Here is a 57,671-nt window from a genome sequence, read left to right as displayed (position 1 = left end):
ATAACTATAGAACATGCTCTAACATAATGAAGATCATGGAGAAGTATTTCTTTGCATGGTCACAGGAAGGCTTGCTGCGATATGAAGAATCTGTACGGCCTTTTAAGAAGGATGTCGGAGAAGTGCATATGGAGATGGTCTATAAAAAAAGTGAAATACCTTCGCAAACCATGAATGTTATTAATCAGGCACTTCAGGATCTTGAACTGGATGTCAGGTCAGGCAAAAAGAAGATTTCTGAACAGACAAAAGTGGCAGTTATTGTGAGAGGTAACAGAAAAGCAGCAGAGATTGCCAATCTTTGTCGGGCAAACGGAAAGAGTGTTGTATTAAATTCGGACAAACCGTTTTTTCTGTCGCAAGCAGTCCGGGATTTTTATGCAATGATCAGCTCCCATATTTTCGTGGATCAGCCTGTATATACATATAATTATCTGATGACGCCATATGCTGATTATGATAGCATGATTTCCGTTACAGAGATGGAGCAGCTTAAAGGGAATCAGAAGGCGTTGAATGAATATCTTCAGAATTACACTGTTCATACAAACTGGCATAAGTATCAAAAGGAATTTCGCATCAGACCGGTACTTTCTGTGATCAGGGAGATTGTGGAAAATGAGCGTGTGATCGAAAATTATATCGCACTTGATAAAGTCCGTATGCATGGCGGGGATTGGACGGAGGCCAGGAAAAACAGACAGGCTCTTATTGATGCCAAAAGCTATCAGATGAATCTTGATAAGCTTATGGAGATGATACAGCAGAGAATGGATGGGGAATTTGCTACATTATATGACCTTTATACATATTTGACCTTAATGATCTCTACTAACCGGGAAGAAATAGAACCGGATATAGAAATGGCTGATGATTATACCAGTGTTTATATTATGACAGTCCATAAGTCAAAGGGACTGGAATATGATACGGTTATAATGCCGGCTATGAATGGAAGCTTAATTCCCCATGAACAAACTACCATTTTAATGAATGAAGAAAAAGCTGCATGGTATTACAAAAGAAACTTTTCGGAGCATATGAATAGTGTTTGGTACGATGAGCTGCGTAAAGATGCAGTACGAAAAGGTATGGCAGAAGAAACGAGAATGCTTTATGTAGCTATGACCAGGGCTGTAAATAAATTAATTCTTTTGGTCAATGACTGGGACTCTTATGAAAGCTGGTCTTCACTGATCAGAAAGGTAGGATTGATCGATGAGTAACAGGGTCTATACATATGTGAAAATAACAGAATTGAAAAAAGCATCCTTCTTTTCCCAGATTGCAGCACTGCCTCAACTGACGATGTCTTTGGAAATGGACAGGAGCATGGCTTTTGATATGCGTATTTTTCAACGCAACATAATGGGATTCTCCGGCTTTTTACAAAGACTATTTCCAGGCTGGAATACCAGTGGACAAAGATTTGCTTATATTACGGTGCTGAACCATTTTCTCAGGGATAAGATCCGTTCTGCAAAAGACAAATCTGAGAGAGACTGGTTATTTGGATGCAAAAAGAATCTTTATTTTGCAATAAATAACGTGATTCGTTTAGAGGAAGCAAGGGTTCGTCCGGAAGATATCCAGGATCTATCCAGGGATGTCCGTCTGTTTGTAGAGATGTGGAAGAAGCTTGAGAATGCAGATGATTCGATCCATAACTTCAGGAACAGATTAGTAGAATTGCAGGATGCAGACGTCTTTTCAGATGCTGTAAATAAAATATTTAAGTTTCATGGAAGAAAACAGATCGTATGGCATGGCTTTCAGTTTCTCATGCCTATACAGCAGTATGTGTTTGACTGCTTTGGGCATGCAGGATATGATATCTACGCATTGATTCAGGATGAAGGACAATATCCGTATGCCAATCAGATCTGGGAGTATTTGTATGATCATAAGAACGGATTTCCTGAAAAGAAAATGTGGATCAGACAGGATGCGGATATAAAGATAAATCCGTTGGGTGAGATTTTTGAAACAGGTGAAAAGACCAGTGCGTCCAATATAAGCATTATTAAATATAATAATACAGTTGAATTTATAGAAGACATTCCGCGTATCAAAGAAGCAGGGTATTATATTTATTGTGCAGATGATAGGGCTGCGAATAATATGCTGAAGGATTATTATCCTGAACAGTATGAAACAAGAAATCTGTTGTCATATCCAATTGGCCAGTTTGTATATGCACTGCATCGTATGTGGGATGAAGACCTTCAAGGCATTGTATTAAGCCAGAATGGACTGCGAAAGTGTTTTGCTTCAGGATGGCTTTCTTCTAATGGTAAAAGCAGCGTGAATTTTACAGAAGATTTAGAGAGGCTGCTGCCATATTTTGAAGGGTGTTATACAGTGGACGAATGGAAGGCTCGTCTGGATACTTTTACAGATGCCTGTCATAACGCAGTGGATGTTTTTACAGTTCAGGCAGATGATCCGGAGGACAAAAGGAAACAAGAGGATTTAGGCAATCCACTTCGCTATTTTAGTGCATTTTCCATAAATGAAAGCCACATTGCAGAAGTGATGGATATTATTGATCAGCTGATAAGGATGGCTAAGGCTTTATTTGGAGGAAATGAGCCGGTTTCTATACATGAACATATGAATAAACTGGATGGTATGCTTTATATGCACAAAGGTATGCCTAAGGAACTATACCTGGAAGAACGTGAAAAGGTAAAACAAATATTTGAAGCATTGGAAAGTGAGAAGGTCAGGGATTTTCTGTGCTACCCGGGTGATCTGGCAGCAGCACTGCTGTCTTTCATGGGCGGCAGGACAGATGATGAAGAACAGAGCCATGCAGGACTTCAGACGCTTGTGTTTAATATTTTTCAGGTTGAAGCGGCACCGATTGCTGCAAAAGAGAAAGTGCATATATGCCTGGCAGACATTTCCAGACTGCCCGGTGCAGCCGGAAAGTATGGTTGGCCGCTGGATGAGGACGTACTTTTAACAATTGCTGAGTGTAACAAGAATACTTATCTTAACAATTGGATTAAAAATAACAGGTTGACCCCATTGTCAAATCGATATTACTTATACACTGCACTTAAAAATAAAGATGTGGAAATTTCATGGATACAAAAACAGGGCGAAAAGCTATACTCGCCGTCGCCATACATTATATTACTTGATAAATTGAGTGATACACAAATCCGGGGAACAGATGCCCGTTTACAGGAGCTGCCATATGTAGCCGGTATTTATCCGCATAAGCATCTGGATTGTTCCTTTGATATTCGAGATAATGAAAAAATGTATGAGCATGATGCGAAATTGGTTTACTCGTTATGTCCGATGCGTTTTGTATATGAATACGTGCTTGGAGACAGCTCCGCTTACAGAAGTGAATATCAGCAGAACAGGGCGATTGTCCGGCTGATTCAGATATTCAGTAAGCTGCTGAAGGGAAAGTATACCATCGACCAGATTGCCGGGCAGGTTTTTGAAATATTTCCAAACATCAGGAAAGCAGAAAAACGTCAGATGAGGGATGATGCTGCAAGGTGGCCGGTTATGGAACCGGATGATGCTTACACTGCATATAAGGATAAAAATTATACAAACTACCGTTTGAATCTTATATTCCTGGATGAAAGAATTTATGAACAGGCCAGGAAAAATGCGGCTATGCTGATGAGTCAGGAGGGACGCAGGGGGATTTTTTATGACCGTGGGCAGCAGACTGGATCAAGAAACTGTGAATTTTGCCCGCATTCTGTTTATTGTATGAGTGCATTATATGGTATAGATTATAAGGGTGAACAGGGATGATAGAAAAACAATTTTGGATCAATGTAAAAGAGGCATGGATCGTAGCCGCACAGCCTAAAATTACCAATGTTCATGACGATTCCGAAGGAGCAACAGATTTCTCTGTACCAGACGATTCTGAGGATATGGAAGTGTCATTTGATGACATTGATTTTGACAGATCTGTAGAGTCTGTAATCAGTGGCGGTGACTTTGTTATGAAAGATAGACAGGATCATGTGGCAGTAAAAGAACAAACAGTGGCACCATCCAGACCAGCGCTTGATACTGCAGCTTTTGAACAGAAGATGGGACAGCGGACATTACAGGGGTATGCAGAAGCCGCCAGGCTTTTACTGCACTGTGAGCTGCCGGAGGAAATAAATGGATTATATGAGGAACTGATTTTAAGACTGCCAGTTCTGCAGGATGCAGTTACAAAGTTTGAAGGAGTGTATCAGACAGATCTGGATCAGTTTTATGATTATTATATTCCGGAAACATTACAGCTGACATCTGCATATCTGGAGTACCTGGACGCAGGCATCGGAGAAGACATTGTGAATGAGACCGAGAAAGAGATTCTTGATGCCTTAAAACAGCTTCTTATTGCAGTAAACGATAAAGTAGATGAGATCTATAAATTTGCATCAATCGAAATCAAAGCAAAAGCAAAGGCACTTGAAAGCCTGATGAGTCAGGATGGATATGTGGATCCTAAGTTCAAACTTTGAAAAAATGCATTTTCGTCTTAGTGTGTGGATTACACCGCAAAAGATCCTTGCAAAAAGATATGGAATACGATAAAAACAGAAATGATTCCTATTTTTGCATTGACTTTTATTTCAAATTGTATATAATAATAAATAAGAATCATTCCTGAAAAGTAACGTGATCATAAATATTATAAGGGAGGAACTGACAATGAAATACATTTGTGATGTTTGTGGATGGGAATATGATGAGGAGAAAGGTTATCCGGAAGGCGGTATTGCACCGGGAACCAAGTGGGAAGATGTTCCAGACGATTTTGAATGTCCATTATGTTCTGTTGGAAAAGATCAATTTTCAGCAGAAGAATAACTCTTGAATCACGAAGAAGTAATCAATGATACCCCGTTGGAAGACCAGCGGGGTATTTTTAGCAAGGAACAGACAGTATATACGCTGCCTGTGTCTTATTATAGAAAGGTAGGAATGATACGTGGCAGAGTTTACAAAAAGAGCGTTAGAAGAATCACTTAAGAGGATGCTTATGAAAAAACCGGTTAATAAGATCACGATCAATGATATTACCGAAGATTGTGGCGTTAATCGTGCAACCTTCTATTATCATTTCAAAGATATTTATGATCTGGTGGAATGGTCCTGTGAAGAAGATTCAAAAAGAGCAGCGGATGGAAACACAACGTATGATACATGGGAACAGGGCTTCTTGAATATTTTTTATGCAATTGAAGAAAATAAGCCGTTTATATTAAATGTATATCATTATGTAAGCCAGGAGCAAATCACACAATATTTATATAGGGTTGTTTATCGACTGATCAAGGATGTAGTTGAAGAATGCGCAGAAGGCATGAGTGTTCGGGAAGAAGATAAGAAATTCATTGCAGATTTTTATAAATTTGCTTTTGTAGGAATAATTCTGGACTGGATACGGAATGATATGAAGACATCACCGGAACAACTGGTTGCACGAATCAGTGCACTTATTGAAGGGGATGTGGTACGTATGTTGGAGAAGTGCCGCATAGATTGAGATTCCAACAAGTTGCTGTTTTTGTTGAAAAAAACGACAATGCAGCTTTACTGTTAAAGAATTCGATGGCACGGTTGTTTTGTTGATTGCAGGAGAATGACCACTAACATATAATCAGGGCATAACTAACAAACATAGAGTCGTCAAAGCTTTAGGAGGTATGATTATGTATTATTCAAGTGGTAATTACGAGGCATTTGCTCGTCCGAAAAAACCGGAAGGTGTGGATCACAAGTCTGCTTATATTATTGGCACAGGCCTTGCAGCACTTTCAGCCGCATGCTATCTTGTTCGTGATGGACAGATGAAAGGGGAGCATATTCATATTTTTGAAAAGGATCCTATTCCAGGGGGAGCGTGTGATGGATTTGAATATCCAGGCGTGGGATATGTGATGCGTGGCGGACGAGAAATGGACAACCATTTTGAAGTTATGTGGGATCTTTTCCGGTCCATCCCATCGATCGAAACAGAGGGAGTCAGTGTTTTGGATGAGTATTACTGGCTGAACAAGGAGGATCCTAATTATTCACTTTGCCGTGCCACTGTAAACTGTGGAGAAGATGCACATACAGACAAGAAATTTGCAGTTTCTGACAAAGCCCAAATGGAGATTATGAAGCTGTTCTTTACCCCGGATGAAGATTTATATGATAAGCGTATTGATGAATTCTTCGATGATGAAGTATTTGATTCAAACTTCTGGCTCTATTGGAGAACGATGTTTGCTTTTGAAAACTGGCACAGTGCCCTGGAAATGAAACGTTATATCAAGCGTTATATTCATCATATCGGAGGACTTCCGGATTTTACAGCGCTTCGTTTTACAAAATACAATCAGTATGAGAGTATGATTCTTCCGATGGTGAAATATCTGGAAAAAGCTGGCGTGGCATTCCATTATAATACCAGAGTGGTGAATGTTGAATTTCAGGTTGAATCCGATAGAAAACAGGCTACACGGATTGAAATTGTAACAGAAGGTGAAACTCGCTATGTTGATCTGACAGAAGATGATCTTGTTTTTATCACCAACGGCGGATGTGTGGAGAATTCTGCAATGGGATCCCAAAATACGCCGGCACCATATGACCCGGAAATCAAGCCAGGCGGTGGATGGGATATGTGGAGGCGTATTGCAGCCCAGAGTCCGGACTTTGGAAACCCGGATAAATTCTGCTATGACAGTGAACTGTGTAACTGGATGAGTGCTACTGTGGAAACGCTTGATCAGCGTATTATTCCGTACATTAAGAATATCTGTAAAAGAGATCCTTTCACCGGAAAAGTAGTAACCGGAGGCATTGTAACAGTTAAAGATTCCAGCTGGCTCCTGAGCTGGACCATCAATCGTCAGCCGCAGTTTAGAACTCAGCCGAAAGATCATTGCCTTGTATGGGTATATGCACTCTTTAATGACAGACCTGGTGATTATATTAAAAAACCGATGCGAGACTGTACAGGAAAAGAAATTTGTATGGAATGGCTGTATCATATCGGTGTGCCGGAGAATCAGATTGAAGAACTTGCAGAGAACAGTGCCAATACAGTTCCGGTTATGATGCCTTATATTGACGCATTCTTCATGCCCAGAAATGATACAGATCGTCCGAAGGTGGTTCCTGACGGGGCAGTGAATTTTGCCTTTATCGGTCAGTTTGCAGAAACAGCCAGAGATACTATTTTTACCACAGAATATTCTATGAGAACCGGCATGGAAGCAGTGTATACACTTTTAGATGTGGATCGTGGTGTGCCGGAAGTCTGGGGCAGTACCTACGATGTGAGAGATCTGTTAAATGCTACCGTAAAGCTTCGTGATGGAGAAGCTTTGACGCAGATGAAGCTGGGATTGAAAGAAAAAATAGCGATTAAAAAGGCCTTAGGGTTTATCGAAAACACAGATGTTGAAAAACTTTTGAAAGAATATGGCATTATTTAACCGAATCAAGCAAAATTCAAGTAAGATTTCCACATCAATTGGGGAAAACAATAAGCAGTGTGAGGAAACTTGCTATTGGATGTGCTTATGAAGAAAGACAGGTGAAAATTCCTTGAAAATCAAGGAGTTTGAGCCTGTCTTTTTTATTTTATAAAAACATATGGGCGAATAATATGATGTGAGGTGATAATATAGTGGATTGGCAATGGTATTTTTAATCACACATCGCTGTGTGAATTTTATCAGGGCAAGCTGTTACTCCATTTAACGATGTCTTTTGAAGAAAAGCCAAAGACTAACTTACCGTGCGACAATCTCAAATACTACCGTCAGCGAAAACAGATGACAACAAGGTATATAGCAGAAAAGCTGGATATTGTACCAGCGACTGTTATGATGTATGAAAACGGAAAGCATCCTATCCCTTATGATGTAGCTGTCAAACTGGCAGATATTTTGAAAATCGAAACGTCCTTGCTTTATGATGATTTTTCCCGTTTCCTTGCCGCACCCTATACCGAAGCGCTAAAGAGCGTTAGAACGGCTCTGGGGCTGTCACAGAAGGCTTTTGCAGAACGGATAGGGATTGTACCAAGCTACTACTATAAAATCGAAGAAGGCAATCGCAGACCGTCACGAAAGGTTTATCAGAAGATATATGCTGCGCTTGAAACGACCAGTCTACAAACTTCACTTTTAGGGGAGCATCCATTACAATGAAGGTGAAAGAAAAAACGATTGGAGGAGTGACTATGGCACAGAATTTGACTTATACCCGTTGCGGTGATTATCTTATCCCAGATATTCAGTTGAGCCACACAAGCGATAAACCGCTTGGAAAATATGGCAGGATGCGCAGAGCATTTCTTGCGGAAAACAATCCAATACTCTTGGATGACATGATTCTGACGGAGACCTTGTTTCCGCACTTATGGGAAATTGACGAAACTGCTCACCGTAGAGTGGAACAGATGATGAATGAACTTCTGGAGAAAAATCCAGCTCCGGATAAGTCAACCCAACAGCTTGCTTGGGTGCAGCACATGAGTAGCCTAAAAGCACAGGCAGAGGAAATCGTTAATACAGAACTGATTTTTTGCTAACAGAATATAGAATTTTTACTTAGGGCTGACTGTAACAGGTCAGCTCTATTTTTTTGATGGGACAATTCTTGAATTGCATTTCTGACAGTTCTTGCATTGTGCTTTTGACAATTCAAGAACTGTCAAAAGTACAATGCAAGAATACTGATAATAGTGATACTGATCCTTTTCTGTCTGTTATTTGTGGGTTGACACTTCTGCAAGTGTGATTATGACACTTCAAGAAGTGTCGTTTTGACATCTCTGGAAGTGTGAAAATGACACGGTAATAATACTGATAATAATTATACTGATTATAGTAATACTTATTCTTTCCTTTCCTTTCTGTAGGTGTTTCGACATATATGGTATATATGGCAAGGGTGCGGATGAGAACGGATCAGAATATTTATTGATTGAGAATTGCAATTTGAAATTGAATTTAGAGAAAAAAGAGGTATAATGTTCTTATAGCACAAAATTATGAGAAGTTGTGTTTGCAGGGGGTTGAAACATGGCTGTTTGTTATAATAAATTATGGAAAATTCTTATTGATCGTGGTATGAGCAAGACGGAACTTATTAAGGCTGCAAAAATTAGTACAAATGCCATGGCAAAACTGGGAAAGAATGAAGATGTACGAGTAGAGGTTTTGGTTAAAATATGCGGAGTGTTAAATTGCTCCATAGATGATATTCTGGATATCATTCCAGAACAGACAGCTTAAGGCAAGGAGGATATACTGATGAGTACTGTTTTATCAAAGAAACAAATGACAGAAGAAGACATCAAATTGAATTATATTACTCCTGCTATTATGAAAGGCTGGAAAGGTCATATCACGATGGAGACTAAAATCACGGATGGTCGCATCAATATCCGTGGAAACATCGTGGCTCGTAGCAAGCCTAAGTTTGTTGATTATATGCTTTACCTCAACGACGGAAAGCCTATTGCCGTTGTTGAAGCAAAGGACAATAACCACTCTGTATCTCATGGTTTGCAGCAAGCTATGACCTATGCTCAGATGATGGATCTACCATTTGCCTATTCCTCAAACGGAGACGCTTTCTATGAGCATAACTTTTTGACCGGACAGGAACAGCAAATTGCTTTAGATAAATTTCCGACACAGGATGAGCTTGTGGCGAGGTATTATGCTGAACTGAACGGCGGTAAGGGCATTTCTGATTTGGAAAAGAAAATTGTTTTACAGCCCTATTATTCCTCACAAAATACATATCCTCCACGATACTATCAGCGAAATGCTGTAAATAGAACCGTTGAAGCAATCGCCAGAGGACAGCAGAGATTGCTGCTTGTCATGGCTACCGGAACAGGCAAAACATATACTGCTTTTCAGATTGTATATCGTCTGCTCTGTTCTGACCTTAAAAAGAGAATTTTGTATTTAGCGGACAGAAATATTCTTGTAGACCAAAGTATTGCACAGGACTTCGCACCGCTTGAAAAGACAACTTACAAGGTTGATTTTTCTGACAAAGAATGTTTGAGAGAAATTGCATCCCATGAAGTGAATTTTGCCCTCTATCATCAGATGGTGGGACAGAATGACGAGGAGCATTTCAGGCAGATTCCGTCAGAATACTTTGACCTTATCGTGGTAGACGAGTGTCACCGTGGAAGTGCCAAGGAAGACAGCAACTGGCGCAAGGTTTTGGAATACTTTTCTTCTGCCACTCAGATTGGTATGACCGCTACTCCAAAGGAAAGTGAAAAAGTGTCGAATATAGATTACTTTGGAGAACCGGTTTACATTTACAGTTTGAAGCAAGGTATCGAGGACGGCTTCCTTGCTCCGTTCAAGGTCATCAATATCACGACCAACATCGGAGACGGATGGAGACCGTACCACGGACAGACTGATATTTACGGTAATGTGATTGAAGACCGCATTTACAATAACAGGGACTACGACTACAATATTATTCTCCAAGACCGTATTAATGAGGTTGCAAGGGAAATCACGGAGTACCTGAAAAGTACCGACAGGATGCAAAAAACTATTGTTTTCTGTGCGTCCGAAGACCATGCAGAGCGCATGAGGATTGCCCTTATCAACCACAATTCTGACATGGTTAAGGAGAGCCCAGACTATTGCGTGAGAATTACAGGCTCGGATGTTTATGGCAAGTCCAAACTTGATTATTTCATCTCTGTATCTGAGCCTTATCCAGTCATTGCAACAACTTCGGAACTCCTTTCTACCGGAGCTGACTGCAAGATGACGAAGCTGATTGTTCTCGACAAGACGGTTGAGAGCATGACTACCTTTAAGCAGATTATTGGACGAGGAACCCGTATCAGAGAAAAGGACGGCAAAACGCATTTCATCGTTATGGACTTTCGGAATGTGACAAGGCTATTTTCTGACCCTGATTGGGACGGCCCTGTTGAGCAGGACGAGGGCTTCCAACATGGCGGCTCTAAGCCAAAAGGCGGCGGACATGGCGGTGATGGAGGTAAAGAACCTCCTGTTGATCCCGTAGAGCCTCCTATCGTTGATAAGGATGGATGCCGAGTAAAGATTATCAACAAGACAGTTTCTGTCTATGATGCCAACGGTAAGTTGCTCAGACAGGAAGATATAATTGACTATACAAGAACCAATATCAAGGGCGAATATGCTTCTTTATCCGACTTTATCCGTAAATGGAAAGCATCGGACAAGAAGAAAACCATTGAAGAATCCTTTATGGCAATGGGTATCGACTTGAAAGCACTAAAAGCAGACCAAGGCATGGAAGATGTGGACGATTTTGACTTCATCTGCTATGTGGCATACGGCAAGAAGCCGCTGACCCGAAAAGAACGAGCTAATAATGTCAAGAAGAAAGACTTTTTCAGCAAGTATTCTGCCGATGCACAGGCTGTCCTTGATATATTGTTGGACAAGTACATGAACCAAGGTATCACAGAGGTTGAGGATATTAAGGTTCTCTCCCTTGCGGATTTTGCCAATTACGGTAAGCCTGCAAAAATTGTCAAGCTGTTTGGCGGCAAGGCTCAATATGAAGCCGCTGTTAGAGAGCTTGAAGCAAGTATCTATGAAGAAGTAGAGGTAGGATAAATATGGCGATGCAGTCAGGTTTTATAAAAAGAATTAGAGATATAATGCGTATGGACGCAGGTATCAATGGTGACGCCCAGAGAATTGAACAGATGGTATGGATGCTCTTTCTGAAAGTCTATGATGCAAAAGAAGATGATTGGGAGCTGAACGAGGACGCCTACGAATCCATCATTCCTGAAGAATTGAGATGGAGAAATTGGGCGAAAGCCGATAGCAACGGTCATGCTATGACTGGGGACAAGTTGCTGAACTTCGTCAACAACATTCTGTTCCCGGTGCTGAAAGGCAATGATGTGAAAGATGGTGATGCGGTTCTCTATGAGGGTATCAAGGTGACACCCGATACTCCAATTAAGAAAGCCATTGTCAAGTCCACCTTTGAGGACGCCAACAACTATATGAAGGACGGCGTTTATCTTCGTCAGGTCATTGATGTCATTGACGAGATCGAGTTTGACGATGTGAAGGAAAGCCACGCTTTCGGCTTTGTCTATGAGGAGATTTTACGGGAGCTGCAATCGGCCGGTTCTTCCGGTGAATTCTATACGCCGAGAGCAGTCACCGAGTTTATGGCATTGATGATAAAGCCGCAGCTGGGCGAAAAGATGGCAGACTTCGCCTGTGGCACCGGCGGATTCATCACTTCTTGGCTAGGACAGCTCTCCAAACAGGTAACGGACACCACCGCTCAGAAGCAGCTGGATGACAGTATTTACGGAATTGAGAAAAAGCCCTTTCCCTATTTGCTCTGCGTAACCAATATGCTGCTGCATGATATTGAGATTCCGAACATCTACCATATGAACTCATTGAAACACAATCTACTGGACTACACGGACGATGACAAGTTTGATGTGATCCTGATGAATCCGCCCTATGGCGGGCATGAGGACAAGTCCATTCAGGGTTTCTTCCCTGACGATTTGACAAGCTCCGAAACCGCAGACCTCTTTCTTTCAGTTATCATGTATCGCTTGAAGAAGAACGGCAGGGCTGCTGTTGTCGTGCCAGACGGCTTCCTGTTCGGGCTGGACAACGCCAAGGTGAACATTAAGAAGAAGCTCATTTCCCAGTTCAACCTACACACTGTTGTCCGGCTGCCCGGCTCTGTATTCAGCCCTTATACCTCAATCACCACCAATTTGCTGTTTTTTGACAACACCAAGCCGACCACAGAGACATGGTTCTATCGGGTGGATATTCCGTCTGACAGAAAACACTTCTCCAAGACGAAGCCCATGGACTTGAAGCACTTTGATGACTGCATTGCTTGGTGGAATGACCGAAAGGAAATTCCGGACGGCGAAAACTTCAAAGCGCAGAAGTTTACAGCCGAGTATCTGCTGAATGAACAAGGCTGCAACATCGATCTGTGCGGCTATCCCCATGAGGAAGAAGAAATCCTTGACCCGATGGACACCATCCGGGAATATCAGGAAAGACGGACTACCCTCAATGCGGAAATCGACAAAGTGCTGGCAGAGTTGGAAGCCCTGCTGCCGGGAGGTGTGAGAGAATGACGCCGGAACAGTTAAAAGCGAGCATTTTGCAATATGCCATACAAGGCAAGCTGGTGGAGCAGCGAGCCGAGGAAGGCACTGGAGAGGAACTCTTTCAGGAAATCAAGCGAAAGAGAGAAGTGTTAATAAAAGAAAAAATCATTAAAAAAGACAAGAGAACCAGCTCAACAATCAATTTCCGAGAAGTACCTTTTGATATTCCCGAGAATTGGATGTGGGTTACTCTTGGAAGTATATTGAATAAACTTACTGATGGTACTCACAGGACCCCTAAATATACCTCTACAGGAGTTAAATTTGTATCTGTTAAAGATATGAGCAACGGTTTCCTGTCGTTGGAAAACACTAAATTTATTTCTGAAGAAGAACACAAAGAATTGTTTGCACGATGCAATCCAGAAAAAGGAGACTTAATACTTTCAAAGGTAGGTACAACAGGTGTTCCCGCAATCGTAGATACTACCGAACCATTTAGTTTGTTTGTAAGTGTGGCATTGCTCAAATTCGATTGCGAATGTATAGATGTAGAATTTTTGTATTATATGCTTATGAGTCCTCTGGTACAAGCACAGGCTATTGAGAATACAAGAGGAGTGGGAAATAAAAATTGGGTACTAGATGCCATAGCAAGCACTATGGTTGTTCTTCCGCCTCTTGCCGAACAAAAGCGCATCGTTGCCAAGATTGAAGAACTCCTCCCTCTGGTTGACCTCTATGCTGCTTCCTATGAGAAGCTGGAGCAGTTTAACGCCAAGTTCCCGGAGGACATGAAGAAGTCCATTCTCCAGTATGCCATTCAGGGCAAGTTGGTGGAGCAGAGACCAGAAGAAGGCACCGGCGAGGAACTGTATCAGCAGATTCAGGCGGAGAAGCAACGGCTGATACAGGAAAAGAAAATCAAAAAGGAAAAGCCCCTGCCGGAAATTGTAGAGGATGAGATTCCGTTTGATATTCCGGAAAGCTGGAAGTGGTGCAGGCTATCCGACATCATCGATGTCCGTGATGGTACACACGATAGTCCGAAGTATGTTCCAGAGGGAATCCCGTTAGTCACAAGTAAAAATTTGAGCAACGGCATGATAGATTATGGCAATGTGAAATACATCACCCAAGAGGATGCAGATAAAATAAATGCAAGGTCTATGGTGGATGATGACGATATTCTTTTTGCCATGATTGGTTCAATAGGCAATCCTGTTTTAGTGAAAAAGGACAGAGAGTTATGTATCAAAAACATGGCTTTGTTTAAGAAGTTCGCTGATACTGATATTTCTATGCAGTATATGTACTGGTTCTTCTTCTATGCTCAGTACAAGCTAAAAAAAGAAGCATCTGGTGGTGTGCAGTCGTTTATCTCCTTGTCCAGATTCAGAGAATATTTAGTTCCGCTCCCACCCTTTGCAGAACAAAAACGCATTGTTGCCAAGATTGAAGAACTACTGCCGCTGTGTGAGAGATTGAGATAGCTATTGAAAGGAAAATAAACTATGAGTAAGTATAACCCGAACAAATTTATTGCTGCATTAGGGCAAAAGATGAATGGACATGGATTTCCCTCTTGTCCTTATTGTGGTGGGCAGAAATTCACTACAACCCAAAATTTTGCTACATTTTTAATAGCCGAAGATACCAAAAACATCAACTTAGGGCCGAATATTCCTGCTGGAATGGTGGTTTGCGAAAAATGTGGACACATTGAGTTCTTTGCAATGGGCCCTCTTGGACTACTAAGCACGGAGGAGAATGATGGCACCGGTAAGTAATGCAAATATAATCGATACCAAGGATGAAGGTATTGTAGTTAAAGAGACACTAATTAGCATATCTGATGAGAAACTAAGAAATTCACTGTCTCGTACATACGAAGAAGCACAAAAGGATATGAGCAAATTTCATTTTTATAATCTTTACAGCGTATTCTTTTCGATATCCAGCACATTGTTTTTATCCCTATTAACATCGGATTTCCACGCAATAGGTTCTGCAACGGCGGAAATGGTGACAGTGGGGGCCTGGGGGATATGCATTGTTTCAGGCTTTTTAGGTGGCATTCTGGCATGTTGTAAAGTTGCTAAAAAAAATGATACAAGTGCGCGTGATGCTGCAGTAGAAAAAGTATTCAAGCAACACATCACAAAGCAATAAATTTAATATTTATGAGATTAAAAGAAAAATTTTGTCCACTCTCGCTGGTCAAAAGCATATTGTCGCAAAGTGGTGAGAACTTTTGCTGCTGTGTGAGCGGCTGAAATGAGGTGAGAAGATATGAGTTTTAAAAAACTTCCTCAAAACTCAAAACATTTACTTGATCAAATTATAGCAGCCGACAATCCTGCTGATATGCTTGCAAAACGCTTCGATGGATTAACCAGTAGTGAAGATGCCGAACTTAGGAGTATAATTCGTGAACTTCGTGAAGAGGGGTTCATCAATGTTCAATGGGCAGATAATGTCCCCTATTTTGTTACAATCAACAACTCGGCTCGCACCTATAATGAACGTTTACAAGAATATGAGTCAGAGAAAAGAACCGGCGTCACTATCGACCAAAGTATAAAAATTGGTGACGGCAATAAAATTTGTGATTCGACCATTGCCAGTCTGATTCAAGAAACTGCTTCTCCTAAGAAAACATTCTGGGAAAAGCACCCGATATTAACGGGAGTCATCGGTGCAGTTATCGCTGGAGCTATACTCATGTTTTCTTTCTGGGAGAAAATAGTCACATTTATTGAGGGGGTGTTCTAATGGCAAAAAGCAAAATCATCAAAGACCTTGCAAATAGTTCGGTTGATACAATCACAGCACTAAAGAGAACCAAGGTGCTGGTTTCGGCTTTGAATAATGCAGAAATTTCAAAATGGCTTGATTATGAAATTTCTGGATACCCAACGGATGCGACCTTACCTTCTTACAGAAAAGTCCACGGAAGTTTGATGGGGTCTTACTTCAAAGGCTCAATGGCAAATCACATGACTTGGAATAATGTATCAATCCCTTTAGGGGAAATGCCAGATGACATTAAGGAACTTCTTTTGAGCGTTGAGTTCCATGAGGGTGTTGAAGCATTGAGGATGTTAACAGAAAAAAGCAAAGCCGTTGGTTTTGAAATCTCCAAGACAATTCCTGCCGACTGCTTTTCTACTATTGCACACTTCAATAATGACCCGTACATGATAATTACATCAGCCAGGGTAATTGTCGGAGAACATATCGTTAGCAATATTTTCTCAGTTATCGAAAACAAGCTTCTTGATATGCTAATGATTTTAGAAAAGGAATTTGGCTGTTTGGATGAACTGGATATTGATACCACGGCAAAATCTGAAGGAGAAATCGAGGCAATCAATAACAAAATCCTTGTTTTGGTTTATAACGATAAGAGGGTATCTATCGGAGACGGAAACAAAATCAAGGACTCAACCATAGCATCAGAAATCAAATAAATGTCCAAGCCAAAGGCGATCAACCGTAAAAAGTTGGTCGCCTTCATCTTCTGGATTTATAAAAAAATCCAGAATTCTTTTTCTTTAAGCGTTCAGAATGAACAAGCAGCCATCAATGAAATTGATGTTCAAAGGGTCCCAGGGAGATTTCCATGGCAAGTCATTTTGCCAATTGAGGCGAAGGAGAAAATGCAAAAATGAGCAAAGTGTTATAACTTTGCCCGGTTTGCCAGTTTTCTTCCAGCATATAACTTGTGCCCAAGTTGGGAACAAGTGCGGATTAACTTCTGCTCTAATTGGGCAGAAGTCGGATTAGGAACTTCCGCCCAATTTGGGCGGAGGTGTATCAGTTTTTATTCCCAAGTTGGGAATAATTTTGTCCACATATTATAGGCGTTACAACTTGGCAAGCAGTGCAAACCTGTACAGGTTTACTCATTTTCTTGATTTCCCCTCTGGGTCAATCTTCGTAAATTGCTTGTTGGGGAAGCATCCCCAATCCCTTTTGAACGCCACCTGTGGTGTCGGCTGCGCATTCATTCTGAATACTTTTACTTACTGACTTCTGCGCAATTTGCATAGAAGTTCAATTTTCCATAAACGAAAAAATGAAAACATGGGAGAAGTTTCCCCTGATTATTTATGTGATGTATGGCAATCCACTTCCCAACAATTTGTCGGGAAGTCTTGTGGGCAATTCGCCCACAAGTAACAAAAGTGCCAATGATTGGATACAACTTCATCCCAACTTGGGATGAACAACTTCGTGCCAACTTGGCACAAAGTTAAAAATAAAGGAAACAGAAAAACGAAAATCACTTCGACATAATTTGTGTCGAAGTTGAAGGTATGGGCTTTATGCTTGTGGACAGGTTAGCCACAAGACTGCTCAGGTACTTTTTGAAAATTAACTTCGTCCCAAGTTGGGATGAAGTTCTGCGGTGCAACTTGCACTAAAGCAAGGCGTGAAGATTTTGCGTTGTAAATTCCTGACGAGGAGACTGGAATTTCAAAAATAACAAAATAACTTCTGGACAATTCGTCCAGAGGTATCATCAAGTTCCAAGTAGAATATCAAAAATATCCTTGCTGCAACTTTCGGTAAAACGAAACTCTGTTATTAGCTGCTTGTCCCCGAATTGGGAATACGTTCTTAATCGGGAGCTTGACATGATTGCGCTTTTTGACAGCTTATGATATGATAGGCACAGTTGAAAATTGAATACGCTTCAAACTGTTAAGGAAACAATCGGAGTTGGTGTAAACGAAAAAGCAGTCTTGCGGTTTTATCAAACTGCCCTTTCGTTTACATCAATTTCAATTTTTCCTTGGTGAACAAAGTCGCGTCCCTTTAGCCGATAGCTATGGGGATTCAATCGTTGCTCTTTTCCTTAAGTTTATCATACCGGATGTTTTGGTAAAAGTTTTTTTATTCAAGAAATCAATTTCAGGCATGACAAACAAACCTCCTATGCGGAAGTCATTTATTCTATGCAATTGTAGATTTTAACATCTCATATGTGCACGAAAAGAAGAACTGTATTTATCTTTGCGGGGTGATACCATATTCCCTCCGCAAGAAGAACATTTGCATACATCGATGTGATATAAAACCCTTATCATTTCTACTGCATTTAGATTTTTTAATGTAGAAATGTATTTCTTACATCCTAGCAGGTTTCTGCAGTGAGTTATCTTTTTTCTCTTGTTTCTACATGATAGCAGACCATAGTGCCGGATTCTGACAAATCGTTTGGGTGGAACATGCATCATGAATCGACGGATGAATTCTTCTCCTGAAATTGTTTTCTCTTTCCAGCAGCCTTCGTTTTTATAGTCTTTTACTGCATATGTAACTGTCGTATCTGTCATGGATTTGATTCGCTGATTACTGATTGCTATCCTGTGGGTATATTTTCCAAGATAATTGATAACCGACTGTGCACCATTGAAAGTTTCTTTACAGTAAGTGACCCAGTTCTTTTCATAACACTTATCAAGAAGTTCTTTAAAACGATAGCTGTTCTGATATTTCTCTGCTGTACCATGAAATTTAAGTTTAGAATCATTCCACAGACTTTTTAACTCATCCATATATTTTCCACGAAACACTTTTGAGATAACACCATATGGGAGAAAAAATTTTCCACCTGTATCTTTCCATTTGTTTTCATCATCAAGTCCACCTCCAAGAACTATGGTATGAATATGCGGATGATAATTCATTGCAGAACCCCAGGTATGAAGAATACAGATATACCCTATATCAGCTCCTAGATACTTTGCGTCTTTTGCCAATTCATTCAAGGTTGCTGAAGCAGCATGATACAGTGCATCATACAACAGCTTCTGGTTGCTGTAAATGATGGAATTCAATTCCTCAGGAACTGTGAATACTACATGATAATAGGGTGCATCCAATACGTTCTCTTTTTGTGCATCAATCCATTTCTCTTTCGGAAACTCCTGGCACATGGGACAGCATCTGCTTCTGCAGGAGTTATTATGAATGCTGATACATCCGCAGTCCTCACAAACACTGATGTTTACACCAAAAGCGCCTGTTTTACAGTTCATGATATGATAAGCTGTTTTTCTATGATGAGCAGGAGGGCTATTCCTCTTTTCATAAGAAGAATAAAACCGTTCAAATACATCTTGTATCGTACATGATTTCTCCATAATCATTCACCGCCCATCTCATCAAATGGACTCCTAATTCCAAGCAGAGTTTTATTGCTTACATGCAGATAAACCTCTGTTGATTTTGGATCACGATGTCCCAGAAGCGCTTGAATATATTTTACATCACAGCCGGATTCAAACAGATGACTTGCAAAGCTGTGACGTAAACAATGTGTGGAGACGTGTTTCTGAATGCCTGCTCTTTCGGCGCTTTCACGAAAAAACTGAATGACACTATCTTTTGTAAGATAATCCCCTGTCCATGAACTTGGGAACAGAATCCCTCTTGGCCTGCCACATTGAAACCAGTATTCTGTCAATATTTCAAGCGTCCGGTCTGCAAGCAAAGTATAACGGTCAGATCGGCTTTTTCCATCGCGGATGTGTATGGTTTTGTTCGTGCGTGAAATATCATCATAATGAAGGTGTGTGACTTCTGAAACACGAAGTCCACCTGAATACATAGTAGCGATCATAGCTTTATGCTTCAGATTTGGTGTAGCATCAAGAATAGCTGATATTTCTGCTTTTGTAAGCACCGCTGGTAACTTTTTGTCCCTTTTCATACGAGGTATGTCATCATCATCCCAATTCATCTTCAATACTTTTTTGTAAAAGAAGCGGATTCCTGAATGGTAGTGATTGTATGTTTCTGGTGAAATCCCGGAAAGTTTCTTTTCAGTTAGGAATGTATCAACATCGTCAGTTGTTAATGCATCTATATCCTTGGCTGTGTGGTTCAAAAAATGAGCAACACTGGTACAGTATGCATGAATCGTGGAATCCTTGAGATTCCGTTTATTCGCAGCAGATCTAATCTGATTAAAAATTTCTTCGTACATAATAAAATCCTCCATGTAAAGTAAATCGTAAATGTATAAACACTGCTTACATGGAGGAGCATTAGCATAATAAAACTGCTTGCCAGAAAGGCAGCTCAATGGTATTCTTATCATAGGCAGTGGGGATGTCAATCCTGTTTGATTGTTGGTTGTGGTGACTTAACAATACTACTTGTAGGACTTGGTTTCCACTGCTTTTTATTAAAGTGTAAAGAAAAACTGCGCCATAGCCTTGGCAGGCCATCGCGCAGCGATTTTGTTCAACGAGATTTTATTGATGGGCAAGTCCCATATTTATACAAACATATTTTTAGTCAGTCCGAACTGTCGGAGCTGTTACATGGAAGCATCAAGTCAGATACAGAATCTTTTGTGTCTGTCATTGTTGCATCTGTGTAGCAGCTTTTTTCATTATCTGACGTTGGACCAAGTTGGTCCGAGGTCAGAACCACAGACAGAAACGGAGGAAACTATTTGATCGCAGTAATTCACAGAGGACAAAAATTCAAAGAAACTATGGAAGCCTTTCAGCAAAAACGAGTGGAATTTATCGCACAGGAAATCAGAAATTTCGATGCAGAAACCTTGTATGTGTTTCTGGAATGGATTCGTGGCAACGGCCACAAACTTGATAGAATAACTGGGATGGCGGTATGATATGAGCGGAGGTGACTACCCATGAAGAAACAGAGAAAAGTTGAAAAAGATAACCGTGGCGTTGCGATATACGCCCGTAAATCTCGTATCACCAACAAGGGTGACAGCATCGGTGTTCAGTTCAAACAATGTGCGGATTACGCCAAAAAGGAATTGGGGTTGGATGAGGAGTATGAATTTTTACAATACGAGGACAAAGGACTCAGCGGATATTTTTCAGATAGACCGGATTTTCAGAGAATGCTGCATGATGTGCAGGATGGAAAAATCAAAGCAATCGTATGTTACAAGCTGGATCGTGTCGGCAGAAAGACAGCCGACCTAATCCGCCTGATGGATTTCTTGGAAATGTACCATGTTGACCTGCTGATTTGCTCCAATGGTATCAATACTGCCAGCGGACTATATAAAATCTTCATTCAGATATTCGCTGTCATTGCGGAATTTGAAAGAGATACTCTGACAGAAAGAATTGTAGACAATATGATGGAACTTGCAAAGGACGGTCGATGGCTCGGCGGCAATACACCGATGGGATTTACTGTCCGTCGTGTAACAACCGGAAGCGGTAAGAGAAAATCAGCATACAGCTACTTAGAAAGTCTGCCGGAAGAAAAACGCATGGTTCAGCGTTTGTATGAAATTTTTCGAACCACTCGCAGTATCCAGACCACTGCAAAACAGATGAATGAGGAAGGATTCCACACTCCTTCCGGTGCTGCATTTAACGCATCCACCACAAGACTGGTTTTGAGAAATCCCATTTATTGCACTGCTGATAAACGCAGCTATAATTATTTCATCGAACACGACGGCAATGTGTTTGGAGATATGACAGAGTTTGACGGAACTCACGGATTGTCGGCTTACAATAAAACCGACCAAGAAAAGTACGAGGGCAGCGACAGCACATTCATCTCTCCAAAATATGTTCAGACCATTGAAAGCAAGCCTGTTAGTGAGTGGATTATTGCGGTCGGAAGGCATGAAGGCTTTATTTCAAGTGAACAATGGATTGAAGTGCAGGAACTTCTGGATGCTATTGCAGAGAAATACAATCGCTCTCACAGAAAGACCAACGCATTGTTGGCAGGACTGGTGCATTGTCCTCACTGCGGCAGGCGATTGAGTGTGATTTCCGAGTCCGACCGTTGGACGAACGGAAAACCTCGATTCAAATATGTTTGTCCCGGCTATCGCAAAAAGGAATGTAATTTCAAAGCGGTAGACGGCGTTCTTCTGGATGAATTTGTGGTACAGCAGTTATCCGACCTGTCAGATGAAAACAGTGAGTGTTTCAGAAGTATTCTGGAAATCAAGATTGAGGAAGTCTTGGAGCAGTCACAGACGGTACAGGAACACAATCTCATTAAAAAGAAACGTGACAAGCTGAAAGCAGATATTGCTGCGCAGACAAGAAATCTGCGAGAAGCAGATGGCAGTATCAAGCAATTTATTCAAGAGGATTTGCAAAATCTGGCTGAAGAACTGAGGGAAGCGGAGCGGCAGATTTCAAAACTGGATGAGGGTAGAAAGATCAATATGATTGCCATCCGTGACTTGGAAATGACAAAAGAAAGGCTGCTCTCCTTTGCAGAATATGCAAAGGATGCGCAGCCGGAGGTTCTGGTCACTTTGATCCAAACTATTGTAGAAAGAATTTATATTGTGGATAAGGATGACGAGCGTTACTGCCACATCTTTATCAAGGGCTGTTCCGGAGAAGATTACACCGGCTTCTTCCAGACAGCCGGTTACATAGAGCAAAATACTGTCCCTGTGTGTGATTCAGAACAGTGTTGCATTGACAACATAGCATATATCGGATACTGCTAAATAACGCAATGCGTTATTTTGGTGGGAGAGTTTTATCATGAGTAGAGGAAAAGAAGTAAAAGAATTAAGAGAAAAAATGGGAATGAACAGACGTGAATTTAGTGATTACTATGGTATTCCGTATCGTACTGTTCAAGATTGGGAAGCAGAGAAAAGAGAACTTCCGGATTATTTACTGCGATTGTTGAAATACAGAGCGGAAATAGAGCGTCGAATCAAAAGTGAAGATAATTAAAAGGTATCCTCTGTATATTTTTTTACAATAAGCATAACGCAATGCGTTATAATGCGTAAATGTTTAGGAGGTTAACTTGGAGAGAAAAGTAAATGTTATCGAAGATTTGAACGGAAAGAAAACAGTATTTATTCACGATATTCTGTTCAAGGGAAAAAGAGCAGTTAATTGGGATGAAGTTGAAAAGTATTTACGCCAGTATGTAGGAGAATTCTATCAGATAGAAGATTGCAATAAGATGATTTATATTGGATCGGATCTTCCTGATGAGTATACGCACTCAAATTATACTCGGATTTTGAAAGGAGCAAATGCGAAAGCAAAAGCGAATGCCGCACAGGGATTACCGGAATTGCTTAAAATAGCAACGAACGAGGTTTATGAAGATAATCGTAAGGAGAAGCATAGTAAATATGCTAAATATGGTTGGTATTCATATGATTCAAGATTTGCTCTTCCGGTATTTGGTGATGATGGAGAAATAAAGAGATACAACGTCTTTAATGTTGCGATGTTGGTCAGACACGATGAAGATGGGAAATATTACTTATACGATATCATGAAAATAAAAAAAAGAAACGAGCAATCTTTTCCAGTCAAATGACCTTACTCAGTAACAAAACCCATTTCTTGATTATATGATACATTGAACAGTATTAAATGTCAACGAAAAAAGCATAAGAGAAATCTCAATGAAAAGCCAGCCTAGCTATTCATCGGAAAGACCATAGAAAAGACCATAGAAAAGACCATAGAAAAGACAGGTTCAGATACACTGATCAACCTTAATATGTTCGAACCAGTTTTTTATTGTTACCGTTTCTTTCGGTTGTTTTTGTCATGCATGCTTCATGGATATTCAATGACAAACTCTCTCCTATAAGGTATAATACTAAGCAAAGTATTTGTTTTGCTCATTACGAAATGAGAGGGAGATTTTTCAATGGATGGGAATGTGATCAATGAATTGCAAAATGGCTTAAGTGCCGCTTATATAAATGGTTCCGTGGCGTCAAATCTGGCGTACAAGCCAGCATTTGTGTTGAATAATCCAGAAGAAGGGAAGAAGGTAATTTCATCTGTGGAGGATGAATTGCTGCGCTGTGATCAGTTTCAGATCAGTGTTGCATTTATCACAATGGGTGGTGTGACTCCGCTTCTTCAGACCTTAAAAGAGCTTGAAGAAAAGGGGATTAAGGGGCAGATCCTTACAACCAATTATCTGAATTTCAGCGAGCCGAGAGCACTTGAGAAACTCAATGGATTGAAAAATATTACGTTGAAAATGTATGACGTGGAAGCTGCCGGAAATGGCTTCCACACGAAGGGATATATTTTCAAAAAAGAAGAGATTTACCGGATCATCATTGGAAGTTCCAATATGACAAGTGCGGCGCTGACGGTTAATAAAGAGTGGAATACAAAACTGATTTCTACGGAAAATGGAGAAGTCGCAGAGGAAATCGTAGAAGAGTTCCGAAAGCTTTGGAATAGTGAATACGCTCTGTCATATGATAATTTTTATGAAGTCTACAAAGAACGCTACAATATTATAAAGCACCAGCGGGAAATAGCGAAAAACGAAGAGATTCCGTCTATTGAAAAATATAGATTAAAGCCAAACTCCATGCAGGAAAGATTTATTGTGAACTTGCGGAAGATTCTGGAGCAGGGAGGAGAGCGTGCACTTTTGATCTCCGCCACGGGTACCGGAAAGACCTATGCGTCTGCTTTTGCCATGCGTGAGCTTGGGTTTAAGAGAGTGTTATTTCTTGTACATCGTGTGACACTTGCGAAGCAGGCGAAGAAATCGTATGAAAAGGTATTTGACAGACGTGTTACCATGGGCCTTGTGGGTGCCGGTTCCTATGAATATGAGAAAGACTATGTTTTTGCAACAGTAGAAACTTTGAATAGAGATACACATTTGTTTCAGTACAAGCCGGATGATTTTGATTGCATTATTTTGGATGAAGCACACCATAGTTCTAACAACATCTACACCAAGGTCATTAATTATTTTAAACCGAAGCTGTTCTTGGGCATGACAGCTACTCCGGACAAACGGGATGATAACCAGGACGGTAAAAATATTTATGAGATCTTTCATTATCAGATTGCTCACGAAATTCGTTTGCAGCAGGCTATGGAAGAGGATCTGCTTTGCCCGTTTCATTATTTTGGCATCAGTGAAGTGATCTCTCTGGATGATAAAACATTACAGGGTACGAAACTGACAGATGAAGAATTTAATCAGCTTACCAGTGATGAGAGAGTAAGACATGTGATCCAACAGTCGGAATATTATGGCTACAGTGGTGATCGTGTAAAGGGGCTAATTTTTTGCAGCCGTGTGAAGGAATGTGAGGAATTATCACGAAAGTTTAATGCATTGGGATACCGTACAGTTGCATTAAGTGGTAATGACAGTGAGGAGATACGCCAGGCGGCATTTGAAAGACTGGCCATGGATGAAGCTGCTGCAACAGAAGATATGCAGCCTCTGGATTATATTTTCTCCCGTGACATATTAAATGAAGGCGTGGATATTGTTGAAGTGAATCAGGTTATTATGCTTAGACCTACACAGTCGCCGATTGTATTCATTCAGCAGCTGGGACGAGGTCTGAGAAAAGCACCGGGGAAAGAATATGTTGTTGTTTTGGATTTTATCGGGAATTATAATAATAATTTCATGATACCGGTGGCATTATCAGGGGATCGTTCCTATAATGCAGATGTGATCCGCAAGTACGTGATTAGTGGGAATAGTACGATACCAGGGGCATCGACCGTTCATTTTGACCAGATCTCCAAGGACAAGATCTTTAAGTCCATCGACAGGATCAAAGGTATGAAAGCCTTGATCAAAGAAAGCTATATTTCTTTGAAGAATCGGCTGGGGCGGATTCCGCTTCTGTATGATTTCTATGAGAATCAGGAAATTGATCCGTTGGTGATCATTAGAGAATATAAAACGTATGATGCTTTTATGCAGGCTATGGAAAAGGAGAAATACAAGAATTGCTTAAGTGAACAGGAAAAATTAACACTGGAGTATTTGTCTAAAACGGTTCTCTCAGGAGTGCGTCCGGATGAGCTTGCAATACTTGGTCAGCTTCTTCACAAAGATCAGATCAGGATTGAGGATTTTGCAGAAGAATACAAAAAGAAGTTTGGATTTGAGGTCAGCATAGCACAGGTAAAGGATGCTGTTCAGGTGCTGCAGGGACATTTTGTGAGTAAAGAAGCAGAATATCAGAAATTCAGTTTGATCGATATCCTGGAAAGCACCCGGCCCGGAATGATCCAAAGAGTGCAAAGCTACGCTGAAAGACTTACACACAGGCAGTTCTATACACAGGTGGAAGATATTATAAAGGTTGGTATTACCAGATATCAGGAGAAGTATCTTCCGGGGAGGAGTGCGGACAATCCCTTTGTGTTATATGAAAAGTATTCCAGAAGGGATGTCAGTCTGCTTATGAACTGTGGGAAGGATCTTTCCTCTATCATGTATGGTATGAAACGAATTAAAGACGATGTTTTTATTTTCATTACCTATCATAAAGAAGAGAGCCAGGATGAGAAAAATTATGTGGATGGAAAACCGGATTACGCAGATGCATTTGAGGATAATCTGATCTTTAAGTGGGATTCACAGATTGGAAAAGGTCTGGACAGCTCTTATATGCAGGATGTGCTTGGAGCTGCAAGAAAGCATTTACTTGTGAAAAAATCAGATGCGGAGACAAGTTTTTATTACATGGGACAGTTCGATATCGTAAAAGCCTTAAATGCACAGAAAGAAGATAATCGTGGACGTATGCAGCCAATCACAAAGGTTACTATAAAAATGCATCATGCAGTGCGAGAGGATTTATTAAGATACTTGCAGTCTAATATTACGGCATAAATAGTTAGAGGGATTCAATAGATGAAAACAATAAAAGTAGTAGCAGCAATTATCTGCGACAATATGAAAGAGAAAAATAAAATATTTGCAACGGCAAGAGGCTATGGTGAATTTAAGGGTGGATGGGAATTTCCGGGAGGAAAGGTAGAAGCCGGAGAGACACCACAGCAGGCTCTTGCAAGAGAAATAATGGAAGAACTGGATACAGAAATCAAGATTGGTGAATGGGTGGATACGATTGAGTATGATTATCCCAGCTTCCACCTTTCTATGGATTGTTTTTGGGCGGAAGTAACAAAAGGCCATCTTGAGCTAAAAGAAGCAGAAGCTGCAAAGTGGCTTACCAAGGATCAGTTAGACAGCGTTGCCTGGCTGCCGGCAGATATCTCTTTGATCAATACGATTGGGAAGTATATGAAATAATCGAACTGGTGGAGCAAAATATAACAAGCTCCTTAACGATCGAGAAACTTAAGATTCTTGAAACGGACTTAGTCGCTTTATTACAAAGAAAATGAATAATTACTATTTCTGGGGCGCATAATATCATCATGATTACAGGATTGTGGGAGTGCAAAGCACGGAGCAATCTGTGTGATCCGGATTTGGGCATTTTGAAACTCAAATCAGCATCGTACAAAACAATCACAGGTTTTAAGACCTGTGGGAAAGAGGCAGAAAGATGATATTAAGTGACAAAGAGACAACTGTGATCAAAGATTTGCAGACACAGGAGCAGTCCTGTGTGGAAAAATACCAGAGATATAGTAAGCTTGCCAAGGATCAGGTACTTGTTGACCTGTTTACAGACCTGCAGGGAAAAGAGCAGAAACATTTAGATTCGCTCACACAGGTATTGTCTGGAAGAGTACCTTCCTGTGATTGCAATGACTGTGCGGGGAAAGATTATCAACCAACCGCTACGTACAGTATGGCACCTTCAGAGGATAAGAAGGCAGACAGCTTCCTTGCAACCGATTGTATCGGAACAGAAAAACTTGTTTCTTCCACTTACAATACAGAAGTGTTTGCGTTTGGAGATCCAGGTGTGAGAAAACTTTTGGCAGATATCCAGATCGAAGAGCAGAACCATGCGGAGATGCTTTATAAATATAAAACGGTCAACAGCATGGCATAGTGGATGTGTAGAAATAACCCGGCTGAATTTTCAGCCGGGATTTATAATGCTGTGGTATCGGGAATGATCAAACATTTTGTTGACTTTTGGCTGGCAGATGTATAATCTGTATATCAGTTACAAGACATGACTGAACCACAGGAGGGAGAAACAGGTGCCGGATATTATTATTGTAGAAGACAACATAGAAATCGGGACACTGTTATGCGATTTTATCAGAAAAGAGAATTATACCGTAAGTCTTGCAGAAACAGGGGAAAAAGCCCTTGACATTTTTGAAAGGTACGGCGCCAATCTGATCGTGCTGGATATCGGCCTGCCAGGAGTGGATGGCTTTTCTGTCTGTGCCAAAATACGGGAGACTTCCAATACCCATATTCTCATTGCAAGTGCTAGGACAGATAAGGAAAGTACATTAAAAGGCTTGCAGATTGGAGCGGATGACTACATCGGCAAGCCTTATGATATTGATATACTGATGGCAAAGATCAATGGGATCTTCAAGCGAAAATATGCGCTGGATGAGCTTGTGTGCGGCCATCTGAAGCTGAATAACGTATCCCAGACCATTACTGTGAATGGAAAGCCTGTGAATGTTACGGAAAAGGAATTTCAATTACTAAAGCTGTTGGTCGAGAATAAAGGAACTACTCTAAAGAAGGAATACCTGTTTAATCGTGTATGGGGCAGTGACAGCGAATCCGAGCTACAGACCCTTACTGTTCACATTAAATGGCTTCGTAGGAAGATTGAGCAGGATCCGAAGGATCCAAAGCATATTATTACTGTGTGGGGGACTGGGTACAGATATGAATGAGTATAAAAAATTTGCAAGAAGATTTCTTGGACTGGAACTGGTTTTCATTGGGATTGCCAACCTGATTTACTACATATGGATTGCAGATCCTGAACCAGTGCTCCGGAAACTACAAGAAAAAACAGATACGATCTACAAGGTTTTTTATAATCGGACAGACTACAGAACATGGATCCTTATGGATATTGCCCTGGGAATCTTGTTTTTCATGTCTGTTTTTTTAGTGACTTATATGAAGAAAAAAATAATAAAACCTTTTCACAGAATGGAGCATCTTACAGAGGAACTGGCAAAGGGAAATCTGTCTATGCCGATTCCGGCAGAGAAAAGCCAATACCTTGGCAGATTCCTATGGGGAATGGACATGCTGCGAAATACTCTTGAGGATAATAAAGAAAAACAACTACAGTTGCAAAAGGAGAAAAAGACTCTGATCCTGTCTCTTACACATGATATCAAGACGCCTTTATCTGCCATCCACCTGTACGTAAGAGTGCTGGAAGAAGGGCTTTATACAACGGAAGAAAAGTGTGTGGAAGCATATCATGGCATTGAGAAAAATATAAAAGAGATCGAAGATTACGTAAGTGAGATTACGGAAGCTTCCAGGGAGGATTTCCTGCATCTGACAGTAGATCCAGGAGAGGTTTATCTTTCAACTGTGATAGAAGCGATTCGGATGCTTTATGAGGACAAACTGGGACAGCTGCATGTCAGCTTTGAAATACAGGCCTATACAGACTGTTTATTAAAGGGAGATCCTGACCGGCTGATCGAGGTATTGCAGAATCTCCTGGAAAATGCGGTGAAATACGGGAATGGAGAAAGAGTTAATCTCTCTTTTGGAGAGGAAGAGGATTGTATATTGATTCATGTGCTTAATTCCGGCTGTACACTAAAAGCAGAAGAGCTTGTGAATCTGTTTGATTCTTTTTATCGAGGCAGCAATGCCGGTTCAGCCAAGGGATCCGGGCTGGGGCTTTATATCAGCAGGCAGCTGATGCGAAAAATGGATGGGGAAGTATATGCGGAAATCCAGGAGCAGGATTTTGTTGTAACTATGGTTGTGCGAAAGGTATGACCGGTGTAAAAAGCAATGATTAAGATAAAAATAGTTACTGAACAGCAGGCATTTAAGGATTGTTTAATAAATTCTCCTGTAAGATGGATACATCAAACAAAGGGAGGAAAATCCAGGATGTTTTTTCGTATTTTGAAAAAAGATTTAAAAAGAAAAAAAGTGATGAATGCTGTCCTTCTTTCTTTTATCCTGCTGGCTGCCATGTTTGTGGCAAGCGGACTCAGTAATGTGGTCTCTGTTATGAACGGAACAGACCATTATCTGAAAAAGGCCGGGATCGGGGATTATGTGGTGATCTCCATGGGAGAAGAAAGCAAGACAGCGCTGGAAGATGTGTTGCAAGGAAATGATGATATCAAAGAATGCCGCATAGAACCTGTGATCTGGGGTGATAAATCCAATCTGAAAAAAGCGGACGGAACAAAGATCGAAGCGAAAAATTCAGTAGTTTTCCAGGCTTTGGAAGACAGTCAGTTGAAATACTTTGATAAAGACAACAAACAGATCACAGAAATCCAACCCGGGCATGCCTATGTAACCGGGGATTTCATGGAAGAGAACGATCTTAAGACAGGTGATAAGATTACAGTTACATATGACAGCATATTTTTTTCCGTAACTTTGGACGGTACGGCCAAGGATGCACTTTTCGGTTCACCTATGATGCAAAACAGAAGATTTCTTTTTAATGAAAGGGAAATGGAAAAGCTGTTTTCAAATGAGAATGTACGTAATAAATATCAGGGCCAGGTGTGCTATATTGACCTGGCAGATGGTGCACAGGAGTCGGATCTGGCATCCCTGATCTCTGAAGTACCAGGAGTTATGTTTTCAGGTGCATATTCCATGATAAAAACCACTTATGTGATGAACATGATCGTAGCATTTACAATACTGATCTTAAGTGTGTGTCTGATTCTGATCTCTTTTGTTGTGCTGAAATTCTCCATTACTTTTACTATTTCCGAGGAATTTCGTGAGATCGGGGTTATGAAGGCAATTGGTATCAGCAATTTCAGAATCCGCAGCCTGTATCTTGCAAAGTATCTGATGATGTCAGTGGTAGGAGCCGGGGCAGGGCTTTTGCTCAGTGTTCCTTTTTCAAAGCTGCTTTTGCAGTCTGTAAGTAATAATATGGTACTGGAAGCAGATAACCATTTTCTTCTGTCAGTGATTGGCGCAGTTCTAGTGGTAGGTGTGATCCTTCTTTTTACATTCCGGTGTACGAAGCTGGTGAAAAAGTATTCACCTATTGATGCTATCCGTTCCGGTGAGACAGGGGAGCGCTACAAGAAGAAATCCCCGTTCAGGCTTGGGAAAAGCCACAGAAGCACCAGTACATTTCTGGCAGTGAATGATATATTCAGTGCACTGAGACGGTATATGACTATTATCATTGCCTTTTTTATCTGTACGCTGTTTGTGCTGGTATTTGTGAATGTGAGTGCAACCCTGCGAAGTGATACTTTTGTTACAACCTTCGGAAAACGAAGTGATCTGTATTATCAGGATCAGGAGACTGGGATCAACAGCATAACCCAGGATGGGGAAAAGCAGGTAGAAACATATCTGGCTGATCAGGAACAACTTCTGGCTGATGATGGAATGCCTGCAAAGATGTGCGTGGAAGCATTGTATAAATATAAGGTGCGGGTAAAGGATAAAGATTATTCTCTTTCCTGCCAGCAGGGAATCCATACAAATGCATCAGAGTACGAATACACGGAAGGGGAGGCACCTGGAAATAAAAATGAAATTGCCATCACCCCTACTATTAGCAACCTGATAGGTGCGAAACTTGGAGATACCATGTCAATTGATTTTGGGACAGAAACCGTTGATTGTGTGGTGGTGGCATATTTCCAGAGTATGAATCAGCTTGGACAGGTGATCCGGCTTCATGAGGATGCACCTACAGATTTTAGATATCTTTCAACTTTGATGCCTTATCAGATCAATTTCCAGGATGATCCTCCTGCAGAAGAAATTGAAACTCGTAAAGAAAAAGTAGAAAAGCTGTTTGAAATCGATCACGTGATGAATGCAGTGGAGTATTGTGATGATATGATGGGTATAGCATCTACTGTGGAGGCTGTACAGTATCTGTTGCTTGGCATTACAATGATCGTGATCCTGTTGGTATGCGTTCTGATGGAACGGTCATTCCTTGCAGATGAAAGAAGCCAGATCGCTATTCTGAAGGCTATTGGCTTTGGCAGCTCCAGGATCATCAGATGGCACATTATGCGGTTTGGAATAGTTACATTATTTGCAGTGCTGTTGGCTGCATTATGTTCCGTACCGGTAACATACCTGGTAGGAAATCCGCTGTTTGGTATGACAGGAGCCGGAAAGGTTTCCTTTGTGATCAGTCCGTGGAAAATTTTTCTTATGTATCCGGCTGTGATTTTATGTATAACATTTCTGGGAAGCGGCATCACCGCATTGCATATCCGGAAGATCAGAAGCAATGATACAGCAAACATCGAGTAGCAAAAAGGGAGGAAATCAAAATGGCAGCATTACTTTGTGCAAAGAATCTTTGCAAAACATATGTTATAGATAAACGACAAAACAACGTACTTAGAAATGTAAATCTTCAGGTAAATGAAGGGGATATGGTGGCAATCATGGGGCCTTCAGGTTCCGGAAAATCCACGCTTTTGTATGCAATATCCGGGATGGATCGTGCAACAGGCGGACAGGTGCTTTTTGAAGGAAAGGACTTGACTACTCTTAGTGAAAAGGAACTGACAAAGCTTCGGCTGGATGAAATGGGATTTATTTTTCAACAGATGTATATGATGAAAAATCTGACTATCCTGGATAATATCATACTTCCGGCTGTAGAAAGCAAAAAAACAGATGAAAGCAGAAGCCAGAAGCAAAAAAGGGGAGAACAGCTGATGCGTAAGCTGGGTATTATTGAAATTGCTGATAATGATGTGAATGAGGTATCCGGCGGACAGCTTCAGAGAGCCTGTATCTGCAGAAGTATGATGAACCAGCCAAGACTGCTGTTTGCAGATGAGCCTACAGGAGCTTTGAACCGCACTTCTTCCAACCAGGTTATGGATGAACTGGTAAAGCTGAATCAGGAGGGTACGACTATTGTAATGGTTACACATGATGCAAAGGTTGCCGCCAGATGCAGCAGGATCCTTTATATTGTAGATGGCAATATCAAGGGAGAATATACCCATCCGGAACATCTTACAGCTGAAAAGGAAAGGGAACGTGGATTAAATAACTGGCTGATGGATCTGGGCTGGTAGGATAAAAGAATCAATAATCGGTTTTTGCTTGACGATTTGGTCATGATAGGGGATAATAATCTTTACACGCTCTGTCATGTGAGGAGTATTTTTGCTGCTCAGAAAGATAGGGCAGCGAGAAATAACAGAAAAGATTGGTGAGTAAAAATTGGGATTGAGGGAAAAACTTTTTAAAGATATCAAAATTAAAAATTGCATCATTGCTGTGTTGAGCAGCACGTTTTTGGCCTTTGGTCTTTATCATGTCCATTCGCTTTCCGGGATGACAGAAGGAGGCGTGATCGGCCTGAACCTTTTGCTGGAGCACTGGTTTGGCATATCGCCTGCGGTTACGAATTTTGTGGCCAATGTGATCTGCTATGCGTTAGGATGGAAAATACTGGGACGTATATTTCTTGTCTATTCAGGTATAGCCACAGTAAGCTTTTCTGTGGCATATCGTATCTTTGAACAGTTTGAGCCCTTATGGCCTCAGCTTTATAACATGCCTTTGGTGGCATCTGTCGTAGGAGCAATATTCGTAGGTGTTGGAGCCGGGGCATGTGTAAGGATCGGAGGTGCTATTTCCGGAGATGATGCCCTTGCAATGGGAGTATCCCATTTAACGGGCCTTAAGGTACAGTGGGTGTATCTGATCAGCGATCTTGTGGTGCTTATGCTGTCTATCAGCTATATTCCACTGAAGCGGATCGGGTATTCACTTCTGACGGTGATCATATCCGGACAGCTGATCGGAATCATACAGGATTTTGATATAAGTAAATTAAGATCCAGGCAAGGAGATCCAAGTCAATCGGATTGATGGAGAAGGGTGGTTTAATTACCGCCCTTTTTTGGTTTTAATTTTAATTTTTCTTTTTCTCTGTTTAAAAGCTCTATGTTAAGGTTATTTTCTCCTGCGGTTTTGTCTACCCACAGATTCAGGGAATCAATGGCCAGGGAAACTTCATCCAGCTTTTGGCTGATATATGCAAAATCATGGATCTCATCGTCCGTGACTTTCCCATCTCTGGCGATCTGGATCAGGCGGCTGGTAAGAGGATTGATCTCATTCAGACTTGCAATGGTTTCCAGGATAATGGTGGAGAGCTCGGAAACCTCAATCTCAGGTACATATCTGTCACCAATGGTACACTTGTGGGAACAATAATAGTTGCACAGATCCGGCCGCCTGTAACAGTCAGCCATCTGGACGATATCATATGGTGTAGGATCCTGCAGTTCGTATTCTATTTTTTCAATTCTTGAAGCGGATACACCGATCATTTTTTCACTGGCTTTTTCACGGGTCAGTCCCTGCTCTTCGCGGCAGATCTGATAAATTGTTTTATTCTCACGGGTAGATTGCTTCCCCATACTGTCTCCTCCCTATATCTCCAAAAACAGAGAAATATGTGCTGTTATTTCAATAAAGCAGATGTATATTTTGGTGCTGTGTTTTATTATACTGGATTTATCAGTTGACGGCAAGGAAATAAAAAAGAAAGAAACGAGGTATGGACGTTATCGAAAGAAGAAGGATGGTACGGATACTGGAAGAGATGAGACAAAATCCGGAATACAGCAACAGGCTTGGGATAAAAGATAAATCGGTTTTCAAGCCAGCACAATATGAAAGCAGAGGAAGAAGAAATGATAAAGAATGAATGGCTGATCGTAACTGTGGTTGGAACACTGGTAAGAATGATTTTATTTATGTAGGACGCATTACCAAAAGAAAGAAATTCAGAAAATGGATTTATTTCAGCAACAAACAGCGATATAATGTATGATATGAGCAGGAAGAAAAGGCAGTATACAATAAGGAGAATCATCATGGGATATGATATAGAAAAAGAAAAAAGAGAAGCCATTGAGGCAGGCCAGAGAGCATTACATAGCCTCCGGGCAGCACAGGATAATCTTTCAAGTGCAAGGAACTGGGGCTTGTGGGATATTTTTCAAGGAGGATTCTTTTCCAGTATGGTGAAGCAGTCCAAGATGCAGCAGGCCAGACAGTGTATGGAACAGGCCAGATATGATCTGGATAATTTCAGCAGAGAGTTGCGAGACGTAAGTATGATATATGACCTGCATATTGAAACCAGTGATCTTCTGACTTTTGCAGATGTCTTTTTTGACAATGCATTTGTGGATCTGATGGTTCAGGACAGGATCAACAAGGCGCGCAGACAGATTGACGAAGCCATCCGCAGGGTGGAAGATGTATTAAGGCAGCTGCAGAGATATTGATGATATTAAAAGATATTGAAGGATTTTAAAGGAGTGACACAGAGATGTTTACATTATTATTTGTTTTTTGTATGTTCGGTGTGTTTGGAAAGCTGTTTTGTTTTGGGCTTAAGGCAGCCTGGGGGATTTCCAAATTTGTATTAAATATTGTATTTCTTCCATTGATCCTGATAGTTATGGTGGCAGGCGGACTGCTTTCAGTAGCATTCCCGTTGCTGCTCATTATCGGGGTTATAGGATTGGTTGCATCAAGATAAACAGTAAAATGCAATACAAAAGGTAAAGTAAAATCATTAGACATCATAATCCGGAATAATGTGAGAGTGCATCGCATTGTTCCGGATTTTTGCGTGGAAATGGTTCGGACATATTATTTGCGGTATTGTTGGAATTACAAATAGAAAGTGCTTCTCTTGAATGATTTTATAAAAAACGTGAAATACTACTGCAAAAAACGCATAAAAACGTGAAAAATCAGAATAAAAAGAAGATAAAAACGTGAAAACCAAATTGAAAAGAGCCAAAAACGTGATATACTAACATCAGGAGGTAGCAGACGATGTATTTAAGAAGGAAAATAGACGATTATCTTTTAGCATGGAGAAATCGTGAGGATAAGCTTCCGCTAATTGTAAAAGGTGCAAGGCAGATTGGCAAAACAGAGTCCATTTTTCATTTTGCACAGAAAAATTATGAAAACATTGTAAGTATTAATTTTGTACTTGAACCAAAATACAAAACAATATTAAGTGATGGCTATGGGGTTAATGAAATTATAAAAAATATATCTCTGCTGGATCCATCAAAAAAATTTATTCAAGGCAAAACCCTGATTATCTTTGATGAATTGCAGGAAGTTCCAGATATTGCAACTTCTCTGAAAGCGTTTAAGCTGGATGGCAGATTTGATGTGATATGCAGTGGTTCTTTACTTGGAATTAACTACAAGAAAATTCATAGCAACAGTGTTGGATACAAAACAGATTACGAAATGTTTTCCATGGATTTTGAAGAGTTTCTGTGGGCAAAGGGATATACAGAAATTCATATTGACAATCTTTTAAAGCATATGCAGGATGGAGTTCCATTTTCTGATACGGAATTAGCGGTTTATAAAAAGCTGTTTCTGGACTTCTGTGTTCTAGGTGGGATGCCGGCTGTTGTCAAAAAGTATATTGAAACAGGCACTTTTTCTGAAACATTGGAAATCCAAAGACAGATCCAGCTGGATTATGAGGAAGATATCCGGAAATACGCAGAGGATCTGGATCAGACTAAAATTGTAAGTGTATATCGAAATGTTCCTGCACAGCTTGCAAAAGAAAATAAGAAGTTTCAGTTGAGCAAAATAGACAAAAAGGCCAGAAGCCGGGAATATATGGGATGTATAACCTGGCTGGAGGATGCGGGAGTAATATCCATATGTTACTGCTTGAACTATCCGGAACTTCCGCTGAAGGGAAATTATGATGAGTCAAAATATAAGATTTATTATCCAGATACCGGTTTGCTGATCGCATCCTTAGATGAAGAGGCGCAGGAAGATCTGAGAGCGAATAAAAATCTGGGAGTGTATAAAGGCGCTTTATATGAAAACTTTGTAGCAGAGGCCTTTATAAAACAAGGGCTTGGGCTGTATTATTATAAAAAAGAGAGTGCGACTCTGGAAGAAGATTTTTTTGTGAGAACGAAGGATGAACTGGTACCAGTAGAAGTAAAAGCAAACAATAATCGTTCAAGATCCCTGCGAAAGTTAATATCCAGTGATTCGTACAGTGATATTCATTGGGGAATAAAGCTGGCAGACAGCAACGTAGGAATTGAGGATGGGATTTGCACATTTCCATATTTCTGCACATTTTTATTGAAAAAATATTTATCAGGGAAATCATGACGAATAAGTTTTTCTCCACATCAGGCGCAAGACATGCTAAAATATGGTTAGATAATATGAGAGCACCTGAGGGAGGAGACATGAATATGAAAGTAATTGATCTGACACATACCATCCGGCCGGACATGCCGGTTTATCCGGGGACAGAGCCGCCCCAGTTTTTGCCTGCAAACAGTTATGAAAAGGATGGATTTAAAGAAACAAAGCTGTGTATGTTTACTCATACAGGTACACACATGGATCCACCGGCTCATCTGTATGCAGGACGGACCACTCTGGATCAGTTCACGGCAGGGCAGTTTATTGGAAAAGCACTGGTGATCGACTGCTGTGGCCTGAAAGAAGGGGAGCCTATCACAATGGCGCAGATTATGAAATATGGAGAAAAAAGTGCACAGGCTGATTTTCTCCTTTTTTATCTTGGATGGGATAAGCGCTGGGGAACAGACAGTTACTTCGGGGATTATCCCTGCCTGGATGAGCAGGTGATGCAGTATATTCTGGCTGGCAATTATAAAGGGATCGGCTTTGATGTGATCGGCCTGGATCCTATCGCAGATGAGAATCTGACAAGACATAAACAGCTTTTTAAAGAAAAAGAGATCGTGAATATTGAAAATCTGAAAAATTTGGAACTCTGTGGAGATGATCTGTTCTGGTTCAGCTGTTTTCCTTTAAAACTGGAAAACTGTGACGGATCGCCTATCCGGGCAGTTGCATGGTGGGAAAAATAAGGGAGACTACATGACAAAGGCAGGGAAGGATGTTACCCTGATTGCCAGAGGAGCTCATCTACAGGCAATGCAGGAAAATGGTCTGACCTTAGAAAAAATGTGACAAGGCTTCAGAGATCCGAGGACTTGTATATGATGCGGTGAAAATGGGAGCGACATGGGGCTGTCCATGTCTGCCTATACAAAAGCGGCAGAATATCTGCAGAAAAATATGGGAAAGGGGGATTTAAGGATAATAAGAATTTATCTTTCGGATTTCTTACCGGGATTTTGCGAGTAGCAAAAGAAAGCATCTTCAGTGGAATGAATAATCTTGCCATTTATTCTGTGCTGGACAATAAATATAGTTCTTATTTTGGCTTTACTGCTGATGAAGTAAAAAAGATGGCCGATTATTATGGGGCATCTGACAAGTATGATGAGATCTGTAAATGGTATGATGGCTATTGCTTTGGTAAAACAGAGATTTTTAATCCCTGGTCTGTCATTAATTATTTCAGCAATGAATGTGAACCAAGGGCCTTCTGGGTATCAACAGGAAGTAATGATATTATTGGTGAGATTCTTGGTGAAGCGGATGCAGAAATGTACATCCGTTTAACAGCGTTGCTTAACGGCGAAAGTTTTATCACGTATATTGATACCGGGGTGATTTATCCACAGATTAAAAATAATCCGTCAACGATCTATAGCTTTCTTCTCATTACCGGATATTTAAAAGCTGTGAGTACAACTTTATCTTTTAATGGGGATTTTATGTGTCAGGTGGCTTTGCCGAATCAGGAAATTGCGGTAGTGTATCGTAAAGAAATATTGCAGAAGCTTGAAAGGCTGATTCCCCAGCCTACTGCAATCCAGGTTCAGGAAGCAATTTTTACCGGAGACTGCAAAAAACTTCAGAAGTTAATCCAGACGATGCTGCTTCAATCTGTCAGTTTTTTTGATACAGCTGGGGAGAATTTCTATCATGGATTCATGTTAGGTTTATGTGCATTAGTAGGGGGTACATTCGCAACTTCAAACAGGGAATCCGGGGATGGCAGATATGATATCCAGTTAAAACCTTTAAGTAAAGGGCTGCCAGGTATCCTGATAGAATTAAAGGCAGGAAAAGACTGTACGGAAAAACAGTTAAAACAGCTTTCTGAGACAGCTTTACGGCAGATAAATGAGAATAAATATGATATAGATTTAAAAGCTGCTGGTATAGATCATATTTATAAATATGGAGTTGCATTTTGTGGCAAGAACGTGGAAATAGCTGTAGAGCTGTGAAAAAATATAGCTAAAATGATGTGGGGCAATGGCTTCAAGCATAATAAGCAAAGAGTATATATGCAAAAGTGCACATATGCTCTTTTTTATGTCTTTTTTGTGCATTTGAGGAAATCTGTTTATTGAAAACCGGTAGCCTGTGCGATAGAATATAGAACAACCAGAGCAGGAGTTAAAAAATTACAGGAATTTCTGGCTCAGAAAGGAATAAAAAAGGAGGATACACAGATCATGAAAGAAGTGAAATCACCGAAAAAGCCGTTGATGTATTATTATGGGATCGTCATACTTGTACTGTTTCTCTTTAATCTGTTTGTTTCACCTGTTCTTATGGAACGTCAGGTGAAAGAAGTGGATTATGGAACATTCATGGACATGATCGATGATGGCAAGATCGGTAAAGTAGAAATTGAAGATAACCAGATCGTATTTACGAATAAGGATGAAGATAAGATATATAAAACAGGTGTTATGGAGGATCCTACCCTGACAGAGCGTCTTCATAAAAGTGGGGCAGAATTTACAAAAGAGATTGACACAACCATGTCTCCGCTGATGAGTACCCTGCTGACTGTGTTTCTTCCGCTTTTGATCTTTGTACTGCTTGGACAGTACATGAGCAAGAAGCTGATCGAGCAGGCAGGTGGTAAGAATGCCTTAAGCTTTGGAATGGGCAAAAGCAATGCAAAAGTATATGTGCAGTCAACAGAAGGAATCCATTTCAGCGATGTAGCAGGTGAGGATGAGGCAAAAGAAAACCTGGCTGAGATCGTAGATTACCTTCACAATCCTGAGAAATATACCCAGGTAGGTGCAGCAATGCCAAAAGGAGTTTTGCTTGTAGGCCCTCCGGGTACAGGTAAGACTATGCTGGCAAAGGCTGTGGCCGGAGAAGCGAATGTGCCGTTTTTCTCCATGTCCGGCTCTGAATTTGTGGAAATGTTTGTAGGCATGGGAGCTTCCAAGGTACGTGACCTGTTTAAGCAGGCAAAGGAAAAGGCTCCGTGTATTGTATTCATTGATGAGATCGATGCTATCGGTAAAAAACGTGATGGTCAGGTGGGCGGAAATGATGAACGGGAGCAGACTCTGAACCAGCTGCTTACTGAGATGGATGGATTTGAGGGAAATAATGGTGTGATCATCCTGGCAGCAACCAACCGTCCGGAATCCCTGGACCCTGCACTGACCCGACCAGGACGTTTTGACAGGAGAGTGCCGGTAGAATTGCCGGATCTCCAGGGCAGGGAAGCGATCCTGAAGGTTCATGCAAGAAAGATCCATGCATCCGATGATGTGGATTTCCATACTATTGCAAGAATGGCATCCGGTGCATCCGGTGCTGAACTGGCCAATATTATCAATGAGGCTGCCCTTCGCGCAGTGCGAAGTGGCAGAACTGTAGTAGAGGAAGCGGATCTGGAGGAAAGCGTAGAGGTAGTGATCGCTGGGTACCAGAAGAAGAATGCCGTGCTCTCCGACCATGAAAAGAAAGTGGTTTCCTATCACGAGATCGGTCATGCCCTTGTTGCTGCCCTTCAGACAAACTCTGCACCTGTACAGAAGATCACCATTATTCCAAGGACTTCCGGTGCGCTTGGTTATACCATGCAGGTAGAACAGGGGGATAAATATCTTCTGACAAAGCAGGAGATTCTGAACAAAATTGCCACCTTTACCGGCGGCCGTGCAGCAGAAGAAGTGGTATTTGGAGAGATCACCACAGGTGCATCCAATGATATAGAGCAGGCAACCAAACTGGCAAGAGCCATGATCACCCGTTACGGAATGAGTGAGGAATTTGACATGGTTGCCATGGAAACTGTAAATAACCAGTATCTGGGCGGCGATACATCTCTTGCATGTTCTTCGGATACCCAGAAAGAGATCGACCGCAAGGTAGTAGAGCTTGTAAGAAAAGAGCATGAAAAAGCGAAAAAGCTTCTGGAGGACAACCGGGAGAAGCTGGATCAGCTTGCAAAGGTTCTCTATGAAAAAGAAACCATTACAGGCGATGAGTTTATGCAGATTCTGAATGAAGAGGGAGGTGGACAGAAATGAGAAGACGTTCTGGTTTTGGATGGCTGGAATTTATTGAAGGACTTCTTTTGATCCTTCTGGGAATTTTTACCTGTGTACATCCTGGCAGTATTCTGGAAGGTTTTGTGATCCTGTACGGACTTTTGGCTGTGGTAACTGGTATCGGAGATCTTGTTTTTTATGTAAAGATGGAACAGCATATGGGTTTTGGCCCCTCTGTATCCCTGATTGCCGGACTTTTAAGCGTTATGGCAGGGTTTATGCTATTGGTACATCCGGATGCAGGAAAATGGATCATTGCGCTTTTAGTGCCTATCTGGTTTATCGCACATTGTATTTCCAGGCTTTCCCATCTGAATATTGTACGCTTTGTGGCTGGTAATGCTTATTATTATTTCAGCCTGGTCATCAATACAGCAGGGCTGGTGCTGGCAGTGCTGATGATCGTAAACCCTGGATTTTCTGTTTTTTCCATTGGAGTGCTTATGGGAGTGTATTTACTGCTCTTGGGCATTGACTGCTTGATCACTGCGTTTTCAGATATTGGAGGCGGCTGGTGATTGTGTTATAATAAGGCCAGAGAAGGAGCCTTCAGGGCAAAGGGGAAGCCCTGATTTACCTAAGGGGATGGCTAATGTAACAGGGAGGGAAATACAGTGGATGCAGTACAGTATGCAAATTATCTGGATATTCTGAAAAAGGAGCTGATACCGGCTATGGGCTGTACGGAGCCGATCGCAGTAGCTTATGCGACAGCAAAGGCAGTACAGGTGCTGGGAGAGTGCCCGGAATCTATTCATATCCGGTGCAGCGGAAATATTATCAAAAATGCAAAGGGTGCAGCAGTTCCTAATTCCGGCGGGATGAAAGGAATCAATGCAGCAGCAGTTCTTGGAGCTGTAGGCGGAGATGCCTCGAAAGAATTGGAGGTTCTGGAAAGTGTGACAGCCAATGACAGAGAAAAGGCAGCAGCACACCTGGCAGATGGGATCTGTACATTTGCCCTGGCAGATACCACAGAAAAGATCTATATAGAAGCCCATGTGGAAAAAGGAATACATAGTGCAGTGGTAGTGATTTCCGAAACACATACTAATATTGTGCGAGTCCTAAAAGATGGGCAGGTTCTCTATGACCAGCTGAAAAATGATGGAAAGAGTACGGAAGAAGAAAGAAGAGAGCTTTCTGTACGTGGGATCCTGGAATTTGCAGACTGTGTACGTATGGAAGATATCCGTGATGTTATTGGACGGCAGATCCGGTTAAATACAGCAATCTCTCAGGAAGGCTTGGAGCATCCCTATGGAGCACAGATCGGGAAAACCCTGGAGAATGCCTGGGGAGGTACAGTAGCTGCCCGTGCATGTGCCAGGGCGGCAGCAGGAAGTGATGCCAGGATGGGTGGCTGTTCCATGCCGGTTGTGATTAATTCCGGAAGTGGCAATCAGGGGATCACGGTTTCTATGCCAGTGCTTGTCTATGCTCAGGAATGGGATGTGCCGGAAGAGAAGCTGTATCGTGCACTGGTGGTGAGTAATCTTACTGCTGTGCACCAGAAATATTACATAGGGGGTCTGTCGGCTTACTGTGGTGCTGTATGTTCTGCCTGCGGTGTGGGAGCAGGGATCACTTATATGTATGGCGGTGATTATAGTCAGGTTTCGGCTGCGATCATCAATACACTGGGAAATGTTGGAGGCATCATCTGTGATGGCGCAAAGCCTTCTTGTGCAGCCAAGATTGCATCCTCGGTAAATGCGGCGATCATGGCCTTTCATCTGAGTATGGAAAACAAAAGTTTTCTTCCAGGAGACGGGATCGTGGAAGAGGATGTGGAACAAACCATTAAGGCTATGGGGTACATCGGACGGGTTGGAATGCGCCAGACGGATCAGGAAATCCTAAATGTGATGACCGGATGGTGGGATGCCGGATGCTCATGAAAAAGAAGATTTTAATATTGGTGTGTCTTTTAGCAGTATTGCTGGCAGGGGCAGATGTGGGAACAGTGCAGGTAAATGCTGCTGTCAGGAACAGGATCACAGGTACAAAGAGAAAAGGCTATGTGTATGTGGACAGAACCGGTACTGTGGTAAAGGCAGGAGAGATCCGCCAGGCCGTGGATTTTGTGTTGAAGAATTCATCAAGAAAGAATAAGACAAGGCAGCGACTGCGTCAGTGCTATGATGCACTGGTGAAATTTTCATATTTCCATATGGGTACGGAAGTGCCTACTGCCAGGAATATAAAATCTTGTGCCAGGTACATGTTTACCAGAAAAAGAGGCAGCTGCTACTATTATGCAGCGGCTATGGCATATATTGCCAGAGTATTGGGATATGACAGCCGGGTGGCAGTAGGCGGTGTTACGGCACGAGGTCCCTATGCGCAGCTGTCACCACATGGATGGTGTGAGGTCAGGATCGGATCCAGATGGCTGATCTGTGACTGCAGTATGCAAAGAGCGCATTCAGATCAGAATCTGTTCCTGGTGTCAGAGATCAGATATCCGTTCCGGATGCGCAGGGATAAAACTTATGTAATGACTGTGAAAAAGGGTAGGGTTATCTGGAAGTAGCTTCTGCCGGCTTTTCGGTAGCAAAAAGCATAAGCACTGCGCCGATGGAAGCGGCAGCTGTACCAAAGATCAGCATGGCAGAAACACCTGCCAGATCGATAAGCCAGCCACCCAGAAGTGCCCCAAGAACTGTTCCGATGGTGTAGGTCATGGTGAAATAAGCCTGGCCCTTGATCACATCCTGTGGCTCCATAATGGAGTTTACGTAATATACAGAGGAAACAGAAATCAAAGCCCAGCCAAAGGCCTGAAAGATCTGAATGATATAATATACAGTCATATTGGGGGCAAGCAGAGAAAACAGGGTTTTCAGCGCAAAGAAAATACCGCAGCTGCGGAACCATATATCACAGCGGATCTTTTTCTGCATATAGCCGAAAAGGAACATGGTAGGAAGCTCGATTATGGCAGCAAGAGCCATAGCGATCCCCATATCAGTGCTGGACCCTCCTTTTTCTACAATGACCTGATATGCAAAGCTGTTGATCAGCACATGGCTTACATACACCATGATAGAACCAAGCAGTACGATGGTAAATTTTTTATATTTGCGAAAGAAATACAAAGCACCGGATCCAGGTGCTTTTTCTGCCGCCGTCAGATTCTGTTGGCGTTCTTTTGGAACTTTCCGGAAAGGGAAAATCCACAAGGAAAAAAGAAAAAGAAGCAGCCCAATGGAAATGCTTACAGGGATGGTTCTGATTCCAAATCTGTCTACCAGGATACCCAGAGTAGATGCGATCGCAGCAGCAGACAGGGACCCCATGCCTCTGCCAATGCCGAAATTCAGTTTTTTGCCCTGGTTCAGGCTTTCCATTCCCAGCGAGTTGACCATAGGGGTAAGCAGCTGTATAAGCACAAAGCAGCTTCCGTAAAAGATTCCAGTGCACAGCAGAGAACGTGTATAGAACAACAAAAATGCTGACAAAACAAGGGCAATCAGTGAAATAAAAATGCATATCTTTTTCAGAGATGGGCTGCTGTTCTTGTCGGCATAGCTGGCAACGGTTGGCTGCAAAAGTGCAGAAACAACGCCTGCCAAAGCGATGATAATACCAATCTGGGTATTAGTGAAGCCGGTATTCAGGAGAAATACGCTGGCAAAATTGGCCAAGGTAACAAAAACGATCCAGAAGAAAAACTGGATACAGGAATACCTGGGAGTCAGATTTGAAGGCTGTGTAGAAGATGAGAACATGATTGTATAACTCCTTTGTTTGTGATATGTTTATCAATGTGGATCAGGGTCAAAGGTCTTTTGCCCCTACATTATTACAATTATAACATTCATAATAAAAATAGCAATTATATATAGAAAAAACAAGGGGAAAAGTAACATGAAGCGGGTAGATTTTGAAAACGGAACCATTACAAAAAACATCCTGGGTACAGCCATCCCCATGCTGGCAGCCCAGATTCTCAGCCTTCTTTATAACATCGTGGACAGGATCTATATTGCCAGGATCCCGGAAACAGGGACGAAAGCATTGGGAGCAGTAGGACTTTGCTTTCCGGTGATCGTGATCATTATGGCATTTTGCAATCTTTTTGGCAGCGGCGGTGCACCTCTTTTTGCAATCAGCCGTGGAAAAGGAGATGACCGGGAAGCTAGGCTGATCATGGACACATCCTTTACCATGTTGTGTGGCAGTGCACTGGTTTTGATGACAACTGGTCTTCTGGCGGCGAAGCCGCTTCTGATTTTGTTTGGGGCATCCCAGGAAGCGATTGGATATGCCCTTCCCTATATGCTGATCTATCTGCTGGGTACTTTGCCATCGATGATCGCTACCGGAATGAATCCGTTTATTAATGCACAGGGATACGCGGTGGCCGGGATGTGCTCGGTGACAGTAGGTGCAGTATTGAATATTCTGCTGGATCCGGTTTTTATTTTTGTATTACATATGGGGGTCTGCGGTGCAGCGATCGCTACGGTGATCTCGCAGATTTTCTCTGCCTTGTTTGTAATCGCTTTTTTGCACAAAAAAGCAGAATTAAAAGTACGGCTCTTAAAGAAAAAAGAATTATCAGGATGCATAGGATATTGCAAAAATATTATCAGTCTTGGAACCGCTGGCTTTATTATGCAGCTTACCAACAGCTTGGTAACGATCTGCTGCAATAACGTACTGTCTGTAACCGGTGGCGATGTATACATATCCGTAATGACAATCATATCCAGTGTACGTCAGATGGTAGAAACGCCGATCTATGCATTGACAGAAGGGTCTTCTCCTATTATCAGCTATAATTATGGGGCCCGCCGATCCGGGCATGTGCGCCGTGCGATCTTCACCATGAGTGTGATGATCCTTCTTTATACAGCGGTGATGTGGAGCGTGATCATTTTCTTTCCCAAACAGCTGATGAGCATTTTCAGTTCGGACCATATGCTTCTGGAAGACGCAATTCCAGCACTGAAACAGTATTTTTCAGCATTCATCTTTATGGATTTTCAGTATATGGGACAGACTGTATTCAAATCTCTGAACAAGAAAAAACAGGCTGTATTTTTCTCTATTCTCCGTAAGGTTGTGATCGTAGTACCACTTACTTATATCCTCCCTTATCTGCTGAAGATGGGTACAGATGGAGTTTTTCTGGCAGAACCGGTATCTAATGTGATCGGCGGCAGCCTTTGTTTTCTTACTATGATTTTCACTGTATTTCCGGAGCTGAAAAGAATGGAGACAGAGGGAAAATAGAACTTGCATCAGAAAATAGCATATATACAGAAAAAGGAGAATTATAATTATGAGTTATCGTTTTGAAGGAAAGGTTAGATACAGTGAGATTGGTGAGGATAAATGCCTTACACTGCCGGCGATTCTTGATTATTTTCAGGATTGCTGTACTTTCCAATCAGAAGAGATCGGACAGGGAATGCTGGCAGTAGAAGAAAGAAAACGTGCCTGGGTGCTGGCATCCTGGCAGGTAGTGATCGATCGGTATCCTATGCTGGGAGAAAAGATCACAGCACTTACTAAGCCGTATGCCTTTAAGGGATTTACAGGGATGCGTAATTTTGTCCTTGAAGGTGAAAATGGGGAAAGGCTGGCTTATGCCAATTCCCGATGGATCAACATTAATACAAACACCGGGCTGCCTGCAAGGCTTACAGAAGAGGACTGCCGTGGATATGTGCTGGAAGAGCCCTTAGAAATGGAGCAGGTTTCCAGAAAGATCCAGCTTCCGGAGGAGATGACAGATCAGGAGCCATTCACTGTGCAGAAGCACAACCTGGATACCCATCATCATGTGAATAATTGCCAGTATATCCGGATCGCAGCGGATTATCTGCCGGAGGACTTTAAGATCCACCAGATGCGTGCAGAGTATAAGAAACAGGCAGTGCTTGGGGATGTATTTTATCCAAGAGTGCATACAGAGCCTGGTAAGGTAGTGGTGGCATTGGAAACAAAAGAGGGTGAATCTTATGCTGTCGTGGAATTTCAGGCACGGTAGTAGAATGAGGTCAATACATACCGTGGCCGGAAGCTGACTACAGACTGCGTACTGGCCCTGTTGTTGAACGAATCACAAGCTCTGGCTGCAGGGTGATGGCAATCCGGTCTGCAGTAGGATTTTGGATAGAATCCTGCAGGATCTCTATGCTGCGTTCTGCAATGGCCTGGATGGGCTGCGCTACTGTAGTCAGTGGCAGTTCCATGGAAGAAACGATAGGAATATCATCAAATCCTACCAGGGATATATCTTCGGGAATACGTATATGATGTTCCCGGAGATAGTGATAAACACCCAAAGCAATCATATCGTTGTGGGCAAAAATGGCAGTTACTCCTTTTTTTAGAAGAACAGGAGCTGAATGGTAACCGCATTCTACGGTGAAGTGTCCGTTAATTACCAGGTTTTCATTGTAAGGAATCATAGCTTCAGAAAGCGCAGCTTTAAAGCCGGCAACACGGTTTGGCGGTAGCAGGGGATTTTCTGCATTGCCGCATATACACCCGATTTTCCGATGCCCAAGACTGATCAGGTGCTTGGTTGCCATGTATCCTCCATAGTAATCATCTATGGATACGGAGTGACATCCCAGCGTATTAATAGAGTAGTCTAGTAGTACAATGGGAATCCTGTTATTACTGATTTTCCTTACAAGAGTGCTTAGTGGAAAGATATCTGTCCTTTCGGAGATCAGGGCAATAAGGATTCCGTCCACTTTTGATTGAGATAATTGCTGCAGATTGCGGACTTCTTGCTTCAAATTAAAATTGGAGTCAAGAATTACCAGATTATATCCACAACGCTGGGCGGTATGGGATACGTTTTTGATAACTTCTGTATAATAAAGGTTTCCAAGATCCGGTACGATCAGCCCGAAATTGCGTATTTTCTGTTTATAGGTATAACCCATCTCCTGAGCAACCTGTATTACTTTATTTTTAGTTTCTTCTGATACGTTAATCGGTTTGTTATTCAATATCAGCGAACAGGTGGTTGACGACACACCTGCTGCTTCTGCAATGTCTTTAAGCCTTATCTTCATAATTTTTCCTCGTTTGAGAAACTAAGTATAATTTAGTAAAATAGAAACAAATAATTTACTAAAATAATATCCTAAATACAGTGAGAAGTCAATAGGGATATACCACTATACCATATCACACAAAAAATAAGTAAAACATTTAGTAAAAGTGTTTATTGACATTAATGCACACAGAATGATATAAATATAGCATAAAGCACAGCAATTTACGAAAAAAACATAAAGGAAAACAGCTTGAGAACAAATGCAAAAGAGAATTAAACATGATATTATAGGTTTTTAATTTACTAATTTGGAGCAAATATGTAAGATGAATTTAGTAAAATATTTATTCTTTAAATCTTGCTTTTGCTTTAAAAAAACATTACAATAGAAAATATTTATTTAAGTAAATTTCTGTAAAAAGGAGGTCAATGATGGAAGATAGTTACAAGATCAGGTTTGACTCCATTACAATGGAATTTCCGGGAGTGAAAGCACTGGATGATGTCAGCTTTGGAATCAAGCAGGGATGCGTACATGTGCTGATGGGGGAAAACGGTGCTGGAAAATCCACATTGATGAAGATCCTGAACGGATCCTACTCAGCAACCAGTGGTACCGTGTATATCAATGAGCAGCCAAAGAAGTTTAAAACTGCTTCAGATGCAACCCGTGAGGGTGTTGCAATGATCTATCAGGAACTTTCCTATATGCCGGACATGGCAGTAGAAGATTACCTGATGCTTTGCAGGGAGCCACGGAAGGGATGCTTTATTGATTGGAAGAAATCAAGAGAGGAAGCAAGGGAGATCCTGAAAAGAGAGGATTTGAATTATGATCCTAAGAAAACTCTTCGAGAATATTCTGTTTCTGATATTCAGCTGATGGAGATCACAAAAGCAGTTCAGGGTGAGAATATTGAGATACTGATCATGGATGAACCTACATCCGCATTATCCAGCGATGAAGTTGAGCGTCTTTTCAAAAAGATTGATGAGTTAAAGAAGAGAGGAATCACCATTCTTTATATTTCTCATAAGATGGATGAAATCTTCCGGATTGCGGACTACATTACAGTTATGCGAGATGGCAAGCATATCAGGACTGCTCCTGTTTCAGAATATGACGGAGATCTTCTTGTAAAACTGATGGTTGGACGCGAGATTACAGAGGTTTATCCGGAGAAGACAGCCAAGATTGGGGAAGAGGTTCTAAGAGTAGAGCATCTGACATGTAAGGAAAGCCGTATTTATGATATTTCATTTACTGTCCATGAAGGAGAAATCTTCGGACTTGGTGGATTGATGGGAGCCGGACGTACAGAAGTAGTCAGGATCCTGGCAGGACTTGACAAAGCGGATTCGGGTAAAATCTTTGTCCGGGGCAAGGAAGTTAAATACAATAATGTAAGCGGGGCTATTAATAATGGTATCGTAATGGCATCCGAGGACAGAAGACGTCTTGGACTGATCCTTTGCAGGGATATTAAAGAAAATATTTCCCTTTCCAGCTTGAAGAAAATTTCTGTACACAGTTTCCTCCAGAAGAAGAAAGAAGATCAGATCACGGAAAAGCTGTTTAAGGATATCCGGGTAAAAGCACCGGGGCTGGACAGCACAGTTCAGAATCTAAGTGGTGGAAATCAGCAGAAGGTAGTTCTTTGTAAATGTCTGATGACAGATGCAGATATTGTTATTCTGGATGAGCCTACAAGAGGTATTGATGTAGGAGCTAAGCATGAGATCTATAAGCTGATGACTGAACTGGCAGAGGCTGGAAAAGGAATCATCATGATTTCTTCTGAAACACCGGAATTCATCGGTATGTGTGACCGGACAGTGATCATGTACAAAGGAAGAGTTACCGGAGAATTAAGCAGAGAAGAACTGACAATGGAGTCACTGATTAACTATTCAGTAGGAGGAGCCGGATTATGAGTAAGGAAAAGGCAACAAAAAGCATAGGAAGCCAGTTGTTGAAAAAGTATGGAATTGGTCTTGTACTGGTCGCATTACTGGTGATTGGATCTATAACGGTTCCTGGTTTTCTTTCTATTAAGAATGTGACAAACGTATTAAGACAGATCAGTGTAACTGGTATCCTGGCGCTGGCAGAGGGGATTTTGATCATCAGTGGGCAGATCGACTTGTCCGTAGGATCTGTAGTAGCACTGTCTGGTATGGTGTCTGTACAGGTTTACCTGAAGAGTGGTTCCCTGTTACTTGGTGTACTGGTCGCAATCTTGATCAGTGCTGTTGTACTGATGGCCAGTGGTGTGTTGGTAGCAAAAGTAAAGCTTACAGCTTTTATTGCTACAATGGCAATGGACTATATTGCAAGAGGTCTTTGTTACATCTATACAAATGGACAGGCTACATATGAAATCGGTAACTACAATGTGATTTCTACTACCTATGTTGGAGCAATTCCGGTTCCTGTAATCGTATTACTTGTATGTTGCGTTGTTATGGCAATTATCCTGAATAAAACAACTCTTGGTCGTGATGTATTCGCTGTTGGTGGTAATCAGGCAGCAGCCAACGCCTCTGGTATTATCGTAGACCGTACCATTATCAAAACTTTCCTGGTTGCAGGTATTCTTACTGGCGTGGCAGCAGTGCTTCAGATTGCTCGCGTAAATTCCGCAATCCCAAGTACAGCAGATGGATATCATGGTGATGCGATCGCTGCGGCAGTTATCGGTGGTGTAAGCTTTACAGGTGGTATCGGTACTGTAGGTGGTGTGTTGATTGGTTCCTGTATCATGGGTTTCCTCAGTAACTTTATGAACCTGTTAGGATTAAGCGGATATTTTCAACAGGTAACAAAGGGTGTGATCATTATCCTTGCACTCAGCTTTGATCTTCTGACAAAGAATAATAAAGTAAAGAATTTCTTCAAAAAGAAAAATTAAATACAACTGAATAAACGGGCATGGCGGCATATGCCGGAAGATATTCCATATGCCGTAAAAATAAAACTATATAAAATCTAAGGAGGATTTTACTATGAACATGAAAAAAGCGATGGTGGGGATCGTAACAGCAGCAACATTATGTGGAACAATTGCAGCACCTGTAATGGCCGATGATGCAGAGTACAAGGTACTCATCGGATGCAGCAACCAGGCACAGTCTTTCTATTCCTGGCTGGCAAACTCTATTAAAAAAGAAATTGATGAGAATTACTCAGATATGACTGCAACCATCAATGACCTTGCAGGTGAGACGGGAAATGTTCAGACAATGATCGAGCTTGCAGAAACAGGCGGATATAATGGTATCATTGTTGATGCTCCGGATGAAACAAAATTTACAGATGCTTATAAAGAGGCACTGGATGAATATGGCATTTATACAGTACGTGTAAACAAAAGTGAAGATGCAGATGGAGTAACTGTAGATCTTGGACTTAACAACTATGGTCTTGGAAAAGCAATTGGTGAAGTTGCATCTGAGTCACTTCCGGAGAATGCATCTATCCTGATCTTTGGTGGACCTGCAGGAAACGTAGGATCTGACGATCGTTTGAATGGATTTAAAGATGCCCTGAAAGATGCAGGTAGAGATGATGTGACAATTCTGGCAGAGCAGAATGCTAAAGACTGGCAGAAAGAAAGCGGTATGACTGTAATGGAAGACTGGACTCAGATGTATGATGAGGATCAGTTTGACGCTTTGATGGCTCCAAATGATGACCTTGCATGCGGTGCTATCGAGGTTTGCGAGGCTGCTGGCTGGGATACACAGAGAATCCAGTTTTATGGAATTGATGGTCTGGCTAACGGATGTAACGCAGTTAAATCTGGCGCGATGGAAGCAACCGTTCTTCAGGACTGTGACGAGCAGGCAAAAGAAGCTGTAAAAGCACTTCATGAGATGCTGACAGGCGAGAACACTGAGAGCAGATATATCGAGCTTGAGCCAACCCTTATCACCAAAGACAATGTAGATGAGATTATTGCAAAACATGAAGCAAACGGAATGATGAAATAATCCTTTTAGCACGGAAGCTGTTGCATTGAATGCATATTAGATGCTGTTTGGTGCAGCAGCTTCCCTTTTTATACCCAAAAACAGTAAAAAGATATAAAAAAGACACAGAAAATATGATTTCTGGAAACAAAGACGTAAAGGATAAAAGGAGAAACGATGAGAGTATTTTGTGAATATATTGAAAATCCGATAGGAATTGACAGCGTTAAGCCAAGGTTCTCCTGGCGTATGGAGGAGAATGAAGGAAAAGAGCAGAAATCATATCGGATCATAGTAAGTAAAGGTAAAGACCTGTCCAAAGAAGATGCGTATATGTGGGACAGCGGCGAAGTGGTATCCGACCAGACTGCAAATATTGTTTATGATGGAAAAGATTTAGAAAGTGTTACTTCTTACTATTATCAGGTAACAGCAACGGATACAAAAGACAGAAGTAAAACAAGCCAGGTGCAGGAGATGGTAACAGGGCTGATCGATAAGACCCTGTGGCAGTCTGCCTGGCTGGGGATCCCTGGAATGGGTCAAGAAGCACCTATGTGCCGTACAGAACTGAGAATTGATCAGGATTTCCAGAAGGCTTATGCATTTGTGGTTACTCCAAATTATTATGTTTTGACAATTAACGGTGAAAGAGCTACGGACACTGTTTTGAATAATGCAAATACAGACTGGAATAAAACTCTTCCATATTTAATGATGGATGTAACAGATCTGGTAAAAAAAGGTGATAACACAGTTGGTGTTCATCTTGGAAAAGGCTGGATCGGACTGAATATGACAGTGGCAAAAGAGGATCTTCCAGTTTTCTTCCTTTCCATGCAGATGCTCCTTGTAAATGCTCAGGGAGAGAAAACATGGTTTCGTCCTGGAATCGGTGTCTGGGAATACACCCAGAAAGGGCCGTTGGTTTATGACAGTATTTATCATGGGGAAACTTATGATGCCAGAAAAGAGATCCCTCATTGGAATATGCCGGATCATAAAGAGTATGACAAAAAAGAAATCTGGGCAAGAATGACTGAGGCAGAGCCTAAAAAAGGTGAAATCTGTGCACAGCTTCTGGAACCTATCCGTGTAGTAGACAGATTTAAACCAGCAGCAGTATATCATCTGGAGGATGGAAGCTACACTTTCGATATGGGTAAAAATATAGCTGGCTGGGTACGACTGAAGATTGCAGGAACAACGGGACAGACTATTGAGATGTCCTTTGCGGAGGAAGCATTCCCGGATCATTCTGTAAATAAGCTTTCCATTCGTGATGCCAAAGCCATTGATACATATATTCTTAAAGGGGAAGGTACAGAAATATATGAGCCTGATTTTACTTTCCATGGTTTCCGTTATGTAAATGTAAAAGGGCTTACAGAGGAACCGGCAGAGGATACCATTACCGGCTGTCTGGTAATTTCCGATATTAAGAAGACCTCAACATTCCAGTGTTCTGAGGAATTGTTGAATCGTTTGTATGAGGTGGCAAGCAGGACAGAGGAGACAAACCGTCATTCTATTCCTACAGACTGCCCGCAGAGAGATGAGCGACTGGGCTGGACCAATGATATGTCTGTACGTAACGAGTGTGCGCTGTATAACTATGATCTGGTAAAACTGTATACCAAATGGATGCGGGATATCCGGGATACACAGGGCGTGGTTTCCGGTGCTTTATCAGACACAGCGCCATTAAGACGTTATGGGCCAACTCCAATGGATCCAATTGCCATCACACCAGCCAATCTTCCTTGGAATGTTTATTGTTTCTATGGGGATAAGAGGATCCTGGAAGAAAACTATGATATGAATGTGCGCTGGCTTAAATATCTGGAGAGAAACTCTGAGGATGGAGTGGTATTTTCTTCCCATATGGGTGACTGGGCAGGTCCTATGTGTGGAACACATGCGGCAGACGGAGAAGGCGTTGGAGGGGGAGCGGTATCCACCATCACGCCAACGATTCTGGTTGCAACAGCTTCAGTTAGCTATATGTATGGTCTGATGGCAAAAATCGCAGAGGTTGTTGGAAAAGAAAAAGATGCGGATACATTTGGCAAGAAGGCTGAGGAGATCCGCCAGTCATTCCTGAGACATTTCTATAATAAAGAGGAGAAATATTGTGGCAAAAACAGCCAGGGTGCAAATGCGATCGCTTTGTATACAGAGATGATCCCGGAAGAGGATAGGGCAGCTGTTCTGGAAAATATGGTAAAAGACATTGTGGAAAAAAATGATTACCATCTGACAACCGGCAATCTGTGCTCTAGATATATTCTGGAAGTGCTGTTCCAGAATGGTTACAAAGATGTGGCTTATGCGATTCTTACACAGACTACATATCCAAGCTGGGGCTTTATGCTGGAACGTGGTGCAACTACCATTTGGGAAAGGTGGGAAGAGGTAAATGACCCGAATAGTATTCTGGCAAATATGGCTTCCAGAAACCATCCCATGTATGGAGCGTTTTCTATTTGTTTCCATAAATATCTGGCAGGTATTCTTGTGGATGAAAAACATCCGGCATTTCGAAATGTGAAGATCCGGCCATATATTCCGGAAAATCTGGATTTTGTAAATGCAAGTATGGACACTATTAGCGGTGTGGTAAAGAGTTGTTGGAAAAAAGAGGGCAACGCATTGATATTTGATGTGGAAATTCCATACAACTGCAAAGGAGAGATTGCGCTTCCGGTGGCGGATCCGGTGACGACGGAGATCAGACTGAGAGATGTGAATATTTATAAAAATGGAAGTTCAGCTGATTCAAAAGAAGCACAATATCTGAGAACGGAAAAAGACAGAGTTGTATATGCGGTAACAGCAGGAATCTATCGATTTGTTGTAAGCAGATAATGAAAGGGCAGGGGCAAAGATATTTTGTCCCTGCTTTTGTAAAAAAGAAAGAGGGGACAGTCATATGTTTGTTTATAATTTAAGATGTGAATCAATGATAAATCCTATGGGGATTTCTATTCTGAAGCCTCGCCTCACTTGGAATCTGAGAGCAGAAAAAAGAGGGGCGTTTCAGAAAGCGTTTCGTGTGATCGTGGAAAAAGAATTGCCAGGTCAGGAGAATAGCAGAAAGAAGATATTTGACAGTGGTCTTATTGAAACAAAGGAAGCAGCCTGTCTTTTAGATAAGGTGATTCTGGAAAGCGGAACCAGGTATTTCTGGAATGCAGAAGTGACGGATCAGGATGGGATGGTATGGACAGCACCAGAAGCGGCTTGGTTTGAAATGGGGCTTCTACATCAATCTGACTGGAAAGCAAAATGGATTGAGCCTGAGCAGACACCTGTATTTCGAGAAGAGTGGGATATTGCCAAAGAAATGCCGTTTCTTCGGACATTTGAAAACGGAACAAGAAGATGGCTTCATGAACCGGAATTGGATAATTATGTGGAAAATGGAAGTGTACAGAGTCAGGAAATCCAGGAAGATGTGCTGTACCCGTGTCCTATGTTACGCAAGCGGATGAATATAATTGGGAAGGTAATGCGCGCAAGACTTTACGCCACAGCCCATGGAATTTACCGCATGGAGATCAATGGAGTGCGAGTAGGAGATTATGAATTTGCACCGGAGGCTACTTCCTATGCGGATTATATTCAGGTGCAGACCTATGATGTAACAAATCTTCTGGAAGAAGGAGAAAATGTGCTGGGGGTGACTCTTTCTGATGGATGGTGGGCAGGCAGGATCGGATTTTCTGGTGAATCAGCCAGATTTGGAAATATGCTTGGAGCATTGGTGCAGCTTCAGGTGCTTTACGGAGACGGAAGAGAGGAAATCATTGGAAGTGACAATACTTTTGTGTCGACCACAGATGGGCCAAGAAGATATGCGGATCTTTTTATAGGAGAGAAATACGATTGTAGTCGGGAAATAAAAAACTGGTCTGAAAAGGAATTGGATGATTCTTCCTGGAAACCGGTAAATGAAGTAGATTATGGATATGAAACACTGGCTGGACAGAATGCACAGCATATCAAAGTCCTGGAAACGCTTTCGGCACAGCGTATCTATCAGTCACCTAAAGGAGAGCAGATCATTGATTTTGGACAGGCAATGGCAGGAAACGCCAGGATGCATCTGAAAGGATCTCCGGGGGCTGTGATCAAGCTTGACTATTTTGAAGAACCGGATAAGGATGGCAATTATCGTTATGTGATCACCGGGAACAATAGCCAGATGATTGATACAGTGGTCTTGGATGCACAGGGAGAAGGAGATTATGATCCCTGGTTTACATATCACGGGTATCGTTATATCCGCCTCCGTGCAGATCGAGGGGAGGTAACGCCTTCCCGGATTGTGGGACGGTTGATAGGAAGTGATGTACAGGTGTTTACTTATATTGATACATCCAATTCTAAATTGAATCGATTGCAGAAGAATATTGAGTGGACGCTCCGATCCAATTTGATGTCTATTTTTACTGATAATCCGGACAGAGAACGTTCTGGGTGGACTGGGGATCTGCAGATGATAGCACCTACAGTGTGCTATAATCTGGATGTGGAAGCCAACTTTCGAAGGTGGATGGAGGATCTGAAATATGATCAGGGTGAGAATGGAGAGATTCCGGCGGTAATCCCGTATTTCCGAAATGGAAATACATCTATGAATCATTCTACTCCAGGCTGGGGTGATGTAGCTGTCATGATGCCCTGGCACATGTATCAGAAATATGGGGATAAGAGGATATTAGAAACCTGCTATCCGTCTATGCAGAAATGGCTGGAGCTGGAAAAATATCGTGCGGAAAGTGCAAATCCGATCTCTATAGGGGAAGTGACTCCTGACAGGGAACCTTATCTGAAATATATCTGGAATGCTGACTGGAGTTTTGGTGACTGGATCACTCCAAGTGCGTGTACAGACAAAGAAACAGGACGAATGGTGTTAGGACCACTTGTGTTATGTAATCTGACAGGGACTTATTATTATGCATATTCTACGGAAACCTTAAGTAAAATCGCAGAAATCCTTGGAAAAACGGAAGATGCAAAAATGTACAGGGAGTTAAATCAAAAGATTCGGGAGGCTGCTGTACATGAGCTTTACAATCGTGGACAGATTTTGGAGTCACCGTATATGGGGGCACAGATCCTTGCCCTGCATATGCATCTTTATCCGGAAAAAGAAAAGGGAAAACTGTTTAAGAGGATCATGAAACTGGTAAAGAAAAATGGTATGGATGCAGGGTTTTCATCTGCACTTGTACTTCCGGAAATCCTCTGCGAGAATGGAAAATCTGCCCAGATGTATGAGTTTTTGTTGAATGAACAGTGCCCATCCTGGCTGTATCAGGTGAATCAGGGAGCTACTACCGTATGG

The 57,671-nt window shown here is 41.6% G+C and carries 51 protein-coding genes (2 of these 51 cut by a window edge); 46 read left to right on the top strand and 5 right to left on the bottom strand.

Going from position 1 to position 57,671, the window contains the following annotated elements:
- The 17 genes from AB5916_RS06705 to AB5916_RS06625 form a co-directional block, all read left to right on the top strand.
- A protein-coding gene (locus AB5916_RS06705) for a UvrD-helicase domain-containing protein (RefSeq protein ID WP_368189882.1) crosses the window boundary here: on the top strand, positions 1-1,226 show its 3' end. It extends 1,234 nt beyond the left edge of the window; 1,226 of the gene's 2,460 nt are visible here — the last part of the coding sequence; its start codon lies off the left edge, out of view; its stop codon occupies positions 1,224-1,226.
- Positions 1,219-3,789 (top strand): hypothetical protein, encoded by a 2,571-nt coding sequence (locus AB5916_RS06700; RefSeq protein WP_368189881.1) that lies wholly within the window; start codon positions 1,219-1,221, stop codon positions 3,787-3,789. The genes AB5916_RS06705 and AB5916_RS06700 overlap by 8 nt, the downstream gene beginning before the upstream one ends.
- Positions 3,786-4,502: a hypothetical protein gene (locus tag AB5916_RS06695; RefSeq protein ID WP_368189880.1), complete on the top strand. Its 717-nt coding sequence runs from the start codon at positions 3,786-3,788 to the stop codon at positions 4,500-4,502. The genes AB5916_RS06700 and AB5916_RS06695 overlap by 4 nt, the downstream gene beginning before the upstream one ends.
- Before the next feature lie 190 nt (positions 4,503-4,692).
- Positions 4,693-4,851: a rubredoxin gene (locus tag AB5916_RS06690; protein ID WP_158422615.1), complete on the top strand. Its 159-nt coding sequence runs from the start codon at positions 4,693-4,695 to the stop codon at positions 4,849-4,851.
- 121 nt (positions 4,852-4,972) lie between these two features.
- The gene (locus AB5916_RS06685) at positions 4,973-5,530 is read left to right on the top strand and encodes a TetR/AcrR family transcriptional regulator (protein ID WP_158422614.1); all 558 of its coding nucleotides are present in this window, start codon (positions 4,973-4,975) and stop codon (positions 5,528-5,530) included.
- A 166-nt stretch (positions 5,531-5,696) separates the two neighbouring features.
- Positions 5,697-7,472: an oleate hydratase gene (locus AB5916_RS06680; RefSeq protein WP_368189877.1), complete on the top strand. Its 1,776-nt coding sequence runs from the start codon at positions 5,697-5,699 to the stop codon at positions 7,470-7,472.
- Between the two features lie 270 nt (positions 7,473-7,742).
- Positions 7,743-8,192, top strand: coding sequence for a helix-turn-helix domain-containing protein (locus AB5916_RS06675; protein ID WP_368189875.1), 450 nt, complete (start codon positions 7,743-7,745; stop codon positions 8,190-8,192).
- A gap of 32 nt (positions 8,193-8,224) precedes the next feature.
- The gene (locus AB5916_RS06670) at positions 8,225-8,575 is read left to right on the top strand and encodes a TnpV protein (protein WP_368189949.1); all 351 of its coding nucleotides are present in this window, start codon (positions 8,225-8,227) and stop codon (positions 8,573-8,575) included.
- Positions 8,576-9,068: 493 nt separating this feature from the next.
- A complete protein-coding gene (locus AB5916_RS06665; RefSeq protein ID WP_118488449.1) occupies positions 9,069-9,281 on the top strand; it encodes a helix-turn-helix transcriptional regulator in 213 nt (70 codons plus the stop codon).
- 18 nt (positions 9,282-9,299) lie between these two features.
- Complete coding sequence (gene hsdR, locus AB5916_RS06660) at positions 9,300-11,645, top strand: EcoAI/FtnUII family type I restriction enzme subunit R (RefSeq protein ID WP_368189872.1); 2,346 nt, start codon at positions 9,300-9,302, stop codon at positions 11,643-11,645.
- 2 nt (positions 11,646-11,647) lie between these two features.
- Positions 11,648-13,168 carry an N-6 DNA methylase gene (locus tag AB5916_RS06655; protein ID WP_368189871.1) on the top strand — a complete coding sequence of 507 codons (1,521 nt, stop codon included), beginning with the start codon at positions 11,648-11,650 and terminating at the stop codon, positions 13,166-13,168.
- Positions 13,165-14,634: a restriction endonuclease subunit S gene (locus AB5916_RS06650; RefSeq protein WP_368189870.1), complete on the top strand. Its 1,470-nt coding sequence runs from the start codon at positions 13,165-13,167 to the stop codon at positions 14,632-14,634. Before AB5916_RS06655 ends, AB5916_RS06650 begins: the two co-directional genes overlap by 4 nt.
- Positions 14,635-14,655: 21 nt before the next feature.
- Entirely contained in the window at positions 14,656-14,931 is a 276-nt protein-coding gene (locus tag AB5916_RS06645) for a hypothetical protein (RefSeq protein WP_368189868.1), read from the top strand.
- The gene (locus tag AB5916_RS06640) at positions 14,912-15,313 is read left to right on the top strand and encodes a hypothetical protein (protein ID WP_368189867.1); all 402 of its coding nucleotides are present in this window, start codon (positions 14,912-14,914) and stop codon (positions 15,311-15,313) included. The genes AB5916_RS06645 and AB5916_RS06640 overlap by 20 nt, the downstream gene beginning before the upstream one ends.
- A gap of 120 nt (positions 15,314-15,433) precedes the next feature.
- Entirely contained in the window at positions 15,434-15,916 is a 483-nt protein-coding gene (locus AB5916_RS06635; protein WP_368189866.1) for a hypothetical protein, read from the top strand.
- Entirely contained in the window at positions 15,916-16,614 is a 699-nt protein-coding gene (locus tag AB5916_RS06630; RefSeq protein ID WP_368189865.1) for a hypothetical protein, read from the top strand. The genes AB5916_RS06635 and AB5916_RS06630 overlap by 1 nt, the downstream gene beginning before the upstream one ends.
- Positions 16,615-16,815 carry a hypothetical protein gene (locus AB5916_RS06625; RefSeq protein ID WP_368189864.1) on the top strand — a complete coding sequence of 67 codons (201 nt, stop codon included), beginning with the start codon at positions 16,615-16,617 and terminating at the stop codon, positions 16,813-16,815. It abuts the gene before it with no gap.
- 1,305 nt (positions 16,816-18,120) lie between these two features.
- On the opposite strand, the gene AB5916_RS06620 is transcribed toward AB5916_RS06625, so the two are convergent.
- Both AB5916_RS06620 and AB5916_RS06615 read right to left on the bottom strand, forming a co-directional pair.
- Entirely contained in the window at positions 18,121-19,302 is a 1,182-nt protein-coding gene (locus AB5916_RS06620) for an IS91 family transposase (protein ID WP_368189863.1), read from the bottom strand.
- Entirely contained in the window at positions 19,299-20,141 is an 843-nt protein-coding gene (locus AB5916_RS06615; protein ID WP_368189862.1) for a tyrosine-type recombinase/integrase, read from the bottom strand. Before AB5916_RS06615 ends, AB5916_RS06620 begins: the two co-directional genes overlap by 4 nt.
- 474 nt (positions 20,142-20,615) lie before the next feature.
- Between AB5916_RS06615 and AB5916_RS06610 the strand changes: the two genes are divergently transcribed.
- The 12 genes from AB5916_RS06610 (at position 20,616) to AB5916_RS06555 (ending at position 33,898) form a co-directional block, all read left to right on the top strand.
- Complete coding sequence (locus tag AB5916_RS06610) at positions 20,616-20,798, top strand: hypothetical protein (RefSeq protein WP_118582805.1); 183 nt, start codon at positions 20,616-20,618, stop codon at positions 20,796-20,798.
- Between the two features lie 21 nt (positions 20,799-20,819).
- Positions 20,820-22,634 (top strand): recombinase family protein, encoded by a 1,815-nt coding sequence (locus AB5916_RS06605; protein ID WP_368189859.1) that lies wholly within the window; start codon positions 20,820-20,822, stop codon positions 22,632-22,634.
- 37 nt (positions 22,635-22,671) lie between these two features.
- A complete protein-coding gene (locus AB5916_RS06600) occupies positions 22,672-22,869 on the top strand; it encodes a DNA-binding transcriptional regulator (RefSeq protein ID WP_055150905.1) in 198 nt (65 codons plus the stop codon).
- Between the two features lie 76 nt (positions 22,870-22,945).
- Positions 22,946-23,473: a hypothetical protein gene (locus tag AB5916_RS06595; protein ID WP_368189858.1), complete on the top strand. Its 528-nt coding sequence runs from the start codon at positions 22,946-22,948 to the stop codon at positions 23,471-23,473.
- Positions 23,474-23,812: 339 nt separating this feature from the next.
- A complete protein-coding gene (locus AB5916_RS06590; protein WP_368189856.1) occupies positions 23,813-26,785 on the top strand; it encodes a DUF3427 domain-containing protein in 2,973 nt (990 codons plus the stop codon).
- Positions 26,786-26,806: 21 nt separating this feature from the next.
- Positions 26,807-27,208, top strand: coding sequence for a (deoxy)nucleoside triphosphate pyrophosphohydrolase (locus AB5916_RS06585; protein WP_158422610.1), 402 nt, complete (start codon positions 26,807-26,809; stop codon positions 27,206-27,208).
- Between the two features lie 259 nt (positions 27,209-27,467).
- Positions 27,468-27,923, top strand: a complete 456-nt coding sequence (locus AB5916_RS06580; protein ID WP_158422609.1) for a ferritin-like domain-containing protein — start codon at positions 27,468-27,470, stop codon at positions 27,921-27,923.
- Between the two features lie 154 nt (positions 27,924-28,077).
- On the top strand, positions 28,078-28,740 hold the full coding sequence (locus AB5916_RS06575) for a response regulator transcription factor (protein WP_368189854.1): 663 nt from the start codon (positions 28,078-28,080) through the stop codon (positions 28,738-28,740).
- Entirely contained in the window at positions 28,733-29,821 is a 1,089-nt protein-coding gene (locus AB5916_RS06570; protein ID WP_368189853.1) for an ATP-binding protein, read from the top strand. The genes AB5916_RS06575 and AB5916_RS06570 overlap by 8 nt, the downstream gene beginning before the upstream one ends.
- Before the next feature lie 117 nt (positions 29,822-29,938).
- Entirely contained in the window at positions 29,939-32,314 is a 2,376-nt protein-coding gene (locus AB5916_RS06565) for an ABC transporter permease (RefSeq protein ID WP_368189851.1), read from the top strand.
- A 20-nt stretch (positions 32,315-32,334) separates the two neighbouring features.
- Entirely contained in the window at positions 32,335-33,096 is a 762-nt protein-coding gene (locus AB5916_RS06560; protein WP_368189850.1) for an ABC transporter ATP-binding protein, read from the top strand.
- A gap of 154 nt (positions 33,097-33,250) precedes the next feature.
- The gene (locus AB5916_RS06555; RefSeq protein WP_368189848.1) at positions 33,251-33,898 is read left to right on the top strand and encodes a YitT family protein; all 648 of its coding nucleotides are present in this window, start codon (positions 33,251-33,253) and stop codon (positions 33,896-33,898) included.
- A 14-nt stretch (positions 33,899-33,912) separates the two neighbouring features.
- Here the strand turns inward: AB5916_RS06555 and AB5916_RS06550 are convergent, their stop codons facing one another.
- Positions 33,913-34,452, bottom strand: a complete 540-nt coding sequence (locus AB5916_RS06550) for a helix-turn-helix transcriptional regulator (RefSeq protein ID WP_158422603.1) — start codon at positions 34,450-34,452, stop codon at positions 33,913-33,915.
- Between the two features lie 459 nt (positions 34,453-34,911).
- On the opposite strand from AB5916_RS06550, the gene AB5916_RS06545 reads away from it, so the two are divergent.
- From AB5916_RS06545 to AB5916_RS06500, 10 genes are all read left to right on the top strand, one after another.
- On the top strand, positions 34,912-35,328 hold the full coding sequence (locus tag AB5916_RS06545) for a hypothetical protein (protein WP_368189847.1): 417 nt from the start codon (positions 34,912-34,914) through the stop codon (positions 35,326-35,328).
- A 44-nt stretch (positions 35,329-35,372) separates the two neighbouring features.
- Entirely contained in the window at positions 35,373-35,585 is a 213-nt protein-coding gene (locus AB5916_RS06540; RefSeq protein WP_158422601.1) for a hypothetical protein, read from the top strand.
- A 302-nt stretch (positions 35,586-35,887) separates the two neighbouring features.
- Complete coding sequence (locus AB5916_RS06535) at positions 35,888-37,222, top strand: ATP-binding protein (RefSeq protein WP_368189846.1); 1,335 nt, start codon at positions 35,888-35,890, stop codon at positions 37,220-37,222.
- Positions 37,223-37,308: 86 nt separating this feature from the next.
- Positions 37,309-37,956, top strand: a complete 648-nt coding sequence (locus AB5916_RS06530) for a cyclase family protein (protein WP_368189844.1) — start codon at positions 37,309-37,311, stop codon at positions 37,954-37,956.
- A 10-nt stretch (positions 37,957-37,966) separates the two neighbouring features.
- Complete coding sequence (locus AB5916_RS06525) at positions 37,967-38,059, top strand: 2-dehydropantoate 2-reductase N-terminal domain-containing protein (protein ID WP_368189843.1); 93 nt, start codon at positions 37,967-37,969, stop codon at positions 38,057-38,059.
- A 92-nt stretch (positions 38,060-38,151) separates the two neighbouring features.
- Entirely contained in the window at positions 38,152-39,231 is a 1,080-nt protein-coding gene (locus AB5916_RS06520) for an AAA family ATPase (RefSeq protein ID WP_368189948.1), read from the top strand.
- A gap of 231 nt (positions 39,232-39,462) precedes the next feature.
- Positions 39,463-41,292, top strand: coding sequence for an ATP-dependent zinc metalloprotease FtsH (gene ftsH, locus AB5916_RS06515; protein ID WP_173728004.1), 1,830 nt, complete (start codon positions 39,463-39,465; stop codon positions 41,290-41,292).
- Positions 41,289-41,831 (top strand): HdeD family acid-resistance protein, encoded by a 543-nt coding sequence (locus tag AB5916_RS06510; protein ID WP_158422922.1) that lies wholly within the window; start codon positions 41,289-41,291, stop codon positions 41,829-41,831. The genes ftsH and AB5916_RS06510 overlap by 4 nt, the downstream gene beginning before the upstream one ends.
- Before the next feature lie 96 nt (positions 41,832-41,927).
- Positions 41,928-43,214, top strand: coding sequence for a serine dehydratase subunit alpha family protein (locus AB5916_RS06505; RefSeq protein ID WP_368189841.1), 1,287 nt, complete (start codon positions 41,928-41,930; stop codon positions 43,212-43,214).
- Positions 43,211-43,849, top strand: coding sequence for a transglutaminase domain-containing protein (locus AB5916_RS06500; protein WP_368189839.1), 639 nt, complete (start codon positions 43,211-43,213; stop codon positions 43,847-43,849). The genes AB5916_RS06505 and AB5916_RS06500 overlap by 4 nt, the downstream gene beginning before the upstream one ends.
- Here AB5916_RS06500 and AB5916_RS06495 read toward each other — a convergent pair.
- On the bottom strand, positions 43,836-45,047 hold the full coding sequence (locus AB5916_RS06495; protein ID WP_368189838.1) for an MFS transporter: 1,212 nt from the start codon (positions 45,045-45,047) through the stop codon (positions 43,836-43,838). The genes AB5916_RS06500 and AB5916_RS06495 overlap by 14 nt on opposite strands.
- 139 nt (positions 45,048-45,186) lie before the next feature.
- Between AB5916_RS06495 and AB5916_RS06490 the strand changes: the two genes are divergently transcribed.
- Both AB5916_RS06490 and AB5916_RS06485 read left to right on the top strand, forming a co-directional pair.
- Positions 45,187-46,557 carry an MATE family efflux transporter gene (locus tag AB5916_RS06490; protein ID WP_368189837.1) on the top strand — a complete coding sequence of 457 codons (1,371 nt, stop codon included), beginning with the start codon at positions 45,187-45,189 and terminating at the stop codon, positions 46,555-46,557.
- 49 nt (positions 46,558-46,606) lie between these two features.
- Positions 46,607-47,317 (top strand): acyl-[acyl-carrier-protein] thioesterase, encoded by a 711-nt coding sequence (locus AB5916_RS06485; RefSeq protein ID WP_368189835.1) that lies wholly within the window; start codon positions 46,607-46,609, stop codon positions 47,315-47,317.
- 37 nt (positions 47,318-47,354) lie between these two features.
- On the opposite strand, the gene AB5916_RS06480 is transcribed toward AB5916_RS06485, so the two are convergent.
- Entirely contained in the window at positions 47,355-48,359 is a 1,005-nt protein-coding gene (locus AB5916_RS06480) for a LacI family DNA-binding transcriptional regulator (protein ID WP_368189833.1), read from the bottom strand.
- 416 nt (positions 48,360-48,775) lie between these two features.
- On the opposite strand from AB5916_RS06480, the gene AB5916_RS06475 reads away from it, so the two are divergent.
- The 5 genes from AB5916_RS06475 to AB5916_RS06455 all read left to right on the top strand — a co-directional run.
- Entirely contained in the window at positions 48,776-50,278 is a 1,503-nt protein-coding gene (locus AB5916_RS06475) for a sugar ABC transporter ATP-binding protein (protein WP_368189831.1), read from the top strand.
- Positions 50,275-51,255 carry an ABC transporter permease gene (locus tag AB5916_RS06470; RefSeq protein ID WP_368189829.1) on the top strand — a complete coding sequence of 327 codons (981 nt, stop codon included), beginning with the start codon at positions 50,275-50,277 and terminating at the stop codon, positions 51,253-51,255. The genes AB5916_RS06475 and AB5916_RS06470 overlap by 4 nt, the downstream gene beginning before the upstream one ends.
- A 94-nt stretch (positions 51,256-51,349) precedes the next feature.
- Entirely contained in the window at positions 51,350-52,336 is a 987-nt protein-coding gene (locus AB5916_RS06465; RefSeq protein ID WP_368189827.1) for a sugar ABC transporter substrate-binding protein, read from the top strand.
- Positions 52,337-52,492: 156 nt separating this feature from the next.
- Entirely contained in the window at positions 52,493-55,183 is a 2,691-nt protein-coding gene (locus tag AB5916_RS06460; protein ID WP_368189825.1) for a family 78 glycoside hydrolase catalytic domain, read from the top strand.
- Between the two features lie 64 nt (positions 55,184-55,247).
- Positions 55,248-57,671: the 5' portion of a family 78 glycoside hydrolase catalytic domain gene (locus AB5916_RS06455; protein ID WP_368189823.1), read on the top strand. 435 nt of this gene lie beyond the right edge of the window; only the first 2,424 of its 2,859 coding nucleotides appear in the window; the start codon lies at positions 55,248-55,250; the stop codon falls past the right edge of the window.

Origin of the sequence: Blautia sp. 1033sp1_1033st1_G9_1033SCRN_220408 (assembly GCF_040929965.1) — a bacterium.
In the GTDB taxonomy this organism is placed as follows: Bacteria; Bacillota; Clostridia; order Lachnospirales; family Lachnospiraceae; genus Blautia_A; species Blautia_A ammoniilytica.
The sequence above is the reverse complement of the archived record's forward strand: the minus strand, read 5'-3'. Positions and strand labels throughout refer to the sequence as shown.

Excerpts from the sequence above, each read along its gene's own strand:
- AB5916_RS06700 (WP_368189881.1), top strand. The coding sequence starts at position 1,219 with ATGAGTAACAGGGTCTATACATATGTGAAAATAACAGAATTGAAAAAA.
- AB5916_RS06695 (WP_368189880.1), top strand. The coding sequence starts at position 3,786 with ATGATAGAAAAACAATTTTGGATCAATGTAAAAGAGGCATGGATCGTA.
- AB5916_RS06690 (WP_158422615.1), top strand. The coding sequence starts at position 4,693 with ATGAAATACATTTGTGATGTTTGTGGATGGGAATATGATGAGGAGAAA.
- AB5916_RS06680 (WP_368189877.1), top strand. The coding sequence starts at position 5,697 with ATGTATTATTCAAGTGGTAATTACGAGGCATTTGCTCGTCCGAAAAAA.
- AB5916_RS06675 (WP_368189875.1), top strand. The coding sequence starts at position 7,743 with ATGTCTTTTGAAGAAAAGCCAAAGACTAACTTACCGTGCGACAATCTC.
- AB5916_RS06670 (WP_368189949.1), top strand. The coding sequence starts at position 8,225 with ATGGCACAGAATTTGACTTATACCCGTTGCGGTGATTATCTTATCCCA.
- AB5916_RS06665 (WP_118488449.1), top strand. The coding sequence starts at position 9,069 with ATGGCTGTTTGTTATAATAAATTATGGAAAATTCTTATTGATCGTGGT.
- hsdR (WP_368189872.1), top strand. The coding sequence starts at position 9,300 with ATGAGTACTGTTTTATCAAAGAAACAAATGACAGAAGAAGACATCAAA.
- AB5916_RS06655 (WP_368189871.1), top strand. The coding sequence starts at position 11,648 with ATGGCGATGCAGTCAGGTTTTATAAAAAGAATTAGAGATATAATGCGT.
- AB5916_RS06650 (WP_368189870.1), top strand. The coding sequence starts at position 13,165 with ATGACGCCGGAACAGTTAAAAGCGAGCATTTTGCAATATGCCATACAA.
- AB5916_RS06645 (WP_368189868.1), top strand. The coding sequence starts at position 14,656 with ATGAGTAAGTATAACCCGAACAAATTTATTGCTGCATTAGGGCAAAAG.
- AB5916_RS06640 (WP_368189867.1), top strand. The coding sequence starts at position 14,912 with ATGATGGCACCGGTAAGTAATGCAAATATAATCGATACCAAGGATGAA.
- AB5916_RS06635 (WP_368189866.1), top strand. The coding sequence starts at position 15,434 with ATGAGTTTTAAAAAACTTCCTCAAAACTCAAAACATTTACTTGATCAA.
- AB5916_RS06630 (WP_368189865.1), top strand. The coding sequence starts at position 15,916 with ATGGCAAAAAGCAAAATCATCAAAGACCTTGCAAATAGTTCGGTTGAT.
- AB5916_RS06625 (WP_368189864.1), top strand. The coding sequence starts at position 16,615 with ATGTCCAAGCCAAAGGCGATCAACCGTAAAAAGTTGGTCGCCTTCATC.
- AB5916_RS06620 (WP_368189863.1), bottom strand. The coding sequence starts at position 19,302 with ATGATTATGGAGAAATCATGTACGATACAAGATGTATTTGAACGGTTT.
- AB5916_RS06615 (WP_368189862.1), bottom strand. The coding sequence starts at position 20,141 with ATGTACGAAGAAATTTTTAATCAGATTAGATCTGCTGCGAATAAACGG.
- AB5916_RS06605 (WP_368189859.1), top strand. The coding sequence starts at position 20,820 with ATGAAGAAACAGAGAAAAGTTGAAAAAGATAACCGTGGCGTTGCGATA.
- AB5916_RS06600 (WP_055150905.1), top strand. The coding sequence starts at position 22,672 with ATGAGTAGAGGAAAAGAAGTAAAAGAATTAAGAGAAAAAATGGGAATG.
- AB5916_RS06590 (WP_368189856.1), top strand. The coding sequence starts at position 23,813 with ATGGATGGGAATGTGATCAATGAATTGCAAAATGGCTTAAGTGCCGCT.
- AB5916_RS06585 (WP_158422610.1), top strand. The coding sequence starts at position 26,807 with ATGAAAACAATAAAAGTAGTAGCAGCAATTATCTGCGACAATATGAAA.
- AB5916_RS06580 (WP_158422609.1), top strand. The coding sequence starts at position 27,468 with ATGATATTAAGTGACAAAGAGACAACTGTGATCAAAGATTTGCAGACA.
- AB5916_RS06570 (WP_368189853.1), top strand. The coding sequence starts at position 28,733 with ATGAATGAGTATAAAAAATTTGCAAGAAGATTTCTTGGACTGGAACTG.
- AB5916_RS06565 (WP_368189851.1), top strand. The coding sequence starts at position 29,939 with ATGTTTTTTCGTATTTTGAAAAAAGATTTAAAAAGAAAAAAAGTGATG.
- AB5916_RS06560 (WP_368189850.1), top strand. The coding sequence starts at position 32,335 with ATGGCAGCATTACTTTGTGCAAAGAATCTTTGCAAAACATATGTTATA.
- AB5916_RS06550 (WP_158422603.1), bottom strand. The coding sequence starts at position 34,452 with ATGGGGAAGCAATCTACCCGTGAGAATAAAACAATTTATCAGATCTGC.
- AB5916_RS06545 (WP_368189847.1), top strand. The coding sequence starts at position 34,912 with ATGGGATATGATATAGAAAAAGAAAAAAGAGAAGCCATTGAGGCAGGC.
- AB5916_RS06540 (WP_158422601.1), top strand. The coding sequence starts at position 35,373 with ATGTTTACATTATTATTTGTTTTTTGTATGTTCGGTGTGTTTGGAAAG.
- AB5916_RS06535 (WP_368189846.1), top strand. The coding sequence starts at position 35,888 with ATGTATTTAAGAAGGAAAATAGACGATTATCTTTTAGCATGGAGAAAT.
- AB5916_RS06530 (WP_368189844.1), top strand. The coding sequence starts at position 37,309 with ATGAAAGTAATTGATCTGACACATACCATCCGGCCGGACATGCCGGTT.
- AB5916_RS06525 (WP_368189843.1), top strand. The coding sequence starts at position 37,967 with ATGACAAAGGCAGGGAAGGATGTTACCCTGATTGCCAGAGGAGCTCAT.
- ftsH (WP_173728004.1), top strand. The coding sequence starts at position 39,463 with ATGAAAGAAGTGAAATCACCGAAAAAGCCGTTGATGTATTATTATGGG.
- AB5916_RS06510 (WP_158422922.1), top strand. The coding sequence starts at position 41,289 with ATGAGAAGACGTTCTGGTTTTGGATGGCTGGAATTTATTGAAGGACTT.
- AB5916_RS06500 (WP_368189839.1), top strand. The coding sequence starts at position 43,211 with ATGAAAAAGAAGATTTTAATATTGGTGTGTCTTTTAGCAGTATTGCTG.
- AB5916_RS06495 (WP_368189838.1), bottom strand. The coding sequence starts at position 45,047 with ATGTTCTCATCTTCTACACAGCCTTCAAATCTGACTCCCAGGTATTCC.
- AB5916_RS06490 (WP_368189837.1), top strand. The coding sequence starts at position 45,187 with ATGAAGCGGGTAGATTTTGAAAACGGAACCATTACAAAAAACATCCTG.
- AB5916_RS06485 (WP_368189835.1), top strand. The coding sequence starts at position 46,607 with ATGAGTTATCGTTTTGAAGGAAAGGTTAGATACAGTGAGATTGGTGAG.
- AB5916_RS06480 (WP_368189833.1), bottom strand. The coding sequence starts at position 48,359 with ATGAAGATAAGGCTTAAAGACATTGCAGAAGCAGCAGGTGTGTCGTCA.
- AB5916_RS06475 (WP_368189831.1), top strand. The coding sequence starts at position 48,776 with ATGGAAGATAGTTACAAGATCAGGTTTGACTCCATTACAATGGAATTT.
- AB5916_RS06470 (WP_368189829.1), top strand. The coding sequence starts at position 50,275 with ATGAGTAAGGAAAAGGCAACAAAAAGCATAGGAAGCCAGTTGTTGAAA.
- AB5916_RS06465 (WP_368189827.1), top strand. The coding sequence starts at position 51,350 with ATGAACATGAAAAAAGCGATGGTGGGGATCGTAACAGCAGCAACATTA.
- AB5916_RS06460 (WP_368189825.1), top strand. The coding sequence starts at position 52,493 with ATGAGAGTATTTTGTGAATATATTGAAAATCCGATAGGAATTGACAGC.